We start from the raw sequence: 57,671 nt of genomic DNA, 5'->3' as shown, positions 1-57,671 counted from the left end.
CTACGCAGGAAACTTTTTTTGAAGATTTAATAGGTAAAGATTTACCGCCTTTTAACGGTTTAACCATCAATAAAAAACAATTCTCCAATACCGATTTAAAAAATCAGGTAGTGGTGATTAACTTTTGGTTCGAAAAATGCCCGCCCTGTATAGCCGAAATGCCCGAATTAAATAACCTGGTGGCTAAATATGGTAAAAAGGCCGTAAGGTTTATCGGGATTACCCATGATAGCCCCGCCAGTGCCAGGCATTTTCAGAAACGGAACGGTTACAGATACGAAATTATATCATTGAGTAAATATGAGATCCGAAAACTGAATATCAACCACGGCTTTCCGTCAAATATTTTGGTAGGAAAAAATGGAAAGATTATTTACGCTACTGCTAATATTTCCTTTTCCGACCCACAGTTTAAAGCTAAATCGGTACTTTTTGAAGAGAAGTTAAAAAGTACATTAATAGGTAATTAGTAATTTCCAAAAACAGGGAAGAAACGAAAAAACTTAAAGAACATATTCATCATTAATTGGCTTAACAGGCTCTGGAATCTCGTCTTCTTCGAGCATTTGCAAAAGATTAATCTCTATCGTTCTGGTAATCTGGTTAAGCGGAACGCCCGCCGAATTATTTTCGAAAGGGTTAACCAAGCTCATCCCATTAATCTGCGTAGATACAAATACGAAACCGATTAACCAGCCCAAAAATATGGCTGCAGGCCCTGCATCCTGACTGATTACCAGGGTAAATGTTACCACAAATAGCCAGATAAACACTTTAGTTAAATATGTATAGGTAGTAGGGAATATGGTGTTTTTAATCCGTTCGCTCATACCCATAGAATCGGAAAACCGTGTAAGCATCTCATTGATCTCAATAAAACGGAAGCCATCAATAACATTTGCTTTTGATAATTTTTGTAAATCTCTCGATTGGATATTTAAAATGGCATTATGTGCATTATTGTGTTTCCTAATTTCCTTTAAATCTGCCTCAGATAAATACTTGGTGTAAATTTCATCTACCGCTCCCCTCAAGTTAGCCTTTAAAGCATATAAAAATGCAATGTGCCTGTAAATCATGCGTTTTGCGCTTTCTTCATCCTCTTCAACATAATTAATCAAAGCCCTTGCAAAGGAGCGTGAATCATTTACCAAAGCACCCCATATTTTTCGGGCTTCCCACCATCTATCATAAGCCTGGTTATTGTTAAAGCCAATAAAAAAGGCAATAGCCGTCCCTAAAACCGTTGGAATAATAGATGGAATGGAAAAATGATGTGCAATTAAATATTCACGTACAAAGTAAGCTGCGGTACAAGAGGCAATCATGATCAGATCAACCTGCCACGTATTTCTTAAAATTCTACTTAATCTAATGTTTTGTATTAAAAGCATATAATCTGATGGAAAATAAAATCGTTACGGATGAAAATACAAAACTAAAGCCGAAATGTTTGGTTATGTAACAAATTAAATGACAAACAGTACAGGTTGCCGATTGTCATTCAAATGTTTATCTTGGGAAACCAAATACTCTTATTACTTATGAGCGACAATTTACCCAAGAACAATATCTTTAAAGTAATCGGTGCATCATCTTTAGGCACACTGATTGAATGGTATGATTTTTACATTTTTGGTAGCCTTGCGGTTATCATTGGCCATCAGCTGTTTCCAGAAGATGCAGGTGCATCGGCACTCATTAATACTTTGGCTATTTTTGCCGCGGGTTTTATTGTTCGTCCGTTTGGTGCATTGGTTTTCGGCAGGCTTGGCGATTTAATTGGCAGGAAATATACTTTCTTGCTCACTTTGGTGCTGATGGGTGGATCGACATTTTTTATCGGTTTAATCCCTTCTTACAAAAGTATCGGCTATGCTGCCCCAATTTTGGTTTTAATATTAAGGCTCATTCAAGGATTAGCCCTTGGCGGAGAGTATGGTGGAGCTGCAACTTATGTAGCAGAACACGCACCTAAAGATAAACGGGGCTTTTTTACCAGTTGGATCCAAACTACCGCAACACTGGGTTTATTCCTTTCGTTGGGGATTATCGTAATCACAAAAAACATTTTAGGCGCCGAAACCTTTGGCGATTGGGGCTGGAGAATCCCTTTTCTATTATCGATCGTATTGGTTGTAGTTTCGATTTATATCCGCATGAAAATGCACGAATCGCCAATGTTTTCTAAATTGAAGGCCGAGGGAAATGTCTCAAAGAATCCATTGAAAGAGAGCTTTAACAACAAAGCGAATTTTAAAATGGTACTTCTGGCGCTGTTTGGTGCTACTATGGGGCAAGGGGTAATCTGGTATACGGGGCAGTTTTATGCACAGTCGTTTTTAGAGAATACCTGTAAGCTGGATTTTAACGATTCGAGATATATTTTGCTCTGGGGAATAGCTTTTGCCACACCGTTTTTTGTGGTGTTTGGTGCCTGGAGCGATAAGGTTGGCCGGAAATGGATTATGCTGAGCGGTATGCTTTTGGGTATTCTATTCTATCGCCCAATTTATCAAATGTTTTTAGACGATACCGATTATACAAAAATTGAACAGACTGATATTTTATCTGTTACTCCAGCTCCAGTAACTTCGATTTTAATTGCGAACTCAACTGATAGTTTACGAACAGTTTCTACTAAAGTAATGCTTAGAAATGGTGCTTCTTTTAACAAGGTGCAAACCGATACGGTTTCTGCAACAAAAGGAATCCTCTTAGGCAAAGAAGTGGTAAAAGATAAAGTTTTGCCTAAACCAGTATTCTGGAAATTTGTTGGCTTAATCTTCTTCCAGATTTTGCTGGTAACCATGGTTTATGGACCAATTGCGGCTTTTCTTGTGGAGTTATTCCCGACTAAAATCAGGTATACCTCTATGTCGCTGCCTTATCATATCGGTAACGGTGTATTTGGAGGGCTTGTGCCATTTATTGCAACACTAATTGCAAGCTTTTCTGGCGCTACGCCATTATCCGGCCTTTGGTATCCGATAGGTATAGCCGCATTGAGTTTGGTTATTGGCGCAATTTATTTGTCGAATAAAAGAGACGAAAATATTAACGATTAGATAAGAAGAAGATGAATACGTTAAAGAAATTTTTAGGATTGATTTGGATGGTTTTAGGTCCGTTAACAATGACTTTTTTGTTTATGCAAGCAATAGATAAAGTGGGCTTAACCCATACAGATCTGGAGCGTACCAATACCGTTCTGCAATGGGCAATTATCTTGTTTATTTTCCTCCCAATTAGTTTGGGCTTGATGATATTTGGCTTTTATGCATGGAAAGGTGAGTACGATCGCTTGCCGGAAAGTTCGGATGAATTGTAGTCTATAGGCTGTTAGGTAATATCTTTTCCTTAATTAGCTTTGCGGTTGATATTTTTTAATTCATTGTAAACCAACTGCGCAACTGCTTTGGCGCCTTCTGGTTGGAAGTGGGTATTATCTTTTTGGCCTTTTGGATAGGCTTCATATTTTGCCGAGTCTAAATTCATAAAGTAATGCTTGCTTACAAATTCATTGCCTTTTGTAGTGAAAAAACTTGCAGAAAGTGAGGTTAGATCTATAATGGGTGCATTTAATTCTTGGGCAACATCTTTCACCGCTTGTGGATACTCGCCATGGGCACTGCCCAGTTTGCCATCTTTCCAGGGGTAATTGCGGGTAACCGGTGTGATCAGGATCGGTAAAGCACCCTTCGCCCTTGTTTCTTTCACGTACATCCTTAAAAAATCTTTATAACCCGGGATATCAACATAACGTTCAGGTTTGTCTTTTGCGGCATCGTTGTGCCCAAACTGGATCAATACTAGGTCATTCTTTTCTAAGGCTGATAAAACTTCTTTCCACCTTCCCTCTTCAAAAAAAGTCCTGGTGCTCCTTCCTCCTTTTGCTTTATCAATAACCAAAGCGCTGTCGCTTTTAATCAGTCTGTTTAATTTTTTTAAGCTGTCTTTTTTTAAGAATTGTTGAAAAACCTGTCCCCAACCTGTAAGGGGATACTTTTTCTGTAGATAACCTTCATCTAAAGTATAGTCTGCTACGGTAGAATCGCCGATTAAATAAACCTTAACAGGTTTGGGTTTTATAATGAATGACATCAGTAAAACGGTGCCAAGGGCTGCGATAAGGTATTTATGTTTTTTCATCTTGTTATTTTATTGCTTGTACACGGAACCAATCGTATTCGGCAATTCCTGAATCATTGGTTTGGGTATCTCTGGAGGCAAATATTCCCATTTTTGCGCCGATCCATTGGCCCGCGGTTGCCTGGAACTCATCTCTTACATCAGTAAAACGAGTTCCATCTTCACTATAACTAAATTGACATTTTGCACCAGTGGTAACTTTAACCCTAAAATATACCGATCCCGATTTTAGCTTGGTAATTTCCTTTTCATTTTCGGTTTTTCCCTTGTCGGCACTTTGGCAAACGCCGTACACAAGGTACAATCCGTCTTTTTTACTTTTAATGCTAATCTGCGCATAACTTCTCCCCAGCACCACCAAACCCGTTTTTTCGTTTTCCAATTTTGGGTTAGGTTTAAACAAGAGTTTTGTTGTTGCCATAAATTCATCAGCAGGAAATTTCTGCATCAACAGGTTTGGAACATCCCAAAGATTTTTGGCATCATCAGGAATTTTCGAAGTATATAACTTTAATAAACCCTTGCCTGCATCAGTAAATAACCAGGTAGACTGCGGATTGGCCTGCCATTGCCATTGCAAGCCTAGTTTTGAGGTTTCAAACTCATCACTCTCTATCGGTGTTTCAATCGGATAAACCTTACCTACATTTGGTTTTTTATAGGAGATAACCGGTTCGCCTTTACCATCGCCATCTGCATCAAGCCCGATAACAGGCCAGTTATTGACCCATTTCATAGGCTGCAGGTGAATCACGCGGCCATAAGCATCTTTGTCCTGGAAATGAAGAAACCAATCCTCACCTGTTTGAGTATTTACCCAGGCACCCTGATGAGGACCATTTACGGAAGATTTCCCTTGATCCATTACTATTTTCCTTTCATATGGGCCGAAGATGTTTTTACTTCTCAAAATTAATTGCCAGCCTGTAGAAACGCCCCCGGCTGGTGCAAACAAATAATAATAACCGTTGCGTTTATAAAATTTTGGCCCTTCAACGGTTGGATCTAATTCATGCCCATCATAAACAATTCTGCCTGTTTCAGTTGTTTCTGAGCCGTCGCTAGTTAGCGGCATAATGGCTAGTACACTTTTTATTCCTGCACGGCTCCCCGCATAGGCATAAGCCAGGTATGCTTTGCCATCTTCATCCCAAAACGGGCAGGGATCAATCAATCCCTTACCTGCAATCACCAGTTTTGGTACAGACCACGCCCCTGTTATGGTTTTTGTTTTGGTTAAATAAATGCCAAAATCAGGATCTGGATAATAAATATAAAATTCACCATTGCGGTAGCGGATAGAAGGTGCCCAAACACCATTGCCATGTTGTGTTTTTTCGAAATGTTCAAATGGAGGCTGACGTTTTAACGCATGACCAATTATTTTCCAGTTGACCAGATCTTTCGAATGCAGAATCGGTAATCCGGGTATAGCATCGAAACTCGAAGCGACCATGTAAAAATCATCTCCTACACGGATAGCATCAGGATCGGAATAATCGGCATTGATTATCGGATTCTTATACATTCCGTTGCCTAAGTCGGAAACCCAAACTTTAGATATATACCCACTTTTTGGAGCGGGTTGGGCAAAGGTATTTATGCTAAAGCTTAAAATAAGGATTAAACTAAATAGATATTTCATTATACAATGATGTTTTAATATTTGGTCAGTTATTTATTTAGCGTTACGTCATTCCCGCGCAGGCGGGAATCTTAATGCGGCTTATGATTGGCATTAAGGTTCCCAATCAAGTTGGGAATGACGACGAGTCTATTTTATCAAATTAGCCTATCAACAAGATTAAGTCTTTTTTTATTTTTAGGCAAGTTGTTATTGTGCAATCGTTCCCGACATCGTTTGCAATGTTTAATCTCGAAAAAACTTCTTTCTGATGAATATTAATGTTTAAAATTGTTTATCATATATTTTAAAAACACGGCTGCGTTACAAAGTTTATACTTTTACGTGGCCGATTTTAATTTAAGCCTAACCAAATTGATATGAAAGCAATCATCCTATTTTTTCTGATAACTGTTTCATCAGTAGTTTATGCCCTAGATGTTAAGCCCGATTTTGTGGTAGCTGCCGATGGAAGCGGAAATTTTAAAACGGTACAGGAAGCGATCCACGCGGTGCCCGATTTCAGGAACAAAACAACTATAATCTTTATCAAAAAAGGTATTTATAAAGAAAAGCTGGTATTGGCCGCTTCCAAAAGGAATGTAAAGTTCATCGGCGAAAGTGTAAACGAAACCATTTTAACTTATGATGACTATGCCCAGAAGAAGAATGCTTTTGGCGAAGAAAAAGGCACCTCGGGTTCTTCTAGCTTTTATATTTATGGCGAAGGCTTTTCTGCTGAGAACATCACCTTCGAAAATTCATCAGGTCCGGTGGGGCAAGCCGTTGCGGTTTGGGCCGGAGGTGATAAATTAATTTTTTCCAACTGCAGGTTTTTAGGCTTTCAGGATACGCTTTATACCTATGGAGGGAACAACCGCCAATATTATAAAAACTGTTATATCGAAGGGACGGTAGATTTTATTTTCGGAGCTTCGACAGCCTGGTTTGAAAGCTGTACCATTTTCTGCAAAAAGGCAGGTTATATCACGGCTGCTTCAACTGCCGATACCACAAAATATGGCTATATATTCAACAAATGTAAAATCAAAGGAGATGCTCCTGCTAATAGTTTTTACTTAGGTCGTCCCTGGAGACCTTATGCAAAAGTTGTTTATCTCAACTGCGAACTGCCTGATTTTATCCGCCCTGAAGGTTGGAACAACTGGGGTAAAGAGAGTAATGAGAAAACGGCTTATTATGCCGAATATAAAAGTACCGGAAAAGGTGCCGATCCAAAAAGCAGGGTAAATTGGTCACATCAGTTAACCGAAGAGGAGTATAAGGCCTACATTTTGGAAAACGTTTTCCGTGGGTGGAATCCAGAGGCGAAATAAGATTGTTAATTAATTGATATACAGTTATTAAGTATCTTCTTGTGAGCGTCTTTTTGCCTTGTTTTCCGGTAACGATTGCATAGATTTCTCTTCTGTTTTAAGTGCAAACAACGTACACTTGTTATTACAATAACCAAGTATAATTTAACAGCGCAAATAATGAAATATATTTCTGGTCGTTTATGCCATATCAAAGCGGCTCTCGCATGCTTAATTTTATCTGCTGCAGGTTCTGCCATGGCGCAACAAAAGCAAAGTTTACCCATTATTCAGCAGGTTAAATTTAAAAATGATACAACAAGCATTATCCGCTTTGGCGCAAAAGGCGATGGCATTACCTTAAATACAGAAAGCATTAATAAAACGATTGCCAGTGTTAGCCAGAAAGGCGGCGGTGTGGTATTAATCCCTTCGGGTTTGTGGTTAACCGGACCAATCGAATTAAAAAGCAATGTAAATCTGCATCTAAAACGCGATGCCATCCTTCAATTTACGGCAGATTTTAATCAATATAAACTGGTACAGGGAAATTGGGAAGGTCAGCCTGCATGGCGGAACCAAAGTCCGATTTCAGGTGTTAACCTTGAAAATATCGCTATTACCGGAACGGGAATTATCGATGGGAACGGTGGCGCCTGGCGCATGGTTAAAAAAGATAAATTGACCGAAACACAGTGGAAAACCTTGGTGGCATCTGGTGGCGTAGTGAGGGCAGACGGAAAAATGTGGTACCCATCTGAGAAAACCGTTAAAGGTTCGAATACTAAAAATGCAGGTGTAATTGAAGCTGGTAAAACAGCAGCCGATTATGAAGATATTAAAGATTTTCTTCGTCCGAATTTGTTGGTTTTAATGGGTTGTAAAAAAGTTCTTTTAGAAGGTGTCACCTTTCAAAATTCACCAGCATGGAATTTACACCCTTTACTTTGTGAGGATTTAACCTTAAGAAACTTACAGGTAAAAAACCCTTGGTTTGCGCAGAACGGTGATGGTGTTGATGTAGAATCGTGTAAAAACGTATTGATTGAAGGCAGCACTTTCGATGTGGGTGATGATGGGATCTGCATTAAATCGGGAAGAGATGAAGCGGGCCGCAAACGTGGCGTACCTACAGAAAATGTAATTGTTCGCAATAATGTGGTTTACCATGCGCACGGTGGTTTTGTAATTGGCAGCGAAATGAGCGGTGGCGCAAAAAATATCTGGGTGTACGATTGTTCTTTTATCGGTACCGACATAGGCCTGCGCTTTAAAACTACCCGCGGCCGTGGTGGTGTGGTCGAAAATATTTATATCAACAACATCAACATGATCGATATTCCGGGTGAAGCGATTCTGTTCGACATGTATTATGCTGCGGTTGATCCGGTTCCATTGGCAGGTGAAAAACGCGAAGCCATTAAAACCGTAACGGTTCCGGTTACTGAGGCTACTCCACAGTTCAGAAATTTTTATATAAAAGACATAGTAGCCAATGGTGCTGAAAAAGCTATTTTTTTTAGAGGTTTACCCGAAATGAACATCAAAGATATCCACCTGGAAAACGTAACCATAAAAGCGAAGAAAGGGATTGAAATTATTGAAGCTGCAGGAATTTTCCTTAAAAACATAAACGTAATTACCGAAAACACCAATCCGGTGGTAATGATCCAGAACAGTTCCAACATCAATATCAGTAACTTAAAATACCCTGATAACAGCAAGGTTTTGTTCGGTGTTGCGGGCGAAAAAACAAAAGGCGTAAAAATTAGTGCAACAGATGTTTCTAAAGCCAAAACGGCTTCACTTTTAAGTGTCGAAGTAGATAAAAAAGCATTGGAAATTTCAAAATAATGAAAAGATCAGTTTTATATACAGCAGCTGCGCTCATCGGTTTTTCTATTTTATCGCAAAGTGGATTTGCCCAAAAGAAATTGTCAGAACAGTTAACCTTGACTGCAATGGAAAAATTATTTCAGGATACTACACTGTTAAAAGGTGCTAAAGGGCCTAAATGGACCTACGACATGGGCGTGGTACTGGAAGGTGCCGCAACGGTTTGGCGAAATACCGGCGATGGAAAATATTTCAAATATATCCAAAACTCAATGAATGCCTATTTGGATAAGGAAGGAAATATCAATACGTATAAACCTGATGATTTTAATATCGACAACATTAAAAATGGCCGTTCGTTATTATTGTTATACAAAGTTACCGGGCAACAGAAATACCTCTTAGCGGCAACAAAATTATACGATCAGCTACAAAAACAGCCACGTACCCAGGAAGGTGGCTTCTGGCACAAGAAAATTTATCCCAATCAAATGTGGCTGGATGGTTTGTACATGGGTGAACCGTTTTATGCGGAGTACGCCAGGCTAATGAAAAAAGATGAAGCTTTCGATGATATTGCCAAGCAGTTTATCCTGATGGAGAAAAATGCCCGCGATGTTAAAACAGGATTACTTTATCACGGATACGATGAAAGCAGAACGGAGCAATGGGCCGATAAAAAAACAGGCCGCTCAGCAAATTTCTGGGGCAGGGCAATGGGTTGGTACATTATGGCTTTGGTAGATGTGCTGGATAATTTTCCCGCCAATCATCCACAACGGAAAGAATTGATCGCCATTTTAAACCGTACCGCAACAGCAGCGGTAAAATACCAGGATCAAAAATCAGGTGTTTGGTTCGATATTTTAGATCTGCCAACCAGAAAAGGAAATTACCTGGAAAGTTCGGCCTCAAGCATGTTTGTATATGGCTTGGCCAAAGGGGTACGCAAAGGTTGGTTGGCGCCATCATTTATGGCTGCGGCAAATAAAGGTTACACAGGTTTAAAGAAAGAATTTGTTGAACAAGCAGGACCAGAAAGAATTAACCTGACCAAAACCGTTTCCGTATCAGGTTTGGGTGGAAAACCCAAATACCGCGATGGAAGTTTCGATTATTACATCAGCGAAAAAGTAATCACCAACGATCCAAAAGGTGTAGGCTCATTTATCTGTGCAGCTTCAGAAATGGAAATAGATCAGCTGCCAAAAGCTGGAAAAGGTTTAACCGTTACCCTTGATAATTTCTTCAATAATGAATACATGACTGGTCCGACCGGAGATAAAATCCCTTTCCATTACCTTTGGGAGGAGGATGATAACAACGGCTTCTCTTTATTTGGAAAAGTATTTAATGATGCAGGGGTTAAAACGGCTACCCTTAAAACAGCACCTACCACTTCAAACTTAAAAGGAAGTAACATTTACATTATTGTAGATCCTGATACGGAGAAAGAAACGGCAAACCCAAATTTCATGAATGCTATACATGCCAAACAGGTTAGTGATTGGGTTAAAGCTGGTGGCGTATTAGTGCTACTCTTAAACGATGCCGGAAATTGTGAAATTTCAAAATTTAATGTATTGCCAGAAACCTTCGGCATTCATTTTAACGAGGATAGCCGCAACAAGGTTCAAGGTTCGAACTTTGAACAAGGCGCTGTAAAAATCCCTGCCGGAAACTCAATTTTTAAAACAGCCAAGAAAGTTTATATCAAAGAGATTTCCACCATTGTAGCAAAAAAAACTGCCGTTTCTGCCTTAACAGATAATGGCGACGTACTTATTGCAACAGCAAAATATGGTAAAGGAACTGTTTTCTCGGTGGGGGACCCTTGGTTTTACAACGAATATATCGATGGCAGGAAATTGCCCGCAGATTTTGAAAACTTTAAGGCCACGAACGATCTGGTAAACTGGTTGATCAAACAGGCTCTGGATAAAAAGTAGGTTTTAACCACAGATAAATTAAATATTAGCCGCGGAAGCAAGGAAAAAGAATTAAGTGGTGGTCTGTGGGGACACAGACCACGGGAGTGGTTCCAGGTAAAATTAATCGCAGATGAAAAAGATGAACACAATTACGAAATAGAATTGTCATCCTGAGCCTGTCGAAGGGCCTGTTAAAATTACAGCAAACATCGTTTCGACAAGCTCAACGTGACAGATTGGATGAAAAAATACTCCGCGGTAATCCGTGCTTCCGTGGCAATAAACTAACAAACAACAATGATGAAAATAAAAATACTGTTAACCCTGATCTGTATAAGCTTAATGCTATCGTGTTATGCGCAACAGCCTACCGATTCTACGGCAGATAAAATGCTTGTTTATCAATTGGGCAATGGTGGTTGGCCGAAGCAGCTGGAAGATAAAAGTGTGGTTAACTATGGTGCAACCTTAACACCTGAGCTTTTGGCCAGAATAAAAGCAACTAAAGACCTGCACGCCACATTCGATAACAAAGCCACCAGCAGAGAAGTGGTATACCTGGTTCAAGCTTATAAAAAAACACAGAATAAGGTTTATTTAACGGCAGCTGAAAAAGGATTAGATTATATTTTATCAGCTCAATATGCCAATGGTGGCTGGCCACAGTATTATCCTGATAAAACTTTGTACCGTTCAGAAATTACCTACAATGATGATGCAATGATTAATGTGCTGAACATCTTACAAGATATTGTTACACAGAAAAATGATTTTGACGTTGTGAATCCGGCTTACATCAAGAAAGCAGAGAAAGCCGTTGCAAAAGGTATCGATTGTATTATCAAAACACAGGTAAAACAGAACGGAATCTTAACCATTTGGGGGGCGCAATATGATAAAGATACCATGTTGCCTGCAAAAGCCAGAAATTTCGAACCTGCATCATTAAGTACTAGCGAATCAATGGGCATTATACGCTTTTTAATGCGTTTTAAAAATCCATCGCCCGAAATTAAAACAGCCATAACCGCTGCTTATAACTGGTTTAATACCTACAAAATTGCAGGTTACCGTTTCGAGCGAACCACTGACCCAACAACGAAAGAAAAAAATGCGGTCCTGGTGGCCGATCCAACATCAATGGTGTGGGCACGTTTCTACGACCTCGATAAAAATATCCCAATTTTTGGAGATAGAGACAATAGCATCAAGTTAAAGCTAGAAGAGCTAATCCCAGAGCGTAGAAACGGTTATGCCTGGTACGGTAGTTGGGCACAAAAATTTATAGAGAAAGAATATCCGAAGTGGTTGACCACAATCGGGAAATAGTAAAGTATAACGGGTTAAACGGATCATTATGAATCACACTTTGTGCCATTGGGCCTTGGTGGTTAAACAACATTACCAATGATTTTAAATAAAGAAAATTTAAAAAACATTAACGGCGACAAGGTTATCAAACCAAGCGCAGAAATTTTAGCATTACCAGAAAAAGTAATCCAGTTTGGAACTGGTGTTTTACTACGTGGCTTACCTGATTATTTTATTGATAAAGCCAATCAAAAAGGCATTTTTAACGGTAGAGTTTTGGTCGTTAAATCTACTTCAAAGGGTGGAGCGGATGCATTTTCGAAACAGGATAATTTGTACACACTTTGTGTAAAAGGTATCGAAGATGGCGTTAGGTTAGAAGAAAATTCAATCAACGCTTCAATCAGTCGTGTTTTATCGGCTTCACAAGATTGGGCCGAAATTTTGAAAGCTGCCCACCAGCCAGAAATGCAGATTGTAATTTCGAATACCACTGAGGTTGGGATTGTTAAAAGCGAAGATAAAATAACAGATAATCCACCGCAATCTTACCCAGGGAAATTACTGGCATTCTTGCACGAAAGATATACTGCTTTTAATGGCTCGGCCGAAAGCGGAATGGTGATTGTTCCAACGGAATTAATCAGCGATAATGCTGATAAACTGAAAGAAATTTTATTAGATCTGGCCATTCAGAACAAATTGGGCTGGGATTTCGAAAACTGGTTAAAAACAGCCAATCATTTTTGCAAAACCCTGGTAGATAGGATTGTTCCGGGAAAGCTTCCAGAGGCCGAACAAAAAGCGATTGAAAGTGAACTGGGTTACGAAGATGAACTCATGATTATGGCCGAGCCCTTCAGGCTTTGGGCTATCGAATCATCAAGCGAAAATGTGAAGGAGATTTTATCTTTTGCAAAGGCTGATAAAGGGGTTTTTATTGTTCCATCGATCGATAAATTTAAAGAGCTAAAACTCCGTTTACTTAATGGTACGCACACCATTAGTTGTGGGCTGGCCATTTTAGCAGGTTTTAATACTGTAAAAGAGGCTATGGCAGATAAAGATTTCTCTGCCAATGTGTTAAAACTGATGAAAGATGAAATTGCACCTGTTGTGGTAAATGAAGATATTACTTATGACGAAGCGATTGCCTTTGCAGAAAGCGTAATCGACCGTTTTAGCAATCCATCATTAGAACACCAGTGGCAGGCTATTACGTTAAATTTTACCTCAAAAATGCAGATGCGCAATATGCCACTCATCAGGAGGTATTATGCTTTAAAAAATGAAGTACCTCAACTTACCGCTTTAGGTGTGGCAGCATATATCCTTTTCATGAATGTGAATAAAGATGGTGATACTTACACGGCCAGCGCAAATGGAAAAAGCTACCCGATACAGGATGAATTTGCAGAAATTTTATACGAATACTGGAAAAATCCCGAAACGGTTGTAGATAATACCCTTGGCGACAGACGTCTTTGGGATAAAAACTTGAATAATTACCCGGGCTTTAACGCGGCCGTAAAATCTTACGTTGACTTATTACAGAATAAGGGTGCAAAAGAAACTTTGAGTAACTTGCATTCAGAAAGAACAATTTAAAATGGTTACTAGAATTTTAAAAATCCATCCTAACGATAATGTACTTGTTGCCCTGCAAAACCTGGCAAAAGGCGAAACCGTTATTTACGATGGACAGGAATATGTTTTGCAGGATGATATCCAGGCTAAGCACAAGTTTTTTATGCAGGATATGAATGCGGGCGATCACATCATTATGTATGGTGTACTGGTGGGGAAAGCACAGCATTTTATCCTAAAAGGTGGTTTAATGGATACTGAAAATACTAAACATGCTTCAGATCCATATGAGTTCCGTCCGTACCATTACGAGTGGCATGCACCCGATGTTTCTAAGTTTGAAGGCAGAACCTTTAACGGTTATATCCGTAGTGATGGCCGCGTGGGTACCGCAAATTATTGGTTGTTTATTCCGACTGTTTTCTGTGAAAACCGTAACCTGGATGTGATCCGTGAAGCCTTGCACAATGAATTGGGTTATGCGGTAACCGATAAATACAAATCTTATGCACACCAACTGGTGGAGGCTTATAAAAATGGTGAAATTTTAGCCGAGGCCGATCCAAGCGCTATCGGACAGGCTAATCCATCAGCCAACCGTATTTTTAAAAATGTAGATGGCATTAAGTTCTTAAATCACCAGGGTGGTTGCGGTGGTACCCGCCAGGATGCTGCTGTGTTAAGTAAATTATTGGCCGCATATGCCGATCACCCCAATGTGGCCGGTGTAACGGTGTTAAGTCTGGGCTGCCAAAATTTACAGGTTAAAGATTTTATGGACGATTTAAAACACCGCAGTCCGAATTTCGATAAACCTTTATTTGTGTTTGAGCAGCAACAATCGCAAAGCGAAGAACAGTTGGTGAAGGAAGCCATCAGAAAAACTTTTATCGGCTTAACCGAAATTAATAAGATCGAACGTCAGCCTGCTCCTTTAAGTAAACTGGTTTTAGGGGTTAAATGTGGCGGTAGCGATGGTTTTAGTGGAATCAGTGCTAATCCGGCAGTAGGTTATACATCCGATTTATTGGTGGCGCTGGGTGGAACGGTACTTCTAGCTGAGTTCCCTGAACTTTGCGGCGCAGAACAACAGTTAATCGACCGGACTAAAGACGAAACCGCTGCGCGTAAATTCATTCAATTGATGACTGCTTACAATCAATCGGCAGAAAATGTGGGTTCCGGATTTTTCATGAACCCATCGCCTGGAAATATAAAAGATGGTTTGATTACCGATGCCATTAAAAGTACCGGAGCAGCTAAAAAAGGGGGAACCTCTCCAGTTGAAGATGTTTTGGATTATACCGAACCTGCTACAAAACCAGGATTAAACTTAGTTTGTACTCCTGGAAATGATGTTGAGGCCACTACCGGAAAAGCAGCCTCTGGAGCAACACTAATTTTGTTTACTACAGGTTTGGGTACGCCTACGGGAAACCCGGTTTGCCCAACCATTAAGGTTTCAACCAATAATGCATTAACTAAGCGCATGGGCGATATTATCGATATCAACTGCGGACCAGTAATTGAAGGCGAAAAAACCATCGAACAAATGGGCGAAGATATTTTAGAATATTGCATTAAAGCAGCCAGTGGTGAGGTAATTCCTAAAGCCGTATTGCTAAACCAGGATGATTTTATTCCATGGAAACGGGGAGTTAGTCTTTAGTCATAAGTCCCAAGTCGTGAGTCTTGGAGCCAAATTCCGTGGTCTGTGTCCCCACAGACCACCCATCGAATAATACATAAACTTAATTCCGGTCTGTGAAGACACAGACCAGGGGTAAAAAAATAAAATTAATAGAAAGGCATTTAGAACATCTCAAATCCTTTATCTAATGTCTCAAATCACATAGCATGAAATCTTTTTTAGACGAAAATTTTCTTTTGCAAAGCAAGACTGCTGAAAAGCTTTATCACAATTTTGCAAAATCGTTGCCGATTATCGACTACCATAATCACCTTATACCAGAGCAGATTGCCAATAATACTCAATTTGCCAATATCAGCCAGGTTTGGCTTGCTGGCGATCATTACAAATGGAGAGCCATGCGTGCCAACGGTGTTGATGAAAAATACATCACCGGTGTAGGATCTGATTATGAGAAATTTGAGAAATGGGCAGAAACCGTTCCTTACACCCTGCGCAATCCTTTATACCACTGGACACATCTGGAACTTCAACGCTATTTTGGTATAACTGATTTACTTTCAGGTAAAACGGCTCAGAAAATTTTCGACGAATGTTCTGCTAAATTACAAACACCTGAATATTCTGTACGCGGTTTGCTGGCTAAAATGAATGTTGAAGCCGTTTGTACTACCGATGATCCTTTGGATAGTTTAAACTTCCACCAGCAATTGGCAAGAGAAGGCGCTAGCTTAAAAATGTTGCCAGCTTTCCGCCCGGATAAAGCGATGAATAGCGATGATATTGAAGGTTTAAACGAGTATATCGACAAATTGGAAAGTGTTGCAGATAAAACAATCAGCAGCTTTCAGGATTATATTGATGCTTTAAAAAGCCGTCATGATTACTTTGCCGCAAATGGCTGTTCAGTTTCTGACCATGGCTTAGAGCAAATTTATGCTGAAGATTATACCGAAGCTGAAATCGCATCAATCTTTGACAAAATCCGCAGTAAACAACATATTTCTTACGAGGAAAACCTGAAATTTAAATCGGCCATGCTGGTTTATTTTGCAGAGTGGGATCATGAAAAAGGCTGGGTACAACAATATCATTTAGGTGCACTGCGCAACAACAATGCCCGGATGTTAAGGCAATTAGGGCCTGATACTGGTTGGGATTCAATCGGTGATTTTAGCCAGGCCCGTATGCTTTCTAAATTCTTGAACCGTTTAGATAATCAGGATAAATTGGCCAAAACCATTATTTACAACCTAAACCCAGCCGATAACGAATTAATTGCCACTATGATCGGTAACTTTAACGATGGTTCAGTTGCTGGTAAAGTGCAATTCGGTTCAGCCTGGTGGTTTTTGGATCAGAAAGACGGTATGATTAAACAGTTAAACGCATTATCCAATATGGGGCTTTTAAGCCGTTTGGTGGGTATGCTTACCGATTCGCGCAGTTTTCTTTCTTTTCCGCGCCACGAATATTTCAGACGAATTGTTTGCAACCTGTTTGGAGAAGACATCGAGAATGGCGAATTGCCGAACGACTTGGAGTGGGTTGGCAAAATTGTTCAGGATATTTCGTACTTTAACGCAAAAAATTACTTTAAATTTTAACCAAAATAGGGCTTTAAAGAGGTATTTCGTTGAAATCAAATCATTTCAATCGTTTTCCTTCCACTTTCATACCGTTGCAGAAAACAGCATGAAATACGCCGATTAGATACAAAAATGAGCACCCAAATATTCGCTTCATCAAAAAAAGGAAAAAAAGTTTTAAGCTTTGGTGAAATACTTTTACGCATCTGCCCTGATATGGATGGTGCTTGGTTAAAAGAAAATAAACTTCCGTTTTATGTTGGCGGTGCAGAGCTGAATGTAGCAACGGCACTGGCACTTTGGAATGTTCCTTCAACTTACTTATCGGCTGTGCCCGATAATTCGGTAGCGCGCGAAATTGTAGATTATCTTGATGCCCGAAACATCGATACCACCCCTATGGTTTATCATGGCGAACGTTTGGGTTTATACTATCTTCCGAAAGGGAAGGACCTTAAAAATGCAGGTGTAATTTACGATAGAGCAAATTCTGCCTATGCTGATTTAAAAGTTGGACAGATTGACTGGGATAAAGTTTTCGATGGTGTTGGCTGGTTTCATTTTAGCGCCATATGTCCGGCAATAAATCAATCTATTGCTGATGTTTGCTTAGAAGCTTTAAAAGCGGCAAGTGCAAAAAATATCACCATTTCGCTTGATTTAAACTATCGCGCCAAACTTTGGAAATATGGTAAAGATCCGATTGATGTTTTACCTGAGCTGGCTCAATATTGCACGCTGATTATGGGCAATGTTTGGGCAGCCAATAAAATGTTGGGCACTGCACTTCACGAAGATTTAACACCAACTGAGGGTTATGCAAAGGAAACGTTACTGCAACAGGCAACAGATACTTCTAAAGAAATATTAAGTTTGTTTCCGGCATGTAAAGCGGTTGCAAATACCTTTAGGTTCGATCATGGCAAAGGCATCAGGTACTATACTGCCATTTATACCGCTGATGAATTAACCGTTTCTGAAGAATATGTTTCTGAAGAAATTTTAGATAAAGTAGGTAGTGGCGACTGTTTTATGGCTGGCTTGATTTTCGGCTTTTACAACCAACTGTCTGCAAAAGAAACTTTGAATTTTGCCACAGCAGCAGCATACGATAAATTATACATTCCAAGTGATGCTACAACCAGTACGGTAGCCGATATAGAAAAAAGAATAATACGCAATGATTAGCAACAAGCACAAAATTTTAGATGCCATTTTAGAACAAGGCATGTTACCCCTTTTTTATCAGGATAGCGAATCGGGTAGCGTAGAAATATTACGCACTTTGTATAAAGCCGGTGTTCGTGTTTTCGAATATACCAACCGTGGTAAATCGGCGCTGTCGAACTTTAAAAAGTTAAAAGAAATCCGTGATGCAGAAATGCCCGATCTTTATCTAGGTATTGGAACAATTAAAACCCCTGCTGATGCAAATGCATTTATAGAAGCCGGAACAGATTTTATTGTGGCACCTATTATAAATCCGGCAGTTGCCGAAATTGCAAACAAAATCGGTATGCTTTGGATCCCCGGTTGTATGACGCCGACCGAAATCAGCATCGCACAAGAGCACAAAGCCATGCTGATCAAAATTTTTCCTGCCAACATTTTAGGCCCTGAATTTATTTCATCCATTAAAGATCTTTTCGCCGGACAGCTGTTTATGCCAACTGGTGGTGTAGAAATTAATGCCGACAACCTAAAAACCTGGTTTAAATCAGGCGTTTGTGCCGTAGGTATGGGCAGCAAATTAATCAGTAAAGACGTGATGAGCAAAGGTCTTTACGAGGAGTTATTCGACAATACAAAATTAGCGCTTGACTTAATTCAGCAGAGCAAATAAATTTAACACACCCTAACCAAATGAACCAACCCAAAACAAGCAAATACAGATGGACCATATGTTTGCTGTTATTTCTAGCCACGACCATAAATTATTTAGATAGACAGGTACTTTCGTTAACCTGGACAGATTTTATTAAACCAGAATTTCATTGGGATAACAATGATTATGGAAATATTACGGCCCTATTCTCTATTTTCTATGCAATATCGATGCTTTTTGCAGGTCGTTTGGTTGATAAACTAGATACCAAAAAAGGCTTTTTATGGGCAATAGGCGTTTGGTCTGTTGGAGCCTGTTTACACGCCTTCTGTGGTATCGCCACAGCTGGGATCATCAATGGAAACTGGTTTGTAGGATTTGAGGGTGCCAAAGAAGTTATTGCCCGTGTTAACGATACCGGGTTAATTGTTTCGGTAAGTGTTACCCTGTTTATTTTTGCCCGTTTTGTATTGGCTGTTGGAGAGGCAGGAAATTTTCCCGCAGCGATTAAAGCCACAGCAGAGTATTTCCCTAAAAAAGACAGGGCATTTGCAACCAGTATTTTTAATGCAGGAGCTACTGTAGGTGCACTAGCTGCACCGATTACCATTCCTTTTATTGCAAAAGCTTATGGATGGGAAATGTCATTCATCATTATCGGTGCACTGGGTTTTATATGGATGGGATTATGGGTGTTTGTGTATAACAAACCAGAGTTGCATAAAAGAGTTAGCCCTGAAGAGTTGGCTTATATTCAGCAGGATGTGATCAATGATCGTAAACTGGCTGATTATGTAGAAGAGACTAAAGAAAAAGTTTCTTTTATCGATTGCTTTAAATATAAACAGACCTGGGCTTTTGCCTTTGGTAAATTTATGACCGATGGCGTGTGGTGGTTCTTTTTATTCTGGACTCCTGCCTACCTAAAATCGGTTTATGGTATGGATTCTACACAAAGTGCATTACCACTATTTGTACTTTACGTGATTACCCTGCTTTCGATTATCGGAGGATGGTTACCAACCTATTTCGTTGATAAAAAAGGTATGAATCCTTACGAAGGCCGTATGAGGGCGATGTTGATTTTTGCATTTTTCCCACTTTTGGCTTTGGCCGCACAGCCTTTAGGCCATATTACCTATTGGATTCCGGTAATTATTATCGGTATTGCAGGTGCAGCCCATCAGGCGTGGTCGGCAAATATATTTTCAACCGTAGGCGATATGTTTCCTAAAAAAGCCATTGCTACCATTACCGGTATTGGTGGTATGGCGGGCGGTTTAGGCTCTTTCATCATTAATAAAGGCTCTGGTTTGCTGTTCGATTACACGGGCAAAAACGAGATTGTTTTTATGGGTTTTAAGGGTGAGGAGGCCGGTTATTTCATTATCTTTTCCATCTGTGCGGTATGTTATTTAATCGGTTGGACGGTAATGAAAACCCTAGTGCCAAAATATAAAGTAATCGAACTAAAATAAACCAAAGGCTGATGTTAAGGAAAGCTTTCTGAACCATCAGCCTTTTTATACAAACGAATCTATACTTAAACTATAGATTTAACATTAATTTAACCCTAACAACAACTTAAAATTGAGTACAACGCTAAACCTCGAAAGTATTTTCGTTGAAGAGAGCCAGATTCCAGATGAATTTAGGCTCACGGAAGAAATCAATCAAAAGGAGTTTCTATCAAATGGAGAGATGAAACCGTGGAACGGACCGTTTAATGAAGTCTTTTCTCCAGTATGCGTAAAAACCCCTGAGGGTTTGAAACGAAAGCGTATCGGTAGTTTCCCGGTATGTACAGAAAAAGAATCGACAGAAGCTTTGGATGCCGCCGTAGCCGCTTATGACAACGGTCGCGGACAATGGCCAACCATGAGCGTTGCCGACCGCATTGCCTGTGTAGAAAATTTTACTCATAAAATGATTGAGCAAAAAGAAATTGTTGCCAAACTCATTATGTGGGAAATCGGAAAATCTTATGCCGATTCTGTTAAAGAGTTCGACCGTACAGTTGAATATATCTACGCAACCATCGATGCACTGAAAGATATCGACAGGCAGTCATCACGTTTCGAAATAGAACAGGGTATTGTGGCCCAGGTGCGTCGTTCTCCGCTTGGGGTGGTGCTTTGTATGGGCCCGTTCAATTATCCTTTAAACGAGACTTTTACCACCTTGATCCCAGCTTTGATTATGGGCAATACGCTTTTATTCAAACCACCTAAACATGGTACTTTATTACATTACCCTTTATTGGGGGCGTTCCGTTCCAGCTTTCCTAAGGGTGTAGTAAATACGATTTACGGACGTGGTAATACAATTGTTCCAGGTTTAATGAAATCGGGAAAAATTAATGTACTTACCTTAATCGGATCGAGCAAGGTGGCCAACGAACTTAAAAAACTGCATCCTAAAGTAAACCGTTTAAGGGCAATTTTGGGCTTGGATGCCAAAAATGCAGCGATCATTACTAAAGATGCAGATCTTGATCTGGCGGTTTCTGAAACTGTTTTAGGATCACTTTCTTTTAACGGACAACGTTGTACAGCTATTAAGATCGTTTATGTGCACCGCAGTTTAGCGCAGGAATTTTTAAAACGGTTATCTGCAGAAGTAGAAAAACTGAAATTTGGTATGCCTTGGGAGAAAGGTGTAAACCTTACACCGCTGCCAGAGCTGAACAAACCTGAATACTTAAAAGAATGTATTGATGATGCAGTTTCGCACGGCGCTAAAGTAGTAAACAAAAATGGTGGACAGACTTTAGAAACTTTTGTTTATCCAGCCATTGTTTACCCGGTAAACAGCAATATGAAACTCTACCGCGAAGAGCAGTTTGGCCCGATTGTTCCTGTTGTTCCGTTTGATGATCTGGAAGAACCTATCGAATATTTAATCGGTTCGCCGCACGGCCAACAAGTGAGTATTTTTAGCAACAACGCTGCGGTAATTTCATCATTGATAGATCCTTTAGTTAACCAGGTGAGTCGCGTAAATATCAATTGCCAATGTCAACGTGGACCAGATGCCTTTCCATTTACAGGACGCAAAGACAGTGCTGAAGGAACACTTTCTGTAGTGGATGCATTGCGTTCGTTCTCGATCCGTTCTTTGGTGGCAACCAAATTTACAGATGATAATAAAAAGTTATTGAACGAAATTGTTAAAGGAGATGATTCGAATTTTTTAAGTACGAAGTATATTTTTTAATTAGATTATAAGACTAAGCCGCAGATTCACAGATTACTATCTCTGAATTTGCGGCTTTTTTGTTTTCTAATGCCGCATGATAGAGTGAATCGTCATTGCGAGGCACGAAGCAATGACGGAAAACTTACTTCAAACTCTTCACCAAACTCAATTTCAACTCTTTAATCCCTTTCACTGCCAAACCTGCAATTTGTTTAGCACCTTCTGGACTTAAATGCGTGTTGTCTTTCTTGCCATTTGGATAGTTTACATTTCCTGAATCAACATAATTGAATAATTTGATGGATGGCTCTTCACCCAGGCGGTTTAACAAACTTTCCGTTTTTACCAGCATATCAATCAGAGGAACATTTAACGAATCGGCCACGTGCCGGGTAATGCGTGGATAATCGTCATGCGAATCAATTAATACACCATTCTTAAAACTTCTACGCGAAATAGGCGTCAATAAAACCGGGAAAGCTTTTTTGCTTCTGGTTTCTTTTACATAATTCACCAAATTGATTTTAAAATCAGCCAGTGAAACACCAACCGTAGGTTTATCAACTTTTTCATCATTATGTCCAAATTCTATAAAAACATAATCACCTGGATTTAACTGCGCTAAAATGGGGTCCCAACGCTTCTCCGCTCTGAACGATTTGGTACTCCTGCCATTTAAAGCTCGGTTATCAACCGTAACATCAGGTTTAAAATAAGCTTGTAAAGCCATGCCCCAACCCGTTTCCGGATATGCTTTTTCTTCTTTATTGGCCGCGGTAGAGTCGCCGATGATGTACAGCTTTGTTTTCTTTTGAACAAAAGTAAAAGAGAATAAAACAGCTAAGGCTCCTGCCGCAAAAATCTTAAGGAAATTCGTTTTCATCTATTCAGTTAATTTGTGAGTGGATTCCATCGATCTGGCCCACCTAGTATATTTTTTAAAGTATAATTTTTAGCCTCTTTATCAGTGAGCTGTTTAGTCCAGGGTAATCTTGTTTTGGTCGATGCACCAGCACCTTTATTCTTATATTCAGCATAAAAAGCCGTTAATTCCTTATCTGGGAACATTTTATCGCCTTTCCAGGCATTCCAACCGTCAGGCAAAATGTGTTTCCCAATTTCACAGTTTAAGAATGCCGTTTTTGCATAGGGTCTCCATGGCCTGCCTAAATACGATTTCGTTACAGCAGTATCAGCAATGAGCTTACAATTTAGAAAAACAAATCCGAATTTCTGTTGCGCAGAAGTTGAAGCTGCAGTGATGTAAGAATCGCTTAAACTTTTGATGGTACAATTTTGAAAGACTACCGTTGCCTTGCCAAAAATAAAATCGGTTGTGCCTTCTATATAACAGTTTCGAAAGTATTGACGGCTATTTTCGATAGCAGCATAAAGCGTATCCTGATTACCCAGAAACCTGCAGTTTTTTGCTATGAAACGATCACCTTCTACATGCAGCGCAACAGCCTGGCCAACGCGTCCAGATGAATTGATAACGGTTAAATTTTCGAAGTGGATGTCATTGCCCTGAATCAGTACCGTAAATGAGGTATAGGTGCTGAATTTCGCATTGCCAAAAGCATCTTTTTCCGTTGGGTTGGCTTTACCCGAGTAATCATCGTTGGTGATGATAGTATTTTCTGCACTTTCGCCAATAATGGTAATTTTAATTTTCCAAGACGGGATAATTAGTTTTTCCTTATAAATGCCGTTTTTAACATATATTTTGACTTCTTGCTCGCCTAAATCTCTAACCGAATTTACCGCTTCCTGAATGGTTTTATAGTTTGCATTGCCATCTTTTGAAACGGTTATTGTTGATGGGTATTTAGGGTCCTGGGCATGGAGATAAAGAATGGAAAAAGCATTAATAAAAATTAGCGTAATGATCTTGAAATAAGGAATTCTTGTCATAATGATCAATTAGAACTGCGATATAAATTTCATTAAAAAAGGGCAGATTAAAACCTGCCCTTCGTAAAATAAACGTTGTTGTTAAAAAGCCCAGCGTGGATCGCCGATTGCCGTTCCGGTAGTGCTCGAGGTTCTCAACGTTGAGCCTACTGGCAGGGTAAAATCGGTGGTTGTTGCTGTCCAGCCTAAGTTTTGCTGTTGTGTTACACTTAGGGTTGCCGCGCTGAATGTTAAGGCTGTGCCTGCTGTTAACGCACTGTTCAGGTTAAAATAATTGGTATTCGAAATGGTAATCGAACTCCCCGCTCCTGTACCCCTTATGGCTGCTGCATTAACCGTTCCAGATTTTGGTGTATTGGCCAAAATGCTGTTCTGGATGCTGAAATTGATCGGATTGGTAGCTGCATCCAACAAGGCATATTTACTGCTTCCGCCAAATGCATTGAAGGTAGAATAACTGATCAAAACGGTTGGTGTTTGATCAGCAATAAAAGGTGTTGAACTAATTACCAGGCCAGGACCACAATTGTAAAAAGTAGATTTCGATACCGTAAGCGTATTAAACTGCAACTTGGTAATGTTAAAGGTATAATATGTTGATGTTCCATTTGCCCCCATATCGTAAACAATAGAGTTATTAACAGTAATACCTGTAATTTTAAAATCTTTCACCGCAGCACCCCTGTCTCCCCGCAAAAACGCGGTAGTAGAGCCATGTGCAATACAGTTATCAACTATAATGTTGGTGAAAGTTGCGGCTGCACCAACATTGGTTTGCGAGCCAATTAGGTTGATAAAATAAGGCGAAGCTCCTATTGTACCATCAAGTTCTAATCCGGATAACGTTAAACCAGCTCCTGTGCCTTCTAAATCGAATTCTTTATAGTTGATTTTTGTATCTGTAGCGGTGCCGGATGTCGATTTTAGGGTGATGGTTTTTTGCGTAATAAATGTTGTTGCCGCAGTTAAATTATAGGTGCCCGGGTTTAAGCCGATCACTGCACCGTTTGCTGCTGCGGCAATGGTAGCTGCCAGATCGTCGGTAGCAGAAATTACAGTAGTGTAGCTGGTAGGCATTTGGGTAGTAAAAGTAGTGATGCCTTTGCTCTTAGTGCCAGCGAACAACTCTGCACTGTATTTAATCCCTGCAGTTAAACCGGTAATGGCTTTTAATCCTGCAGTTGCATCTCCTGTACTTAAAGTGGCTGTTATTGTATTTCCAGTTGAAGGTGTTAATACGATAGATGTAAGACCAACTGTCGGGGCATATCGCAGGGTAATGCCGGTTTCTTTGATCTCCGAATCCCTAACTGGTAAAAATAACTGGATCCCTGTTAATTGAAACGATGAGCTTACAAGGTATTTAGATTCCGGCTGTGTTTCAGTTGCATTCGCTTTTACCCTTGCAAAATATTTTGTTCTGACAGCTAAATTGTCTTCGGTTACCGAAATGCCGGTGGTATCGGATGTGGTGGAATATTTTATGCTAGAGAAGAGCGAGTCGGTAGAAAAATCGATACTGTATTTTAATGCTTTCCCTGTAGACATTAATGGTGCCGTCCAAGTTAGTTTTGCAGAAATTGCAGATGCGCTAACTTTAACATCACTAGGTTTAAAAGAGCGCGCAGCTTCTGTTGGCTGATCATCTTTCTTACAGGCTGAAATGGAAATCACTATTCCTAAAAGGAAAGTGATTTTAAGAACCAAATGGTTAATGTATTTTTTCATGATTAATACCTAAAAAGCAGTTAATAACTAGGATTTTGTTTAATTTTTGGGTTCTGGATAAGTGCTGTTGCCGGAAATGGGAACAGTGATTTTGCCGGAACATAACCTGGGGCAACACCTTTCGCTGCACTGGTAATTACATCTTCAGTAATGTTGGTAGACCATGCCAGAGAAGTATAACCTGTTGGTGTAGAAGTTGCCGTTGTGGGCTGGAATAATGCGATATTTGCATTGCCGCCATAAAAATTGATTGTGGCTACTTCGGTAACACTTGGCGATAAATTGTAAGCAGATGCAATGTAGTAAACCGTTTTTGGTATACTGGCAAAAGTTCCGCTATTGGTCATAAACAACCTTAGTTTCGCTCTTGTTTCTTCAAGTTTTATTTGTAAAAGATTCCATCTGATTAAATCATATTTGCGGATGCCCTCGCCACCAAATTCTAACAAACGCTCTTTAACAATAGCATCAAAAAAACCTGTTTTATCCATAGGTGTGACTGGAATTTGTGTTTCGAAACCCGCATAGGCACGTTTTTGGACTTCTTGCAGTGCTGATATAGCCGCCGCCGATGGTGCGCCATTAATTTCGTTATCAGCCTCTGCATACATTAACAGCACATCAGCAAAACGAAGAATCGGCCAGTTGATCGAGAAATTTTGAGAAGTACTGGCATTGTTAAATGCTGTCCACGATTTGCGGAATTTAGAATTGGTTTGTGAGGTAGGAAGAACAGGGACTTTTAATGAAGAAGCATTAATTTGATACGAACCAATAGTTACATCTCTGCGGCAATCTTTAATTTGATCGAATTCGTAAAAATAAGTTGGTATGGCATTTACCCCTCCACCTGCCTGCTGCGAAGCATAAGACGAACCGGCGGCAAAAACCAGACCGTCGTAATAACCGATTTTACTATCAGTAGAAGCATTGGTGCCAAAAGCACCAACTTCCAACATCAGCTCGTGGGCATCATCATAACGGGTGGTGGTGTGCAGTGTTTTAAAAACATTTTCGAAATTCGGATTTAAGCTATGATCGCCCCTGTGATTCATAATGTCAAGACATTCATCTTTAGCTATTTTATAAAAATCAAGGTAATCGGCTCTTCTCACCATTGCATTTTCAGTAGCGCGGAAAGAATAACCTCCCCTTGCTAGGGCAATTCTTGCTCTTAACCCCTTAATAGCACCTTTGGTAAAACGGAAATCGCCATAACTTGGCAATTCACTTCTCCATGGCACCAGGTCCTCAGCTATTTTTAAATCAGCAATAATACGGTTATAGGTTTCATCGCGATTAACATTTGGAATATATACATCCTCCACATCGGTAGGCGCATCAAAATATGCTGGTACATCACCCCAATTACGCAATAATTCTGCATAAAACTGCGCCCTTAATGCTAAAGCCTCACCATAATAACGTTTCATTTCTGCTTTTTCGGCATCCGATCCGTTTGTGTACAATTGCGAAAGCGGAATATATTTAATGGCATAATTAGCCCTCGAAATTCCGCTGTATAACTGCAACCAAGGGTTATATAAATCGGAATTATCCGGTGTTGCGGCATACATGCTTATTCCCCTGCGGTCTGATCCGTTGGTATAATTTCCGGACGTTCTAAAGTCGTCGGCCATTTGAGGAAAAAGTGCCGATAAGCGGTTGCCATAGCCATTGTCGCCACATAGTTTATTGTAAACCCCAATTAATACGGCATTGGTGTTTGATGTACTTCCAAAAGCCGATTCGGGCGAAGTGGTTGATGGCGAAGTTACATCAAGGTATTTTTTGCACGAGGTAAATGCCATTACAGCTAACAGCACCACCAATAATTTATATTTTAAATATGCTTTGTTCATGATCAGTTCAAATTAAAAGGTAACATTTAAGCCTGCCAAAATGTAACGGCTACGCGGATAGGCTGCATAATCTACGCCCGGCGTTAATGGATTGCCTCTGCGCGTACTCGCTTCCGGGTCGTAACCAGTATAACCGGTAATGGTATAAAGGTTGTTTACAGTAGCATAAAAGCGGACTTTGTTAATTACTTTGGTTCTTGCCAATAGTTTTTGAGGTAGCGAATAACCCAGGGTAACATTCGTGATCCTTAAATAGGAAGCATCTTCGATACTGTACGAGGTTAAGAAATAGTTATTGGTAACGGGTGTCCAGATTTTCGTATCGGCGTTGGCAGCAGCAAGCTGATCCCAATTGGCAATTAAAGCACCATTTGTATTGTACCATTTCCACCTGTCGTTCATTGTCGATAACAGGTTATTGTCTTTAACATTATATTGAGAAGTAAACTCAACTTTATTGGCATTGTATTCTTTTCCGCCAACCGAGAAGTTAACAAAAATGCTCATATCAAAACCTTTGTAAGCAAATTGCTGATTTAAACCGCCGGTAAATTTCGGTTGTGCATTACCTAAAACGGTTCTGTCATCAACGGTAATTGTATTACTGGCCGTGTTGGTGGTTTTTAGTAATTTCATATCGCCCGGCGCTACAGTTGCTTTACCGATAATAGCTGCATTATCCGTTACGCCAGGTTTTAAAACCCATCTGTTTGTCGATTCGTAAGTAGCGCGATCGAAATCATCAAGGGTATAAAAACCGTTTGAAACATAGCCATAAAACTGTCCAACGGGTTTACCCACTTCAACATAGAAATCATCTAAATTATTTACCCAGCCCGAAGCAGCTTTAACCGCTGTAACGCCTGATGCAAGACCCAAAACTTTATTCCTGTTGAAAGCGATGTTAAAGCTGCTGTTGTAAGTAAAATCTTTGGTTTTAACGATCGAACCTGTTAATTGCAATTCAAGCCCTCTGTTTTGTGTAGAACCGACATTCTGAAGCTGAAATGCATTTCCCAAAATTGATGGGATATCAGCGTTTAGGATCAGGTTTTTCACGTGGTTTTGATACACATCAATTGATCCCGATAAACGGTTTTTGAATAAGCTGAAATCAACACCAAAGTTTAATGAAATGGTAGTTTCCCATTTTAACGAAGGATTGGCTAGGGCTATTGTGGCAAGTCCTGGAGTAATGGATGCATCACTCGCCGCATAACCGGCACTTACCGAATTGGTGTAAAACAACGTCTTGTATAAATCTGGGTCTATCCTGTTGTTACCTGCAGAACCATAACTCGCCCTGATTTTTAAATTATCCAACCAGTTCAACTGTGCATTTTTAATAAAGCCCTCTTCTGAAGCCCTCCATGCAAATTGTGCTGATGGGAAAGTCCCCCAGCGGTTATTTGCAGCAAATAGCGAAGAACCATCGCGCCTTACCAAAGCGGTTAAAATGTATTTGTTATCGAAAGTATAAGTGGCCCTTCCGAAATAAGAAAATAACCTGAATCCGCTTACGCCAGTTGTTGGTGCATCCTGAACCTGTCCGGTGCCGGGGCTGGCTTTCTGAATGTTTCCAAAAGCTTCTTCGGCAGTAATGTTAACCGGGAAATATTTAACCGTAGTGCTGTTCTGGTTATTATCTGATTGGTTGATCTCCTGACCGATCAAAATATCAAGTTCGTGTTTGCCACCCAGATTTGGCCGGTAATTAAGCGTATTGGAATTGGTTAGAGTTTTAGTGCTCGAATTGGCCAAAACCACAACTGGTAAACCCGCTGCATTGCGGGCTACACCGCTTAAAGGACCGTTAAAGGTATTCGTTTTACGATCGCTAAAGTTTAAACCAAGCGTACTTTTAAAGCTTAGGTTTTTTAAGATCTGGTAGCTTAAATAGGCGCTGCTGATAAAATCGTTTCGGTAATCGTATTTAAGCTCCTGATTAGCCAAGGTAATCGGATTGGTTAATAAAGTTGCACCATAATCGGCATCAAATTGATCGCCAGAATCGCCTGCGCCATTGTAAGGTTGGTAACGTACCGAGTTGCGTAAACGGTTGGTTCCTTGCGATCCAGAGCTCGAAGTACCTACGCCATCTATTCGCTGACGGCTGTAACGCAGGTTGATGCCCGTACGGAATTTATCGGAAATTTTATGGTCGAAACGAAATGAAGCAAAAGTGCGTCTATAGCCCGAGTTTAGCATAATCCCATCTTCTTGCGTATTATTTGCAGTAAAATTGAAAGTGGTGGCTTTGGTTCCGCCCGCTAAGTTTACCACCTGCGTATTCGAAAAAGCCTGACGACCAAAAACTTTGTCCTGCCAATCTATATTTTGGATATTTTTATAGATGTCGAGATCTTCAAAAGTGCCATAACGTTTGGTAAATGCATCTTTTACATCCTGCGAAGTGTTGTAATTATAAAGTTGGTATTGGTAAGAAACGTAATCATAAGGATTCATTACCGATAGTTCGTTAACAATCTGCCTTGCACCTGCATAAGCATCAAAAGAAACAGCAGTTTTCATTTCTTTACCACCTTTTGTAGTAATAATAACTACACCATTAGCCGCACGCGCACCATAAATGGCTGTCGAAGCAATATCTTTCAATACATCTATTGATTGGATCTCGTTTGGAGATAACAACGATAGCGCATTATCCAGCTGAACCCCATCTACGATATAAAGCGGGGCATTACTTTGGGTTAATGAACCTCCGCCTCTTACTTTAACCTCGATTTCTGCACCCGGAGATCCTTCGGTTGTGGTTACCGAAACGCCAGCAAGTTTCCCTGCCAGTGCCTGTGCAGCAGTGCTTACCGGGAAATCGGCCAGATCTTTAGCTGTTACACTTGATACTGCAGAAGAAAGTTTATCCCTTGAAACCGTTCCATAACCCACATTTACAGTTACCTCCTGAAGGTTGTTTGCATCTTCTTCCAGGCTAACATCAACTTTTGTTTGGCTGGTTACAGTGACGTTCCTGGTTTTGTAACCTACATAAGTAAACGTTACCGTGGCACCATTGGATGGAATATTGATTTTATAGGTTCCGTTTGCATCGGTACTGGCTGCAATTTTAGTATCTTTAACGTTTACGCTAACGCCTACCAGTACCTGCCCGTCGGCTTTATCCTTTACAGTTCCTGTTAATTGTCTGTTTTGTGCTTGAGCGACAGATAATCCAAAAAAAGAGAAAAATGCTAAAAAGAGTAGAACTCTGCTCATAAATTATTTATTTGAAGTGATTTGGTTATTTTAAGATGCTGCAACCGCTTGCAGATAGAATATAATTCTATTTCGGAATGTTATTGTTTGTTTATATTTGGTTACGTTGAGGTAACAATTTTACAAACTAAAAACCGTTTGAAACTAATTTTAACTAAAAAACTGTGCAAACGTTCCCAAAAACGTTAGTTTAACGTTTATTAATATTGGTGAGTGAATCCCCTTAAAGAGATATTTTTTGTAACTTGTACGCAATACGAAAAATGAGATTTGAAACATCTACCATAAAAGATATTGCTAAAGCATTAGGGCTGTCTACCTCTACGGTTTCCCGTGCCTTAAGAGATCGTTACGAAATTAGTGAGGAAACTAAAAAATTGGTTTTGGCTTATGCCGAAAAGGTTAATTACCGTGCTAATCCAATCGCCAGAAGTTTAAAGGAGCGCCGTAGCTATTCTATCGGCATTATTGCAAGTGAAATTGCCAATAACTTTTTTTCACAGGTTATAAATGGCATTGAATCAATTGCTTACGATAAAGATTATCATGTTATTATTTCTCAAAGCCACGAGTCGTACAAGCAGGAAAAGCTAAACGTAGAACACTTGGCATCGCGTTCTATTGATGGTTTATTAATTGCGCTTTCTTCAGAAACTCAGGACATCGATTATTTAAGAGATTTATACGCCAAGGGCTTACCAATTGTGTTTTTTGATCGGGTGCCCGAAGATTTTGAAACCCATAAAGTGATTGCCAATAATTTTAAGGGTTCTTTTGATGCTACAGAACATCTTATTTTATCAGGAAAAAGAACCATTGCCCATTTAACGAATTCCGAAAACCTTTCGATAACGAAAGAAAGGTTAAAAGGTTATAAAGCGGCTTTGGTTAAATATCATATCGAATTTAGACCCGAACTGGTGAAATATTGCCAGCATGGCGGTATGCACAGCGCAGAACTTGAAGAAGCGGTGAAAGAACTTTTGCCGCTTAAGCCCGATGGGATTTTTATCTCGAGCGACCGCTTAACCACAGGCTGTATTATGGCCCTAAAGAAAACCAATCCTGAAGTGGCACATAAAATTGCGATAGCGGGCTTTACCAATTCTAATCTAGTCGAACTGTTTTCGCCATCCTTAACCTCAGTTAAACAGCCTGCATTCGAAATGGGACAGGTGGCCACAGAATTATTGATTTCGATGATCGAGGCTAAAAGGCCTGTAACTGAGTTTGAAACCAAGGTTTTGGATACGGAACTGGTTAAGATGGCAAAGCAGTAAGCGCCCAGCACTAAGCGTTTAACGCTACATCCAAATAAGCACTCCGATTTAACAGACGTTCTGATACGCGCTTCGTATGAAACGCTTATCGCTAGGCGCCGAACGCTACTCTCCAAACTAATTATTACCTTTGCACCATGGTAGAAATTACATTAAAAAAGGGCAAAGAAAAAGCGGCACTACAAAGACATCCATGGGTATTTTCTGGCGCATTAGAAAAAGTTAAAGGAAAACCTGAAGATGGTGATGTAGTAAAAGTTTTTGCTTTTGATCATGAATTTCTGGCCTATGGATATTTCAACAGCAATTCGCGTGTTGCCGTTCGTTTATTAGAGTGGGACGAAACACAAACTATTGATACCAGCTGGTATCAAAACCGGTTAAAACAGGCTATTGCTTCACGTCAGTTTATTTTAAACGAGCAGACCAATACCTGTCGTTTAGTGTTTAGTGAAGCCGATTTCCTGCCAGGTTTAATTGTCGATCAGTATGCCGATTTTCTATCGTTACAGATTCTAAGTTCTGGAATCGAAAAAGTGAAAGCAGAAATTGTAGAAATTTTAAAAACCGAATTAAATCCAAAAGGAATTTTTGATAAAAGTGATGCAACCGCCCGTACCCACGAAGGTTTACCCATTGAAAATGGATTACTTTGGGGCGAAAATCCTCCAGAACTTTTAGAGGTAAAAGAAAATGGAATTATTTATAATATCAATATTGCTGAAGGACAAAAATCTGGTTTTTATTGCGACCAGCGTGATAACCGAAGGATTTTAGCCAGTTATACAAAAGGTAAAAAAGTTTTAGACTGTTTTAGTTATAGTGGTGGTTTTAGCTTGAATAGCCTGGCTAATGATGCCGCTAGTGTTACCAGCGTTGATAGTTCGGGTTTGGCGGTTGAAACATTAAAGCAGAACGTAGCCTTAAACAAATTCGATGCGGCTAAAGTAACAGCGATACAATCAGATGTAAACAAACAACTCCGGGCTTTCAAAGAATCAGGAGAGTTGTTTGATGTGATTGTGCTCGACCCACCTAAATATGCACCATCGCGTTCGGCATTAGACCGCGCGGCAAGAGCCTATAAAGATTTAAATCGTTTAGGTATGCTATTGCTAGAAAAAGGAGGCTTATTGGCTACTTTCTCTTGCTCGGGTGCAGTTGATATTGAAACCTTTAAACAGATAATTGCCTGGGCTGCGCTTGATGCAGGCAAGGAAGTTCAGATTATTAAACAATTCTGCCAACCGGAAGATCATCCCGTTCGAATTTCTTTTCCAGAAGGAGAGTACTTAAAAGGTTTGTTGTTAAGGGTACTATAAATTTATCACTTACTAATCTATTTTAAAACATAAAGACACCAAAACACGAAGTTATTTTGAATGTTAACCAGGTGTTCTCGTGTCTTTGTGATAAGTTGAAATCAGCATTTGGTTAGCCAACCATTACTTTAGCGGTAATAGCAAGTCTATTCCAGGCATTAATGGTAACTATAGCCATAATAATCTGCGCTAATTCCTGTTCGTTGAAAAAGCTTGCGGCTTTTTGATAAGTTGCATCAGAAACATGGTGGCTAATTAAGGTTACTTCTTCTGTTAAAGCTAAAACAGCTTCTTCTTGCGGTGTAAATAAAGTTGTTTCTCTCCAGGCATTTAATAAATACAAACGCTGTTCGGTTTCACCTATTTTGCGGGCATCGGTTGAGTGCATATTTAAGCAAAATGCACAGCCGTTAATTTGTGATGCACGCATTTTAATCAGTTCTAAAAGAATTGGATCTAGTTTGCTGGTTGATAAATATTTCTCTAAACCATACATGGCTTGGTAAGCTGCAGGTTCTACTTTTTGGATGTTGATTCTATTTTCCATTTTATTTGTTTTTTGATTACGATGTAAAGGTCTGCAACTTAACCATCAAAAAACTTAATGTAGTTTAAGAAATGAAATGTTGATTCGTAACTTAAAAAAAGCGAATAATGAAGAGTTACTTTTTAGCCCTGATTTTACTCAGAAATTCGGGGGTGAAGCCGAGGTAAGAAGCCAGCATATACTGTGGCACACGCTGTACAAATTCAGGGAATAAACTATTAAAATGACGATATCTTTCTTCAGCGGTTTGGCTATACAGGAATTTTATCCTTCTTTGCGATGCCTGGTGGTTTTTTTGCAGAATCAACCTAAAATACCGTTCCAGCTTGGGTAATTTATGGAACATTTCATCATAATGATGATGCTCAATGGCAATCACCTCGGTGGCTTCTGCCGCCTGGATATAAAATTCGGATTGTTCCTGAAAAAGAAAGCTGGTTAGATCGGTAATCCACCAGTTTTCGATTGCAAATTGAGTGGTTTGTTCAGCGCCCTTTATGTCAATAAAATAAAGCCTTAAACAGCCTTTTACTACAAAATAATTCGCTCTGCAGGTTTGTCCTTGTGCTAATAAAAAAGCCTTCTTTTTAACGGAAAAAGATTTGAGAAACGGGGCAAGAATTTCCTGCTCATCGTTACTCAAATCTATAAATTTATTAATGTGCCTATAAAGTGCGCTACCCATTGCTGTACTATTGATTAGCTAAAATAGGCATAATTATAAAAATGGATATACACCTTTAAAATGTAAAAGCCTTTAACTCCGATAGCGCTTCGGGGCCATAATTTTTTAAAGCTGACGTTATTTTCTGTGTTAAACCTTTGTTATCGATGGGTTTTCCTTTAGTTGGTGGGGTTAGATCTTTTTCTGGAACAGTAACCTCTGTTACTTTGGTAGCAAACCAGGTGATATTTTGATGTGGCAATGCCAAACCTAAAATCATCCCTGGTAATCCGGTAAAAGATTCTGGTCCGCCAGAAACTGCAATCTGGTTTGAGTAATAAGCCACTACGTAAATCGAATCCATAATAATGGCATTTGCCCTACGACATTCGTAACCTGCAATTTCTCGTGTTTCGTCGGTAATTTTCCAATTAATCTTACGCAAACTGTCTTTAACGAGGTAGGTATCTTCATAAACCGCTTTTTGCGAAATACTTGTATTGGCCGTATAATCAGTGGCGATGGTATTTTTTAGATCAACAAGAGCGTCTCTCGCCGCCCAGCTTGGATTTAGAGTTTCATCTACAGCTGGCCATTTATATAAACTCTTATCGCTATTAAAGCTTAAAATACTTTTAGCAACCTTAAATTGAGGATTGTTCTTTTTGTACTGATCGAAAGCAGGCACCATATAACTTTCGTTATCTTTATTGATTTTCTTTTTGATTATAGCATATATATTAGACTTTTTCTCAAATTCGATCACACCATTTTTTATGAAGTGTATATTTTGGGCGAAAAGATCGTTGCTGATGAAAATAACAGCAAATAAGACGATATATTTTAGTGTAGTTTTCATGATAATTATTTTTGTGTTTTAATACCGCCGCCCATTTTGCTAAAATCCCATGATACAGAGAATATTAAATATCTCCTGATGGTAGTATAACTGCTTTGACTAATCATGGTATTATATGCCGAACGATTAAAACCAATATTCTGATTTAAAATATCATTTACAGTTGCCGAGAATCTTAAATTTTCCGATTTAAAGAATTTTTTGCTAATCGATGCATTCCAGATAAGACGCTCAAAGCTTTCTTTAAGTACCTGTGTTTTTCCATTGTATTGATATTCTGCATCTGTTGATATTTCAAATTTGCCAGGTAATTGGGTATTACCTGAAGCATAGCCGCTCCATCCCCATCCATCACTATTGCTGCCAACACTTGTTCTCGCTATATTGAACGAGGGGCCAAAGCGGGTATAAAAACTATAACTTTTATCTTTATACTTCGAAAAATTGATGCCCCCGCTATAACTATAGTTTTTAGTGTTATTTAAGGTCCTGCCTAAATTGGTAGTAATAAAGTTGTAAGCAGAACTTCCACTTGCGTTTGCATTTAAACCAACATTTATTTCACCAAGCGCATTTATTTTCCTGCTTACTTGTCCATATAAATAGAAATTTGTTTGCATTCTATCATTATAATTGATGTACCGATAGGTACTTTTACCAACACCATCAGTGGTTACATCGCTAATAATTGGATTTGCAGTAAAGCTGTAAGAAGCATTTAACCAAACCGATTGATCGGTTAAAACTTTGTAAGCGCTATAACTCGCACTAACATTGCTTCTAAACGAGGGTCTTAAATCTTGATTTCCTTCCACGACATTAAATGGATCATTATTTACCCTAACTGGCTGTAGTTGATCGAGTGAAGGCTGATTGGTATTGCCGTTGTAATTAATCCGTAATGATTTTTGCTGAGAAAAACGATATTGATAAGATGCTTGCGGCATATAATTAATAAAGTTTCTTACATAGGTTTTATTGTGGTAAATATCATTCTGCTTAAAATTTACGTCACTAAACTTCGATCCAAAATTAATAACAGTTTTACCTTTTTTATAATTGAAAATTGCACCTGCCTGGTTAATGGTTTGGTTCAGCTCGAAGTTGTTACTGTAAAGCGTATCTAAAATATCATATCTGCCACTTCCTGATTGGTTAAAAGATAAACGATCTGATTTTCCGTTCATTAAACTTAGCCCATAGTTAATAATTACAGTTAAAGTTTTTGAAAGAGGTTCCGTATACGCCGCATTTAACCTAAAGGCACTATTTGTAATATTGTTAGCTTTTAATTGGTTAGTATGGATGTTTATTGTATCTGTTCCAACTGTATCCGCTCTTTTATTAAGTGAGTTTAAGTATCCTTCACTGTTACTTTTGTTGATTGATTGATTTAAGTTTAATGATAATGTGCGCCCTTTTTTCTTCAGTTTTTTGGTGAATAAAACGTTCATGTTAAAACTTTGATCATCCACCTCATTGCTTAGCGTTCTGTTTGATGAATTTAGGAATTTATCATTTTTACCAAGGGTTTTGGTTTCAAAATGGCTTGAGGTGTTACTTTTTTTCAATGCGCCATCAACATTAACTTTCATGGTTAAAGTCGTATCGATTTTTAGCTCATACATTGCATCAAGCTTTTGCCTGAACATGTCTTTGTCGAATGATTCATCAGATGTGCTGTTCTGTACGCCCGATTCCAAATTGTTCTGACTTATTGAGTTTCTATTACCCTGAACCCTGATCGATCCAATTTTATAATTCGTATTAAACGATTCTTTATCCTTATTCCATTTGTTATCAAAATGCAGGCCGCCAGTTCTCGCTACGGGTATACCCTCACCATTATATTGTCCGTCATAACTTTCAAAATCATCGCCGCCACTACTAAAATACATTCCACCATCATCACTCATCGTCAGGCCACCAGAGCCCCCATATTTATCCCTATCATCCCAACCTAAGCCTACTGTACCATTGTTGCCTAAAATGCCGTAGGCCGAAAATTTCTTTTTGCCCCAAAATTTATTAAACATGGCCTGACCCTGATAAAAATCTTTCGTGCCATAACCACCTTGTACTTTACCGAAATAGCCGTTCTTTTTATCTTCTTTTAGTTTAATGTTAAGTGTTTTAGTTTTTTCGCCATCATCAATGCCGGTAAAACTAGCTTGATCGCTGGCTTTATCATAAAGTTGAACAGATTCTACCATATCAGCCCGAAGATTTTTGGTTACCAGCGTGGGGTCATCACCAAAAAATTCTTCACCATCTACCAATACCTTTGGGACACTTTTGCCTTGAGCTGTAATTTTCCCATCCTTATCTATCTGAAAACCTGGAAACTGTTTAATTAAATCTTCTACCTTCGAATTAGGTTCGATATTATATGCTTTCGGATCAAACTCTGTGGTATCACCTTTAATTTTTATGGCTGTTCTGTTCCCTTTAATAATTACATCGGCAAGAATTTTGGCCATCCCGGTAAGATTAATTTTTCCATAATCTTTAACCTGAGTGGTAGAATCGAGCGTAAAATGATCTACAAAATCTGCATACTTAGGATAAGAAACCAATAAGATAAACTTTCCATTTTTAATGCCAGTAAGTTCGAATGAGCCATTTTCTGCTGCACGGGTAAATTTTACCAAAGTAGAATCTTTTGCATTTAAAACGGCAATAGATGTTCCTGATAAAAGCGTTGTCGATGCTGTATCAATCGTTCGGCCTTTAATCGTGTGTAGACCCTGCGCCTTGGAATAAGTTGTGATAAAAATAAAAAAGCACAGCGAGAGTAGTAGGCGTTTCATAGATAGGATTTTGTTTTGTTTGCCGAATATAAAACTAATATGTTAGTTGTGTATAATGCTTTAACCTTTTTTAACATTATTGCCTAATAGTCAATTCATTTTAATCTTTCAGGTTTACAACAAATCATTTTTCATATAGGTTAATTAGGCGTTCGTCTATAAATACAAGCCCATGGTATAATAGCCCATAATTGGCTGAAACGTTTTTGATAGTATATAGTCTTAATTACAAAACCACCTAATAATTAGGGATTTAAAATAAAGATTTATAAACATAAAAATATTAAGATCATGAAAACTTCTATCAAAAATTTATTCGCAGCAGCATTAGTAATGGTTACTTTAAGCAGCACAACAGTAGTAGCAAACGCAACAGAAAATAATACCAGCTACACTGCATTAACAAAAGTTAAAAACATAAGCAAAATTGTAGTTTCCGGAAATGTGAAACTTATCCTTGTTCAGGATGCCAAAGAAAGTGTTGAGGTTTATGATCAGTATTATACCAAAAATGCGTTGGTGCAACAGCAGGGCGAAGAACTTAGGATCAGCTCTTTTGATAAAAATACCCTAACCGTAATTGCCCACGTAAATAATTTAACTGCCATCGAAGCTTCAAATACTGCAAGTGTAAACACTGCCGGAAATTTCAACCTGTTAAACCTAAGCATTGTTTTAAATGATGAGGCATCGGCAGATATTAAAGCCAATACGGTTAATTTATCAACAAATATTAAAGATGGCGCATCATTAAAATTGGAAGGCACTACCGATACACACCAAGCTGTTTTGGGTGTAGCATCGAAAATAAACATGGACGGTTTTACCGCTCAAGAAAGTAGTATCAGATTAACAGGAAAATCACTTTTAGCAAACAACAACAAATCCCGCTACGATGATATACAAGTAGATATACTAGAAAAACTATTCTAACTCCATTATATATTTTACCAGAAAGGCACTAAATTTTAAATTTAGTGCCTTTTTTATTTTAAAAAGATGATCGTTTGTTACAAACGAGGACAGGTTTACAAATCAAATTTTATCCCCTGTGCTAAAGGCAGTGTATTCGAATAATTGATGGTATTGGTTTGTCTGCGCATATAAGCTCTCCAGGCATCCGATCCACTTTCACGGCCACCACCGGTTTCTTTCTCACCACCAAAAGCACCACCAATTTCTGCACCTGAAGTACCGATATTTACGTTGGCTATGCCACAGTCAGATCCGTTAGCGGATAAGAACTGCTCAGCCTCTCTTAAATTCAAGGTCATAATGGCCGATGATAATCCTTGAGGAACGGCATTTTGCAAGGCAATGGCCTCCTCTAATGTTTTGTATTTAATCAGATATAAAATAGGCGCAAATGTTTCATGCTGAACAATGTTAAAATCATTCTGAACTTCGGCAATACATGGTTTTACATAACACCCGCTTGTATAAGCATCGCCAGATAAAACGCCTCCTTCTACCACGAAATTGCCGCCTTCGGCCTTACATTTTGTAATCGAATCTAGGTAAGCTGCAACTGCATCGGTATCAATCAGTGGACCAACGTGGTTATTTTGATCTAATGGATCGCCTATGCGCAACTGTCCGTAAGCTTTAACCAGTTTAGCGGTAAAAGCATCATATACACTTTCGTGTATAATTAATCTTCTGGTAGAAGTGCAGCGCTGGCCTGCGGTACCAACAGCACCAAATACAGCACCAATTAAACTCATATCTAAATCAGCATGTTCTGAAATGATAATGGCATTATTGCCGCCTAGCTCCAACAGGCTTTTCCCTAACCGTGCACCAACAGCTGCGCCAACTGCCTTGCCCATCCTTGTAGAGCCGGTGGCAGAAATTAAAGGGATCCTTCCATCATTTGTCATCAGTTCTCCAACTTCCCTATCGCCTAAAACAAGGTTACAAACGCCTTCGGCTATGTCGTTGTCTTTAAAAACCTTTGCAATAATATGTTGGCACGCAACGGCGGTTAAAGGGGTTTTTTCTGATGGCTTCCAGATGCAAACATTGCCGCAAACCAAGGCCAGGGCGGTATTCCAGCTCCACACGGCCACAGGAAAATTAAAGGCAGAAATAATGCCTACAATTCCCAAAGGATGCCATTGTTCGTACATGCGGTGGCTCGGGCGCTCGCTGTGCATGGTTAAACCATAAAGCTGCCTCGATAAGCCCACGGAGAAATCACAGATATCGATCATTTCTTGTACTTCGCCAAGCCCTTCCTGCAAACTTTTGCCCATCTCGTAAGAAACTAAGGTGCCCAAAGCATCTTTGTTTTCGCGTAATGCGTCACCAAACTGGCGTACAATTTCTCCTCTTTTAGGCGCTGGAACCGTACGCCACGCTGTAAATGCTTCCTGCGCTTTAAGTACAACAGCATCATAATCAGAAGCACTTGCAACCTTTGCCGAAGCAATCAGCTTACCATCAACAGGAGAAAAACTTTCTAATGTATTTGGATTAAGTTCACCGCCCCAATAACTGCCTGTACTATAGGCGTCATTGCTTGCATTAATGCCCAGTTTGTTTAAAATGGATTGAATATCTGTAGTCATATATCTAACGATTTACACAAAAAAACAAAAAAATAAAGGAAAGTAGGTATGTTTACCGCTTATCTTATCACAATCGGCTGAAACCCTTACTTAATAGAAAGATCAAATTATTCGTGATTCTCTTTTACACATTGAGTTGGGGCTTAAGTGCAAAACAGAATATTAATTAGATTTTGTAGAGATCTGTCCAATAACTTTCTTAAATAGTGCTCCTTTTTCATAGCCTGACCATTTGGAGACGATCTTGCCTTGTGGATTGATTAGTACAAAAGTAGGATAACCAGAAACACCATATTTGATGATCGTTTCACCATAAAATCCTTTCCCATCCCAGAGGCTTAGCCATTGAGGTTGATCTCTATTTAAGCCCTTTAACCAAGTTTCCTTCCCTGCATCACATGAAAAGGAGACTACTGATAAATTATCATTGAGCTTTTGAGAGATTTCCTTTAACTCTGGAATGGATTCAATACAAGGGCCACAGAAAGTAGTTGAAAAATCCAATAATATATACTTGCCCGACAACTCAGCTAAAGAATGTTGCTTAGCATCTTTATCGAAAGCATAAAAATTGTAGAAACTATCTCCTTTATCGATAATCTCCCCAACCTTTAAATACGTATCAATTCTTTTTGCATATAAAGTATTCTTAAAATCTGCATGGAGAGAATTGTAAAATTTACGTATTGTGTCTCTTGGAAAGTCATTTTTAAGATAGAAAAGAGCATCGAGCGCTTCGAAACTATTTAAATTCTGCCTTACAAAATTCATTCTTGTAATCCTGTCTGTACTATCTATTTTCCCAATCACCTTCCATATCGCTTTAGCCTTTAATTTCGCGCTATCTCCTGTCAGTGCAAAATATTCCGCTACTAATTTATTCCGTTGCTTATAACCTGCTTTAGTCAAGTCTATCATTTTATTATGCATGTCCTGTGTTTTTGATCCCGTTATCTTCAGGTCAAAAGGAAAATCCTTAATGTCTCCCTTTACATTAATTTTTTCATTTCCCATTAGTAAGGTAAAATAGTAAAACTCCTTGGCTACAGTTGTTTTTACCCATAATGATTGAGGTGTTTTCCTAAGCGTGCCTTTGAAACTTAGAACATTATTTTTGATTATGGCGCTATCAATGTCGGTATCAAGCTCCGAATCGTTTAAGTAAAACTTAGTTCCATTTTCAAAGCCAGTAATTTGTGCGTTAATAACATACTGCTGGGCAGAAACGAGCGTGGTGATGCAGATTGCAATAAGGAGTAATAGCGCATTTTTCATATTAGACCAAAATAAGGATTTACCTTTATGAAAACAATATTTTATGAGAGCACATTTTCTAGTGCCTACACAAGCTTAGCTTTAGCATAATTCTTAATATCTTACCCTAATTTTACTCAATACTACTATTCAATGAAAAAAATTAAACTATTATTCATTGCCCTTTTAGGCTTCGGACTCAGCCTTAACGCACAACCCAAGAAGGCAACGAACTCTCTTTTATGGGAAATTTCTGGTAATGGGCTAAAAAAGCCTTCCTATCTATTTGGCACGCATCATTTAATAGGGGCTAAATTTGCAGATACCATGAGGGTTTTGCAGGAGAAATTGAAATCGGCCGATGCGGTAGTGGGTGAAATTGTAATGGATAGTACCATACAGAAGAAAATGGCGCCTTTTTTAATGATGAAAAACAACACACTCGATAGTTTATTAACAAAAGCAGAATTTAAAGAGGTAGAAGATCATTTCAAAACCAAACAGCCCGATTTTGAATTAAAGGAGCTAAACAACTTTAAGCCTGCAATGGTGTCGTTTATGATGGTGTTTTTTGATAATGCAGATCTATTAAAAGATGCAGGAGAAGGAATTGATAATAGTTTCCAGGCATATGCTAAAAACAATGGTAAATCATTGTATGGGTTAGAAACAGCCGAGTATCAGGGAGCACTTTTATTCGATAATGATCTGCAAAAACAAAAGAAAGCATTGCTGAAATCGATTAGGGAGGGAGATAAAAGCAAACAAAAAATGGAAGAGCTGAAAACGTATTATATCACCCAGGACATCGATAAATTAACCGATTTTTTTAAAATACAAGATGAGGAAACCAAAGAGTTTATGACCGAAGTGTTAAAAAATCGAAATAAAAGATGGTTGGATCAATTACCTGCCTTAATGCAAAACCAGTCGCTGTTTATAGCGGTCGGAGCGGGTCATTTAGTAGGTACTGAAGGTTTGATAAAAGGACTGCAACTTAAAGGTTACATTTTGAAGCCTGTAGCAACCAATTAAATGTTTTAATGTGTTTGTAAAAACAAACGAAAGGGAACTACATTTGCGTTTTAACTTTAGCACAAATAGCTCGTTTAAAGTAAAACCAACTGTAACAACATAAAAAAAATGAATAAAAAAATTATTGCCTGTGGGATAATGCTGGCTTCGGCCTTTATGGCTAAACCACTTTTTGCGCAGGAACTGCCTGTAGAAAAATCGAACAACTTAAATATTTACCGTGTAACTGCAACTAAAGTTAACGATCTGATACATACCAAACTCGATGTATCTTTTGATTATGCTAAGCGATACCTATATGGTAAGGAATGGGTTACTTTAAAGCCTCATTTTTATGCTACAGACTCTTTAACACTTGATGCACAGGGAATGGATATTAAAACCGTTGCATTGGTTGGCGTAAAAGGAAATACCCCGCTTAAATATGTTTATAACAATAATAAACTGTACATCACACTAAATAAAAAGTACACTAATACTGAAAAGTATACGGTATATATTGCTTATACTGCTAAACCTGATGAGCTGAAAGTAAAGGGGAGCGCCGCCATAACCGATGCTAAAGGTTTATATTTTATCAACCCGGATGGGACGGATAAAAATAAACCAACGCAGATCTGGACACAGGGTGAAACAGAATCATCGTCGGCATGGTTTCCCACTATCGATAAACCTGATCAGAAAACTACTGAAGAGATTTCAATTACGGTAAAATCGAAATATACAACACTCTCTAACGGAAAATTGGTGAGCCAGAAAGCCAATGCAGATGGAACCAGAACCGATACATGGAAAATGGAGCTTCCTCACTCGCCATACTTGTTTATGATGGCTGTGGGAGAATTCAAAATTACAAAAGATACTTATAAAGGTAAGGAAGTGAGTTATTACCTGGAGCCTAAATACGCGCCTTACGCCAAACAGATTTTTGGTAAAACGCCTGATATGATCCAATTTTATAGCAATCTGTTAGGTGTAGATTATCCATGGAACAAATATGCACAGGTGGTAGCCAGAGATTATGTTTCGGGGGCAATGGAAAATACTACCGCAACTTTGCACGGCGAGCAGGTACAAAAAACCGATCGGGAATTATTGGACGAAAATGAAGAAGGAACCATTGCACACGAACTTTTTCACCAGTGGTTTGGCGATTATGTAACGGCCGAATCGTGGTCTAATTTAACCATGAACGAATCTTTTGCCACCTTTGGCGAGGTAATCTGGCATGGACATGATGCGGGTAAGGATGCTGAAGATAAATCGCGTTACGAAAAACTTCAGTCTTACCTAGGCTCAACTAAAAAAGGCGAAAGTCCGGTTTTGGCCCGCTTCTATTACAACGATAAAGAAGATATGTTCGATAATGTCAGCTACGCCAAAGGTTCGATTATTCTGTATGCCTTAAAAAACCAGATGGGCGATGCAGCTTTCTATAAGTCGCTTAACCGCTACCTCACTACAAATGCCTTTAAAAATGGCGAAACGCACCAATTGCGTTTGGCAATGGAAGATGTTACCGGAAAAGATTGGAGTCCGTATTTTAATCAGTGGTATTACAATGGCGGCCACCCGATTTTAAGTATCGATTATGGCTACGAAAACGGCAAGGCAACAATTAAAGTTAAGCAGACACAGGATTCGAGCGTGCAGACCTTTACGCTACCGGTCAAAATTGATATTTACGCGGGAGGTCAAAAAATCAGAAAAGAGATTCTGATTAATAGTCGTGAGCAGAATTTTAGTTTTGAGGTGAGTGCTAAACCGGATTTAATCGATTTTGATGTAGATAAAATTTTAGTTGGCGAAACCAACGATAACAAAACTGCTGAAAACTATTATTTCCAATATAAAAATGCCCCTAGTTATGCCAATAGAATTGAAGCCTTACAATTTATTATGCAGAGTAAAGCCAAAAGCGGCCAATTGGTATTGCTAGAAGGTTTAAAAGATCAATCGGCAGATTTAAGAACTTTAAGTATAGATGGCATTAATTTAGACGATACTCAGATTAAAGCAGCAGCTTTGCCGATTTTACTTCAGATCGCCAAAACAGATAAAAATACCGATGCAAGATCAGCTGCAATTTTGAAATTAGCTGAAACTGGCGATCAGGCATATAAAAATTTAATGTTAGAAAGCTTAAAAGACAGGTCGTACAGGGTAATTGCTGCTGGTGTTGATGGTTTGGCCAAATTGGCTCCACAAGAAAGTATCGCAACTTTAGCATCGTTAGATGAAGATACAAAAGCACATATAGCAGCTTCTATTGCAACGTTATATATCAACGAACCAAAAGATGAGTATCAGGCATTTTATGATAACATTATGCTTACAGGCGATAAGAATGAAGTTTTTGCAGTAGTTGGGCAGTATTTTCAGTACCTGAGAGCCAACAATAACCCCGTAGTTACCGAAAAAGGTATTATGAGCATTGCTGGCGCCATTGAAAGATTAAAATTACAATCTTATTTAAATAAGCAACTTTCAGGAGCCTACACTGCAGCTGCCCAGACTAAAACACAACAAGCTGCCGCAGTAAGCGGAGAGGCTAAAACAAAGCTAAGCAAACAGGCCGAATTGTTTAAAAAAGGCGCAGCTGATTTAGGAAAAGAATAATAATTAACATAGTTATGTGTCGATGCGTCATTCCCAACTTGATTGGGAATCTTAATGCAGTGAGCTTTAAGATTCCCACCTGCATGGGAATGACGATCGTTCTTTTTACAATCTGCCAAAGCTGGGTATTTGTCTTTTAAGGATTACATCCCTCTTTTCTCCTGGTATCAATAATATAAACAATTTGCCAGCCCTTATCTCCTTTTACCAACTGAAAGGAATTAACCCCGCAATGACTAAATTTTTCGCCCAGATAAAATTTATAGTCTGTCCAAACAGAAGCCAAAGGACCATCGATTAAGATTTTAGTAAAAACAATACGCTCATCGTATTTATCCTGGTGTGGAGTGCCGATAAATTTGATAAAGTCGTTAACCGATTCTGTTCGTATGCTCACCTTACCTTCTTTGTTGACGATGGTTTGCATTATTGCTGCTGGTGCAAAGGCACTTCTTGTTAAAGTGCTGTCTCCGTCTTTCATGCCGGTAAAAAGCTTGGCTATGTTTTTTTTAATGGCACTTTCATCATCGCTTTGTGCAAAGCCATTTGTAATAAAACATAGTAAAAACAGGGCAAAAATGACTAATCCTTTCATGACTTCTTAATTACGTATATACCATAAATTTATAGTATTTTTGTAAAAGAAGGGAAAAGGAACCGCGATGTTGCAAAAAATCTATCGATTATCCACACATCTTAATCACAGTCAATACGCTTTATAGTCAGCTATTTACGCTGTTTTAGCTGATTGATGTTAATAATTATTTTAAAAACGGATAATTAAAACTTGTAAACTTATAATGTGTTTTTCTGCTAACTGGCACGGTTCTTTAATAGTATAATATATGGAAGAAGAATTCTTTTTTGAATCCAACGAAGATGCACAACGCTCGGTAGAACGTTACGAAGAAATGCTCCGGAACCAGGATCAGTATTTCTTCGATGCAGGGGCATTCGAATACATTGTAGATTTCTACATTGAGAAAAATGATCCGGTCAAAGCTTTGCAGGTAGTTGATTTTGCAATCAGTCAACACCCTTATGCAACAGTATTTTTAATCAAACAGGCTCACCTTTACATTTTAACCAACAACAACGAAAAGGCTTTTATTGCTTTGCAAAAGGCTGAGCTTTTAGAACCGTCTGAACCGGATATTTATTTGCTCCGCGGTAATATTTTTCAAAATACCGAACGTTTTGATGAGGCTTTGGAAAATTATGAAAAAGCTTTGGGGTTGGCCGAAAGTACCGATGAGATTTTATTACAGATGGCTTATGTTTACCAGAGCATGGGCGATTATGAAAGCGCCATTACCTATATTAAGCTTAGTTTAGAGCAAAATATGGAGAACCAGGATGGTTTATATGAGCTGGCTTTCTGTTACGATGTATTAGACAAGCAAGAAGAAAGTATCAAGTTTTATCAGCAATACATCGATACCGATCCGTATTCTTATGCGGCCTGGTATAATTTGGGCAATAGTTTCCACAAGTTGAACCTTTTCGAAAAAGCGATTGACGCTTATGATTACGCGATACTAATTAAAGAAGATTTTAGTTCGGCTTATTTTAACAAAGGAAATGCGCTCGTACAGCTGGATAAGTACGATGAGGCGATAGATGTTTATAAACAGACTTTCGAATACGAACAGCCTAATGCCGATACCTATTGTGCCATTGGAGAGTGTTACGAGAAACTGGAAAAAATGGACGAAGCCCGTTCTTATTACAAAAAATCGGTAAAAATGGACCCTAAAATGGCAGATGCCTGGTTTGGGATCGGTGTTACACTAAATTTTGAAGAACGTTATTTCGAATCACTGCATTTTTATAAAAAAGCAATCGATTTAGAAGCTGAGAATGCCGATTTCTGGTTTGCCATGGCTGATGCTTATTATAAATTAGGCCAGATTGACGAATCGATTGAAGCTTACGAAAAGGTATTGGAGTTTAATCCTTTGGATATCGAAGCCTGGTTAGATTTTAGTACCGTGCTTTACGAACAGGGGAAATTGCTGGAAGCATCTGAAACGATGGCAGAAGCAATTAAGAATAACCCGGAAGCAGCAGAACTATATTACCGGATGGTGGCTTATCTTTTTGCCTTAGGGAACTATGGCGATGCACTGGGATATTTAGAAACGGCTTTAACAACCGACCCTGATAAACACTATATTTTATTTGAATATTTGCCGCAATTGCAGGATAATAGTGCCATTTTGAACGTTATAAACCGATATATAAGGTAACGACCTTGTGAGAAAAATTTAACAAATAAATCTCAAAATTTTTTTCACTTTTGTACGCATATGAATTATCCATTATTAAACGTTCCCGAACGTCCAGCTAAACCACGCCAAAAAGGCTTAACAATGGTTATGGATAAGGGATTGAGCCTACGCCAGGTTGAAGATTTTATTGAAGTTGCCGGCGTACATACAGATATTGTGAAATTAGGTTGGGCAACATCACACGTAACACCAAACCTTAAAGAAAAATTAGCTTTATATAAAAGTGCAGACATTCCTACCTATTTTGGTGGAACATTATTTGAAGCCTTTATTATCCGAAACCAGTTTTCAGATTACCAACGTGTTTTAGATCAGTATGGAATGGAATATGCAGAAGTTTCTGATGGTTCTATCGAAATTGAGCACGATAAAAAATGTGGTTTTATCAGTGAGCTGGCTAAACAGGTAACCGTTATTTCTGAAGTAGGCAGTAAAGATGCCGCTAAAATATTTGCCCCATATAAGTGGATTAAATTAATGCAGGCCGAAATTGAGGCGGGATCGTGGAAGGTAATTGCCGAAGCACGAGAAGGTGGTAATGTTGGAATTTACCGTGGAAGCGGAGAAGTGCGTGAAGGATTGGTGGATGAAATATTAACGCAGATTCCTGAAGAAACCATTATTTGGGAAGCACCTCAAAAAGAACAGCAAGTTTGGTTTATTAAATTAATCGGTAGTAATGTAAACCTGGGTAATATTGCCCCGGCAGAAGTAATTCCTTTGGAAACTATTCGTTTAGGATTACGCGGAGATACTTTTGATTATTTCCTGAACCAAGTAAAATAAAGACAAAATCCGTCATTGCGGGGCATATTAAATAAACCTTACAGGTTTTTAAAACCTGTAAGGTTTGCTTATTTATATCAAATATGAAAACATACGGTTTAATCGGATACCCACTTTCTCATTCTTTCTCGAAAAAATATTTCACAGAAAAATTTCAAAATGAGGGCATAGCCGATCATCAATATGAACTTTTCCCTATAGCCGATATTAAATCACTGCCCGATCTGCTAAGTGAAAATCCTTCACTTTGTGGGCTTAATGTTACGATTCCGCATAAAGTTAACGTGCTTTGCTATTTAAATGAAGTAGATGAAGCTGCAGAAAAAATTGGCGCCGTAAATTGTATTTCCATTAAAACTTTTGAAGATAAAAACTATTTAAAAGGCTACAATACCGATGCATACGGCTTTGAAGAATCGTTAAAGCCATTGTTAGGGCCGCAACATACAAAAGCACTTGTTTTTGGCGATGGTGGTGCGGCGAAAGCAGTAAAGTATGTTTTAGATAAATTAAAGATCCAGTATCAGGTGGTGGTAAGAACAGCTGTGCCCGGTGCTATTCTTTACTCGGAAATTACACCAGAGATTTTAGCCTCACACCAGTTATTGATTAATACTACGCCCTTGGGAATGTCGCCAAGTGTCGATACCTTTCCCGAAATTGATTACAGTTTGCTTGGAAAAGGATATTTAGCTTACGATTTAGTGTACAATCCGCTGGAGACTGCATTTTTAGCTAAAGCTGCCGAGCGTGGTGCGGCGATTAAAAACGGTTTGGAAATGCTATACAAACAAGCAGAAAAAGCCTGGGCAATTTGGAATAAATAATTTAACTTATCGTCATTGCGAGAAGGAACGACGAAGCAATCTTTGATAGAATGTTATGAAACTAAAACAACTGATCTGTATCCCCTTTGTATTGCTTTTGTTCATAACAGCTTGCCAGAACCATGATTATAGTCCGAAGCCAAAGGCTTATTTCAGGATTGTATTTCCTAAAAAAGACTATGTCACATTTACCAAGCCTGTTCCCTTTACCTTCAAATACCCTGCTTATGCTGCGGTAGAGCAAGATCAAAGCCGCGATGCCAAAAAAAGCTGGTACAATTTACACTTTAAGCAGTTTAATGGCTTTTTGCATTTAACTTATTATGATGTTTCGGGAAAAAGCGAATATGATGAAATGGTAGAAGATGCCCGAAAACTTGCCTTTAAACATACAATAAAAGCCAGTGCAATTGATCAAAAGCTCATCCATTACCCCGATCATAAAGTTTATGGCATTTATTACGCCATTGAAGGGAATACTGCATCATCAGTCCAGTTTTTTTTAACCGATAGTGCTAAACATTATTTTAGAGGGGCTTTATATTTTAATGAACGCCCACAATACGACTCTATTGAACCCGTTGTTAAATTTATTAAAAAGGATATCGATACCTTGATTTCTACCTTTAGGTGGAAAAATTAATTTATTATTTGTTATCCTGTTCTTGGAAGCAGGTTTTTTCTAAAATTTATGATTACAATAAAAACCTTCACTTTTAACGCTTACAGCGAAAATACCTATGTACTTTACGATGAAACCAAAGAATGTGCCATTATCGATCCGGGGATGTACGAGGGTTTTGAGCAAAATGAATTGGCGGCTTTCATTAAAAATGAAGGGTTAAAACCTTTTTTATTGCTCAATACACATTGTCATCTCGATCATGTTTTCGGCAATAAATTTGTATACGAAACCTATGGCTTAAAACCACAGTTTCATCAGGGTGAATTACCGATTTTAAATGCAGTTCCGGGTTATGCGCCATCAATGGGTTTTACCCGTTATGATGTTTCGCCATTGCCCGATACTTTTTTGCCCGAAACAGGAACAGTCTCTTTTGGCAACAGCACTTTAAGCTTAATTTTTGCCCCTGGCCATTCGCCTGCACATTTATGTTTTTACAGCTCGGCCGATCATATTTTAATAGGTGGTGATGTACTTTTTTATGGCAGCATTGGTCGTACCGATCTGCCAGGAGGCAACCATCAGCAATTAATTCAAAACATTTCCGATAAACTTTTTGTCTTACCAGATGAAACCAAAGTTTATCCTGGCCATGGACCGGCCACAAGCATAGGTTTTGAAAAACAGCATAACCCATTTTTTTAAAATTGAATATTGTTTATAAGGTCTTTTAAATGTAGCAGTTTACAACCTATACCTTCTACTACATTTAAACCCTCAACCTTTTACCTATCTTTGCAGCTGTGAATACATCGCTTTATATTGCCAAAAGGTATCTTTTTGCCAAAAAATCAACCAATGCCATTAACCTGATATCGGGCATATCAATGGTAGGTGTAATGGTTGGCAGCGCTGCTTTGATTATTATCCTTTCGGTATTTAACGGTTTAGAAACAGTGGTATTGAGTATGTTCGATACCATTACCCCGCAAATTGCCATTACCCCGGCTAAGGGGAAAACTTTTGATCCAAACACAAGTTATTTTAATCAGCTCAGAAAAGATAAAAGTGTTGCCGCTTTTACCGAAGTGCTCCAAGAAAATGCTTTACTAAAATACAACAATAAGCAGGCCGTTGGAATGGTTAAAGGTGTAAGTTTAGACTATTTGAAGAATACCAAATTAGATAGTGCCATTAAAGAAGGCCATTTTATATTGCACAACAGAAGTGGCGATAATGCCGTAATTGGCTCTGCGTTACAAAGTTACCTGGCTGTAAATACTGTTGATCCCTTTACAGAGTTGGAAATTTATTCGCCAAAGAAAGATATTGCAGCCAATACCTTAAATCCGGCTGATGATTTTGTAGTGAAGAACATCCGGGTAAGCGGTGTTTTTGAGGTGCAGCAAGATTTCGACAATGGTATTATTGTGCCATTGAATTTTGCCCGCGAACTTTTAGGCGAAGATAAAAAAGTGTCTGCAATAGAGATCAATCTCCAGCCTGGTATTGATGTAGACGATTTTCAAAAAGAAGTAATCGAAAAGGCTGGTAAGAATTATGAAGTCAGAAATCAGGCGGAGCAAAATAAATCGCTCTACCACATTTTAAATACCGAAAAATGGGCTGTATATATTATTCTTACTTTTATCCTGATTATTGCTATATTTAATATCATAGGGTCGTTAACCATGTTAGTAATCGATAAGGTAAAGGATGTTGCCATTCTGAGCAGTTTAGGTGCAGGCAAGAAATTAATCAAACGTATATTTTTATTTGAGGGCATGATGATCACTATGTCTGGCTGCATACTGGGCTTAATTATAGGCCTTATATTTTATTATTTTCAGCACACCTATGGTTTTATTAAGATGGGCGATGACGTAAACAAAACACTGGTAAGTTCTTATCCAATTGGACTAAAATGGAAAGATTTTGTTTTAGTTTTTGTTACAGTAGGCATCTTCTCATTTTTGGCATCTGCTTTGTCATCCAATTTAAGCGTTAAAAAGATAGATCAAATTAATCAAACTATATAAAATGAAGTTATTTAAGCAAGCAATTGTACTCGTTGTGCTCCTTGGCGTGGCCGCTACAGCTTGTAGAAACGATAAAGCCGAGGGAGAAAAAAGTAATCTGAAAACCGTTAAAGGTTTGTATAGTTTTGGCCCAGAAATGAGGTCTTTTACCTTGTGCGAAGATGGACGTGAATATTGGGTTACAGACAGCGTAAAAAACTTAGAACTCTCTTATAGCAAGCTAGGCTTCGAAAAGCCTTATGAGCCAGTATATGTAGAATTAGAAGGTTATTTTGCTAAATCAGATACAGCAACTGTTTCTGCCGACTTCGATTCTACTCTAGTAGTAACCAAAGTAATCAAAATCAGCAAAGAAATCCCTGATGGGCCTTGCGCGCAATAATTCATTTAAAACTACAGAAATCGTGCTGCTGAATTTATTTTACAAGTAGAAATAGTGTTTCTGATTGCGGTGTAGCTACTACGTGGTCAGCCTCGACGACTTAATTGTTTTATTTAGATTATTATTTTCATTTTTTTAGAGCGCAATTGCAGTATTAATCGGATAGGGCAGTCCTGCTTTCCGTTATAAGTCCGCGCTCATGCTTCGCTTGCGGGCTTTCACTTCAATCAGGGCTATTTTGGGCATTTTTGCTACTATTTAACTGCTGCGCCTTCAAATTCTTTTCTGCCTATCCTGTTGTAGCGTTAATCGCAATGTCTTTACAGATTGATGGATGTTCTCGCTAGCAAAAACAGCTTTTAACTAATTGGGTTGTTGGTAACACAGCCAGTAGATAAACAAAAAAGCTCGCAACTTTCATTGCGAGCCTTTTATATATTCTTGATTTTTAATTTTACCAGAAAGTAGAGTAAAGTGCAACTAAAATTCCGAACACAATCAGCGATCCAACGGCAAACGAAGGATGAACTTTAAACATGCTCGAATCGACTTCTAAACCATTAGATTTATCGCCTTTGCTGTTTTCGAACATACTAATGGCAAACATTACTACAATACATATTACGAATACAATGCCCATCCTATCTAAGAAAGGTATTTCGTAGATTCCATCTGCATTGGCCACCGAGAATCCAAAATTGTGAAGGAAAGATAAATCCATCATTCCCGGCAAGAATTTTAACAATACTGATAAACCAAATCCACCAACAGTAGCAAACAGGGCTGCATTTGAAGTAGTTTTTTTCCAGAAGAAGCCCAATATAAACATGGCAAAAATACCAGGACTCACAAAACCTGTATACTCCTGAATAAATTCGAAACCGCCTTTTTTATCGATACCTAAGAAGGGCGAAATACCGATAGCAATAGCCATGGCAACAATTACCACTACGCGTCCGGTACTTACCAGTTTTTTCTCACTGGCTTCTAAATTAATGTGTTTCTTAAAAATATCTAAAGTAAAAATGGTAGAGATACTATTAATTTTACCAGCTAATGAAGCAACAATCGCTGCGGTTAATGCTGCAAAAGATAAACCTTTTAACCCTGTTGGTAAGATACTCAATAAAGTAGGGTAAGCCCTATCCGGGCGAAGCTCTCCTCCAGGCATCATTGAGTTTACATCAATACCTGTTTTTTCCTGATACAACATATATACTGCAATACCTGGCAAAACTACAATTAGTGGCATTAGCAGCTTTAAAAAGGCAGCAAATAAAATACCTGCTCTGGCTGTTTTTAGATCAGCACCTAAAGCACGCTGGGTAATGTATTGGTTACAGCCCCAATAGTTTAAGTTTACTATCCACATCCCGCCGAGCAGTACCGTCATACCAGGTAATGATGCGTAATTGGCACTGTCTTTCTTAAATATCATGTGGAAATGATCTGGTGCTTTTTCTCTTAAGAACGATAAACCATCTAATACGCCATGGCCGCCAAAATGATCGCTAACTAAATTAAGTGCTAAATAAGTCGTTGCTAAACCGCCGAAAATTAAAAACGCTACCTGGATTACATCCGTGTAACCAATTACTTTCATACCACCTAATGCTATAATTACAGCAAAAATAGCTAGACCCATCATACAATACCAAAAGCCAATACCCGAAATACTGCTTACAGCTAGGGCACCCAGGTACAAGATAGAGGTTAGGTTTACTACAACATACAATAACAACCAAAACACAGCCATAATCATGGCTACGGTGCCGTTGTAACGTTGACTTAAAAATTGTGGCATGGTGTAGATCTTATTTTTAAGATATACGGGAATAAAAAATGTAGCTACAATTACCAATGTTGCAGCTGCCATCCATTCGTAAGTAGAAATGGCTAGTCCCATTTTAAATCCATCGCCACTCATGGCTACAAATTGCTCGGCACTAATGTTCGAGGCAATTAAGGATGTGCCAATTGCCCACCAGGTAAGTGAACCTTCCGCAAGAAAATAATCCTTGCTGCTCATCTGCTTTTGTTTTTTACGGTGGTAAATCCAAAAACCGTAAATTGCCACAATGGCAAAGTAGGCTAGAAAAATAATGTAATCTGTGACTTTCATTTAAGTTATTTGGTTTAGAAATCTAAATGTAGCAAAATCATAAATTAATCTCCGCTTTTTTTGAATTAAAAAATGTTAAAGTGACGTTTATTAATTCGTCCATCTTAATTTCAAGGTTATTAAGCTAAGATAGATTAAGTTCATCGTCATTTCAACTGCATTGCAGCAGAACGGAGAAATTTTTGAGATTTGTTGAAATAAAGTATGTATCATCCCTGGCCTGTGCCTTCACAAACCAGGGAAAATTAATTTTAAATATACCTGTTAATTAAGTTTTCCAGATATTCTTGCTTCCCGCTGCGTACCTCTGGTTCGCCATTTTCTGCAGCGTAGTTCCTTAAATCTTCTAAACTTAGTTTGCCTTGTTCAAATTCGGCACCTTTTCCACTATCAAATGAAGCATAACGGTCTGCCCTTACTTTTTTGTAATCTGATTTTTGAAGAATGGCATCTGCCGTGATTAATGCCCTTGCAAAGATATCCATGCCGCCAATATGCGCATAGAACAAGTCTTTAGGATCAGTTGAGTTACGGCGGATTTTCGCATCGAAGTTTACGCCTCCGCCTTGTAAGCCGCCACCCTCTAAAATGATTAACATAGTTTCCGTTAGTTCGTTAATATCATTAGGGAACTGATCAGTATCCCAGCCATTCTGATAATCGCCACGGTTAGCGTCGATAGATCCTAATAAACCATTATCTACAGCAACCTGTAATTCATGCTGGAAAGTATGACCAGCCAAAGTAGCGTGGTTAACTTCTAAATTTAATTTGAAATCGGCCAACAGATCGTATTGTTGTAAAAAGCCTTTTACTGTTGCAGCATCGTAATCATATTGATGTTTAGAAGGTTCGCAAGGTTTTGGTTCAATGAAGAATGTTCCTTTGAAACCTTGTTTGCGCGCATAATCTTTAGCGGCATGTAAGAATTTGGCCAAATGCTCCTGCTCACGTTTCATGTTGGTATTCAATAAGCTCATATAGCCTTCTCTTCCTCCCCAGAAAACATAATTTTCGCCACCAAGGGCAATGGTAGCGTCTAAAGCTGCTTTAACCTGGGCGGCCCCATGTGCCAGCACATGAAAATCAGGATTGGTAGATGCACCATTCATGTAGCGCTTGTGGCTAAATAAATTGGCTGTTCCCCATAACAGTTTTACGCCGCTATCTGCTTGTTTTTGTTTGGCATATTCAACAAGAGCCTGTAACCTGCGTTCGTTTTCGGCAATATCGTCGCTATAATCTACCACATCCACATCATGGAAACAATAATAAGGGATCTGCATTTTGGTAATAAATTCGAAGGCTGCATCCATTTTATCTTTTGCCCTTTCTACTGCATCTTTTTTTTCATCCCAAGGGAAAATGTGCGTTGCGCCTCCAAATGGATCGGCACCATTACCATTAAATGAGTGCCAATAAGCACAAGCAAACTTAAAATGTTCGTTCATGGTTTTGCCCGCTACTACTTTGTTGGCATCATACCATCTAAATGCTAATGGATTATCGCTTTCCAGACCTTCAAACTTGATTTGCTCAATGCCTTTGAAAAATTCTTTTGCTCCTGTTACTACTTTTGTCATGTTTTTTGTTTTTTTTGGTTGATGGTCTATTGGTCAATAGTTCATAGTAGATCTCACTATGGACTATCAACCATTAACCAATTGCTAATTGTTTTTCTAATATTTCTTTCCAATCCTGATAGATTGCTTCATATACAGCTGAATGCTGTGGTGTTAAAGTATTAATTACTTGGTGGTTGCTAAAAGCTTCTTCTTCACTTTTAAAAATTCTGGCACCTATACCTGCACCTAATGCTGCACCTACACTACCATCGTTTTCGTAAAGTTCCACCGGAATGCCTGTAACGTCTACAAAAGTTTGTGCAAATACATCACTTAAAAAAAGGTTGGCCCTTCCGGCCCGGATTACTTTAGGCTGCATGCCATTTTCTCGCATAATATCCAATCCATAACGGAAAGAAAAAGCAATCCCTTCTTGTACCGCTCTGAAGATGTCTGATTGATTGTGGAGGTTTAAATCAATGCCTAATAATTGAGCTCCGGTATATTTGTTGTTTAACATCCTTTCGGCACCGTTTCCAAACGGAAGCACTTTTAAACCCTTGCTACCTATTGGTGCTTTAGATGCCAGTGTATTCAGCTCGGTATAGGTAGATTGTGGTGCGAAATTATGTTTTGCCCAACGGTACATACTACCGGTACCATTGATACAAAGTAGAACGCCAGTATGTTTTTTTTCCTCCGAATAGGTGACGTGCGCAAAGGTATTTACTCTCGATTGTTTATCGTAAGTAAGCCCGTCGCTTACGCCGTAAATCACTCCCGATGTTCCGGCAGTGGCGGCAACCTCTCCGGGTTTTAATACATTTAAAGAAAGCGCATTGTTCGGCTGATCGCCAGATTTATACGCAATTGGAATTCCGATTGGTAGAGCCAAAGCATGTGCAATATCTGCATTTAAATAACCATGTTCTGAAAATAAGGGTTTCACCGTTGGGATAAGGTTGTCCGAAATACCATAATAATCCATTACATCTTTAGAAATTTCGTGGTTTTCAAAATCCCAGAAAATGCCTTCAGATAATGCAGAAATACTTGTTGTAATTTCTCCGGTTAATTTCATCGCAATGAAATCGCCAGGTAGCATTATCTTGTCAATTTGACTATAGATGTCTGGCTCGTTCGCTTTTACCCAGGCCAGTTTTGACGCCGTAAAATTTCCGGGAGAGTTTAATAAATGTTTTAACGATTTTTCGTGCCCAATCGCCTCAAAAGCGCTATTGCCTAGTTCAACCGCTCTGCTATCGCACCAGATAATACTATCGCGGAGCACCTGCTGGTTTTTATCTACAATAACC

Annotated in this window: 44 protein-coding genes (2 of these 44 running past the window's edge); 26 read left to right on the top strand and 18 right to left on the bottom strand. The window is 38.9% G+C overall.

Features of this window, described 5'->3' with window-relative positions:
- Positions 1–470 carry the 3' portion of a TlpA disulfide reductase family protein gene (locus FHT21_RS15715; protein ID WP_167295733.1) on the top strand. The gene continues 76 nt to the left of window position 1, outside the view, so only the last 470 of its 546 coding nucleotides appear in the window; the start codon falls outside the window, past its left edge; the stop codon is at positions 468–470.
- A gap of 33 nt (positions 471–503) precedes the next feature.
- Here the strand turns inward: FHT21_RS15715 and FHT21_RS15710 are convergent, their stop codons facing one another.
- Positions 504–1,394, bottom strand: coding sequence for a bestrophin family ion channel (locus FHT21_RS15710; RefSeq protein ID WP_167295732.1), 891 nt, complete (start codon positions 1,392–1,394; stop codon positions 504–506).
- Positions 1,395–1,544: 150 nt separating this feature from the next.
- Here FHT21_RS15710 and FHT21_RS15705 point away from each other — a divergent pair, with 150 nt between their 5' ends.
- A complete protein-coding gene (locus FHT21_RS15705; RefSeq protein WP_167295731.1) occupies positions 1,545–3,068 on the top strand; it encodes an MFS transporter in 1,524 nt (507 codons plus the stop codon).
- Positions 3,069–3,079: 11 nt separating this feature from the next.
- Positions 3,080–3,331, top strand: coding sequence for a DUF6814 family protein (locus tag FHT21_RS15700; protein ID WP_167295730.1), 252 nt, complete (start codon positions 3,080–3,082; stop codon positions 3,329–3,331).
- Positions 3,332–3,360: 29 nt separating this feature from the next.
- Here FHT21_RS15700 and FHT21_RS15695 read toward each other — a convergent pair whose 3' ends face one another.
- The gene (locus FHT21_RS15695) at positions 3,361–4,152 is read right to left on the bottom strand and encodes a rhamnogalacturonan acetylesterase (RefSeq protein WP_167295729.1); all 792 of its coding nucleotides are present in this window, start codon (positions 4,150–4,152) and stop codon (positions 3,361–3,363) included.
- 4 nt (positions 4,153–4,156) lie between these two features.
- Entirely contained in the window at positions 4,157–5,797 is a 1,641-nt protein-coding gene (locus FHT21_RS15690) for a glycoside hydrolase 43 family protein (RefSeq protein WP_167295728.1), read from the bottom strand.
- A gap of 359 nt (positions 5,798–6,156) precedes the next feature.
- Here FHT21_RS15690 and FHT21_RS15685 point away from each other — a divergent pair, with 359 nt between their 5' ends.
- The 11 genes from FHT21_RS15685 to FHT21_RS15635 all read left to right on the top strand — a co-directional run bounded on the left by FHT21_RS15685 (position 6,157) and on the right by FHT21_RS15635 (position 22,038).
- On the top strand, positions 6,157–7,113 hold the full coding sequence (locus FHT21_RS15685) for a pectinesterase family protein (protein WP_167295727.1): 957 nt from the start codon (positions 6,157–6,159) through the stop codon (positions 7,111–7,113).
- 159 nt (positions 7,114–7,272) lie between these two features.
- A complete protein-coding gene (locus tag FHT21_RS15680) occupies positions 7,273–8,946 on the top strand; it encodes a glycoside hydrolase family 28 protein (protein ID WP_167295726.1) in 1,674 nt (557 codons plus the stop codon).
- Complete coding sequence (locus FHT21_RS15675; RefSeq protein WP_167295725.1) at positions 8,946–10,877, top strand: glycoside hydrolase family 88 protein; 1,932 nt, start codon at positions 8,946–8,948, stop codon at positions 10,875–10,877. Before FHT21_RS15680 ends, FHT21_RS15675 begins: the two co-directional genes overlap by 1 nt.
- 279 nt (positions 10,878–11,156) lie before the next feature.
- Complete coding sequence (gene pelA, locus FHT21_RS15670) at positions 11,157–12,188, top strand: pectate lyase (protein ID WP_208398968.1); 1,032 nt, start codon at positions 11,157–11,159, stop codon at positions 12,186–12,188.
- A gap of 78 nt (positions 12,189–12,266) precedes the next feature.
- Positions 12,267–13,778 carry a tagaturonate reductase gene (locus FHT21_RS15665; RefSeq protein WP_167295724.1) on the top strand — a complete coding sequence of 504 codons (1,512 nt, stop codon included), beginning with the start codon at positions 12,267–12,269 and terminating at the stop codon, positions 13,776–13,778.
- Between the two features lies 1 nt (position 13,779).
- Complete coding sequence (locus FHT21_RS15660; RefSeq protein ID WP_167295723.1) at positions 13,780–15,426, top strand: altronate dehydratase family protein; 1,647 nt, start codon at positions 13,780–13,782, stop codon at positions 15,424–15,426.
- Positions 15,427–15,614: 188 nt separating this feature from the next.
- On the top strand, positions 15,615–17,015 hold the full coding sequence (gene uxaC / locus FHT21_RS15655; RefSeq protein ID WP_167295722.1) for a glucuronate isomerase: 1,401 nt from the start codon (positions 15,615–15,617) through the stop codon (positions 17,013–17,015).
- A gap of 114 nt (positions 17,016–17,129) precedes the next feature.
- Positions 17,130–18,185, top strand: a complete 1,056-nt coding sequence (locus FHT21_RS15650) for a sugar kinase (RefSeq protein ID WP_167295721.1) — start codon at positions 17,130–17,132, stop codon at positions 18,183–18,185.
- Positions 18,178–18,840 (top strand): bifunctional 4-hydroxy-2-oxoglutarate aldolase/2-dehydro-3-deoxy-phosphogluconate aldolase, encoded by a 663-nt coding sequence (locus FHT21_RS15645; protein ID WP_208398967.1) that lies wholly within the window; start codon positions 18,178–18,180, stop codon positions 18,838–18,840. Before FHT21_RS15650 ends, FHT21_RS15645 begins: the two co-directional genes overlap by 8 nt.
- 20 nt (positions 18,841–18,860) lie before the next feature.
- The gene (locus FHT21_RS15640; protein ID WP_167295720.1) at positions 18,861–20,300 is read left to right on the top strand and encodes an MFS transporter; all 1,440 of its coding nucleotides are present in this window, start codon (positions 18,861–18,863) and stop codon (positions 20,298–20,300) included.
- 112 nt (positions 20,301–20,412) lie between these two features.
- Positions 20,413–22,038, top strand: coding sequence for an NADP-dependent glyceraldehyde-3-phosphate dehydrogenase (locus FHT21_RS15635; RefSeq protein WP_167295719.1), 1,626 nt, complete (start codon positions 20,413–20,415; stop codon positions 22,036–22,038).
- Between the two features lie 124 nt (positions 22,039–22,162).
- Here the strand turns inward: FHT21_RS15635 and FHT21_RS15630 are convergent, their stop codons facing one another.
- The 5 genes from FHT21_RS15630 to FHT21_RS15610 all read right to left on the bottom strand — a co-directional run bounded on the left by FHT21_RS15630 (position 22,163) and on the right by FHT21_RS15610 (position 30,758).
- Positions 22,163–22,903: a rhamnogalacturonan acetylesterase gene (locus FHT21_RS15630; protein ID WP_167295718.1), complete on the bottom strand. Its 741-nt coding sequence runs from the start codon at positions 22,901–22,903 to the stop codon at positions 22,163–22,165.
- An 8-nt stretch (positions 22,904–22,911) separates the two neighbouring features.
- A complete protein-coding gene (locus tag FHT21_RS15625) occupies positions 22,912–23,934 on the bottom strand; it encodes a pectinesterase family protein (RefSeq protein WP_167295717.1) in 1,023 nt (340 codons plus the stop codon).
- Positions 23,935–24,015: 81 nt separating this feature from the next.
- Positions 24,016–25,662, bottom strand: a complete 1,647-nt coding sequence (locus FHT21_RS15620; RefSeq protein WP_167295716.1) for a fibronectin type III domain-containing protein — start codon at positions 25,660–25,662, stop codon at positions 24,016–24,018.
- Between the two features lie 20 nt (positions 25,663–25,682).
- Positions 25,683–27,524, bottom strand: coding sequence for a RagB/SusD family nutrient uptake outer membrane protein (locus FHT21_RS15615; RefSeq protein WP_167295715.1), 1,842 nt, complete (start codon positions 27,522–27,524; stop codon positions 25,683–25,685).
- Positions 27,525–27,536: 12 nt separating this feature from the next.
- Entirely contained in the window at positions 27,537–30,758 is a 3,222-nt protein-coding gene (locus FHT21_RS15610) for a TonB-dependent receptor (RefSeq protein ID WP_167295714.1), read from the bottom strand.
- Between the two features lie 263 nt (positions 30,759–31,021).
- Here FHT21_RS15610 and FHT21_RS15605 point away from each other — a divergent pair, with 263 nt between their 5' ends.
- A complete protein-coding gene (locus FHT21_RS15605) occupies positions 31,022–32,038 on the top strand; it encodes a LacI family DNA-binding transcriptional regulator (protein ID WP_167295713.1) in 1,017 nt (338 codons plus the stop codon).
- Positions 32,039–32,175: 137 nt separating this feature from the next.
- Complete coding sequence (locus tag FHT21_RS15600) at positions 32,176–33,360, top strand: class I SAM-dependent rRNA methyltransferase (protein WP_167295712.1); 1,185 nt, start codon at positions 32,176–32,178, stop codon at positions 33,358–33,360.
- 112 nt (positions 33,361–33,472) lie between these two features.
- Here the strand turns inward: FHT21_RS15600 and FHT21_RS15595 are convergent, their stop codons facing one another.
- From FHT21_RS15595 to FHT21_RS15580, 4 genes are all read right to left on the bottom strand, one after another.
- Entirely contained in the window at positions 33,473–33,907 is a 435-nt protein-coding gene (locus FHT21_RS15595; RefSeq protein WP_167295711.1) for a carboxymuconolactone decarboxylase family protein, read from the bottom strand.
- Positions 33,908–34,022: 115 nt separating this feature from the next.
- On the bottom strand, positions 34,023–34,592 hold the full coding sequence (locus FHT21_RS15590) for a Crp/Fnr family transcriptional regulator (protein ID WP_167295710.1): 570 nt from the start codon (positions 34,590–34,592) through the stop codon (positions 34,023–34,025).
- A gap of 55 nt (positions 34,593–34,647) precedes the next feature.
- Positions 34,648–35,430: a GLPGLI family protein gene (locus FHT21_RS15585; RefSeq protein ID WP_167295709.1), complete on the bottom strand. Its 783-nt coding sequence runs from the start codon at positions 35,428–35,430 to the stop codon at positions 34,648–34,650.
- 5 nt (positions 35,431–35,435) lie between these two features.
- Complete coding sequence (locus FHT21_RS15580) at positions 35,436–38,240, bottom strand: outer membrane beta-barrel family protein (RefSeq protein WP_167295708.1); 2,805 nt, start codon at positions 38,238–38,240, stop codon at positions 35,436–35,438.
- 291 nt (positions 38,241–38,531) lie between these two features.
- On the opposite strand from FHT21_RS15580, the gene FHT21_RS15575 reads away from it, so the two are divergent.
- The gene (locus FHT21_RS15575; RefSeq protein WP_167295707.1) at positions 38,532–39,173 is read left to right on the top strand and encodes a DUF2807 domain-containing protein; all 642 of its coding nucleotides are present in this window, start codon (positions 38,532–38,534) and stop codon (positions 39,171–39,173) included.
- Positions 39,174–39,268: 95 nt separating this feature from the next.
- Here the strand turns inward: FHT21_RS15575 and FHT21_RS15570 are convergent, their stop codons facing one another.
- On the bottom strand, positions 39,269–40,810 hold the full coding sequence (locus FHT21_RS15570) for an aldehyde dehydrogenase family protein (protein ID WP_167295706.1): 1,542 nt from the start codon (positions 40,808–40,810) through the stop codon (positions 39,269–39,271).
- A gap of 162 nt (positions 40,811–40,972) precedes the next feature.
- Positions 40,973–42,085 carry a TlpA disulfide reductase family protein gene (locus tag FHT21_RS15565; protein ID WP_167295705.1) on the bottom strand — a complete coding sequence of 371 codons (1,113 nt, stop codon included), beginning with the start codon at positions 42,083–42,085 and terminating at the stop codon, positions 40,973–40,975.
- Positions 42,086–42,217: 132 nt separating this feature from the next.
- Between FHT21_RS15565 and FHT21_RS15560 the strand changes: the two genes are divergently transcribed.
- Both FHT21_RS15560 and FHT21_RS15555 read left to right on the top strand, forming a co-directional pair.
- Positions 42,218–43,099 (top strand): TraB/GumN family protein, encoded by an 882-nt coding sequence (locus tag FHT21_RS15560; protein WP_167295704.1) that lies wholly within the window; start codon positions 42,218–42,220, stop codon positions 43,097–43,099.
- A 108-nt stretch (positions 43,100–43,207) separates the two neighbouring features.
- Complete coding sequence (locus tag FHT21_RS15555) at positions 43,208–45,718, top strand: M1 family metallopeptidase (protein ID WP_167295703.1); 2,511 nt, start codon at positions 43,208–43,210, stop codon at positions 45,716–45,718.
- Between the two features lie 136 nt (positions 45,719–45,854).
- On the opposite strand, the gene FHT21_RS15550 is transcribed toward FHT21_RS15555, so the two are convergent.
- Positions 45,855–46,313 (bottom strand): nuclear transport factor 2 family protein, encoded by a 459-nt coding sequence (locus FHT21_RS15550; protein WP_167295702.1) that lies wholly within the window; start codon positions 46,311–46,313, stop codon positions 45,855–45,857.
- Positions 46,314–46,563: 250 nt separating this feature from the next.
- On the opposite strand from FHT21_RS15550, the gene FHT21_RS15545 reads away from it, so the two are divergent.
- From FHT21_RS15545 to FHT21_RS15515, 7 genes are all read left to right on the top strand, one after another.
- Positions 46,564–47,967 (top strand): tetratricopeptide repeat protein, encoded by a 1,404-nt coding sequence (locus FHT21_RS15545; protein ID WP_167295701.1) that lies wholly within the window; start codon positions 46,564–46,566, stop codon positions 47,965–47,967.
- Between the two features lie 60 nt (positions 47,968–48,027).
- Positions 48,028–48,795 carry a phosphosulfolactate synthase gene (locus tag FHT21_RS15540; protein ID WP_167295700.1) on the top strand — a complete coding sequence of 256 codons (768 nt, stop codon included), beginning with the start codon at positions 48,028–48,030 and terminating at the stop codon, positions 48,793–48,795.
- 83 nt (positions 48,796–48,878) lie between these two features.
- Positions 48,879–49,622, top strand: a complete 744-nt coding sequence (locus tag FHT21_RS15535) for a shikimate dehydrogenase (protein WP_167295699.1) — start codon at positions 48,879–48,881, stop codon at positions 49,620–49,622.
- 55 nt (positions 49,623–49,677) lie between these two features.
- Positions 49,678–50,265, top strand: a complete 588-nt coding sequence (locus FHT21_RS15530) for a gliding motility lipoprotein GldD (RefSeq protein ID WP_167295698.1) — start codon at positions 49,678–49,680, stop codon at positions 50,263–50,265.
- Between the two features lie 48 nt (positions 50,266–50,313).
- Positions 50,314–50,952 (top strand): MBL fold metallo-hydrolase, encoded by a 639-nt coding sequence (locus tag FHT21_RS15525; RefSeq protein ID WP_167295697.1) that lies wholly within the window; start codon positions 50,314–50,316, stop codon positions 50,950–50,952.
- A gap of 98 nt (positions 50,953–51,050) precedes the next feature.
- Positions 51,051–52,286 (top strand): ABC transporter permease, encoded by a 1,236-nt coding sequence (locus FHT21_RS15520; RefSeq protein WP_167295696.1) that lies wholly within the window; start codon positions 51,051–51,053, stop codon positions 52,284–52,286.
- A 1-nt stretch (position 52,287) separates the two neighbouring features.
- Positions 52,288–52,668, top strand: a complete 381-nt coding sequence (locus tag FHT21_RS15515; RefSeq protein WP_167295695.1) for a hypothetical protein — start codon at positions 52,288–52,290, stop codon at positions 52,666–52,668.
- 454 nt (positions 52,669–53,122) lie between these two features.
- Here the strand turns inward: FHT21_RS15515 and FHT21_RS15510 are convergent, their stop codons facing one another.
- The 3 genes from FHT21_RS15510 to FHT21_RS15500 form a co-directional block, all read right to left on the bottom strand.
- Entirely contained in the window at positions 53,123–54,790 is a 1,668-nt protein-coding gene (locus FHT21_RS15510) for a sodium/sugar symporter (protein WP_167295694.1), read from the bottom strand.
- Positions 54,791–55,041: 251 nt separating this feature from the next.
- Positions 55,042–56,373 carry a xylose isomerase gene (xylA, locus tag FHT21_RS15505; RefSeq protein WP_167295693.1) on the bottom strand — a complete coding sequence of 444 codons (1,332 nt, stop codon included), beginning with the start codon at positions 56,371–56,373 and terminating at the stop codon, positions 55,042–55,044.
- Between the two features lie 73 nt (positions 56,374–56,446).
- Positions 56,447–57,671, bottom strand: partial view of an FGGY family carbohydrate kinase gene (locus tag FHT21_RS15500; RefSeq protein WP_167295692.1) — the 3' portion only. Its footprint extends 260 nt past the window's final position; only the last 1,225 of its 1,485 coding nucleotides appear in the window; the start codon falls outside the window, past its right edge — the gene reads right to left on this strand; the stop codon is at positions 56,447–56,449.

Source organism: Pedobacter sp. SG908 (genome assembly GCF_011759615.1).
Taxonomy (GTDB): Bacteria; Bacteroidota; Bacteroidia; order Sphingobacteriales; family Sphingobacteriaceae; genus Pedobacter; species Pedobacter riviphilus.
The sequence above is the reverse complement of the archived record's forward strand: the minus strand, read 5'-3'. Positions and strand labels throughout refer to the sequence as shown.

What these genes read in the sequence shown, in the direction of transcription:
- FHT21_RS15550 (WP_167295702.1), bottom strand. Translation starts at nt 46,313, where the DNA reads ATGAAAGGATTAGTCATTTTTGCCCTGTTTTTACTATGTTTTATTACA.
- FHT21_RS15545 (WP_167295701.1), top strand. Translation starts at nt 46,564, where the DNA reads ATGGAAGAAGAATTCTTTTTTGAATCCAACGAAGATGCACAACGCTCG.
- FHT21_RS15700 (WP_167295730.1), top strand. Translation starts at nt 3,080, where the DNA reads ATGAATACGTTAAAGAAATTTTTAGGATTGATTTGGATGGTTTTAGGT.
- FHT21_RS15705 (WP_167295731.1), top strand. Translation starts at nt 1,545, where the DNA reads ATGAGCGACAATTTACCCAAGAACAATATCTTTAAAGTAATCGGTGCA.
- FHT21_RS15590 (WP_167295710.1), bottom strand. Translation starts at nt 34,592, where the DNA reads ATGGGTAGCGCACTTTATAGGCACATTAATAAATTTATAGATTTGAGT.
- FHT21_RS15605 (WP_167295713.1), top strand. Translation starts at nt 31,022, where the DNA reads ATGAGATTTGAAACATCTACCATAAAAGATATTGCTAAAGCATTAGGG.
- xylA (WP_167295693.1), bottom strand. Translation starts at nt 56,373, where the DNA reads ATGACAAAAGTAGTAACAGGAGCAAAAGAATTTTTCAAAGGCATTGAG.
- FHT21_RS15540 (WP_167295700.1), top strand. Translation starts at nt 48,028, where the DNA reads ATGAATTATCCATTATTAAACGTTCCCGAACGTCCAGCTAAACCACGC.
- FHT21_RS15570 (WP_167295706.1), bottom strand. Translation starts at nt 40,810, where the DNA reads ATGACTACAGATATTCAATCCATTTTAAACAAACTGGGCATTAATGCA.
- FHT21_RS15580 (WP_167295708.1), bottom strand. Translation starts at nt 38,240, where the DNA reads ATGAAACGCCTACTACTCTCGCTGTGCTTTTTTATTTTTATCACAACT.
- FHT21_RS15675 (WP_167295725.1), top strand. Translation starts at nt 8,946, where the DNA reads ATGAAAAGATCAGTTTTATATACAGCAGCTGCGCTCATCGGTTTTTCT.
- FHT21_RS15510 (WP_167295694.1), bottom strand. Translation starts at nt 54,790, where the DNA reads ATGAAAGTCACAGATTACATTATTTTTCTAGCCTACTTTGCCATTGTG.
- FHT21_RS15640 (WP_167295720.1), top strand. Translation starts at nt 18,861, where the DNA reads ATGAACCAACCCAAAACAAGCAAATACAGATGGACCATATGTTTGCTG.
- FHT21_RS15525 (WP_167295697.1), top strand. Translation starts at nt 50,314, where the DNA reads ATGATTACAATAAAAACCTTCACTTTTAACGCTTACAGCGAAAATACC.
- FHT21_RS15585 (WP_167295709.1), bottom strand. Translation starts at nt 35,430, where the DNA reads ATGAAAACTACACTAAAATATATCGTCTTATTTGCTGTTATTTTCATC.
- FHT21_RS15600 (WP_167295712.1), top strand. Translation starts at nt 32,176, where the DNA reads ATGGTAGAAATTACATTAAAAAAGGGCAAAGAAAAAGCGGCACTACAA.
- FHT21_RS15695 (WP_167295729.1), bottom strand. Translation starts at nt 4,152, where the DNA reads ATGAAAAAACATAAATACCTTATCGCAGCCCTTGGCACCGTTTTACTG.
- FHT21_RS15575 (WP_167295707.1), top strand. Translation starts at nt 38,532, where the DNA reads ATGAAAACTTCTATCAAAAATTTATTCGCAGCAGCATTAGTAATGGTT.
- FHT21_RS15690 (WP_167295728.1), bottom strand. Translation starts at nt 5,797, where the DNA reads ATGAAATATCTATTTAGTTTAATCCTTATTTTAAGCTTTAGCATAAAT.
- FHT21_RS15660 (WP_167295723.1), top strand. Translation starts at nt 13,780, where the DNA reads ATGGTTACTAGAATTTTAAAAATCCATCCTAACGATAATGTACTTGTT.
- FHT21_RS15610 (WP_167295714.1), bottom strand. Translation starts at nt 30,758, where the DNA reads ATGAGCAGAGTTCTACTCTTTTTAGCATTTTTCTCTTTTTTTGGATTA.
- FHT21_RS15710 (WP_167295732.1), bottom strand. Translation starts at nt 1,394, where the DNA reads ATGCTTTTAATACAAAACATTAGATTAAGTAGAATTTTAAGAAATACG.
- FHT21_RS15530 (WP_167295698.1), top strand. Translation starts at nt 49,678, where the DNA reads ATGAAACTAAAACAACTGATCTGTATCCCCTTTGTATTGCTTTTGTTC.
- FHT21_RS15565 (WP_167295705.1), bottom strand. Translation starts at nt 42,085, where the DNA reads ATGAAAAATGCGCTATTACTCCTTATTGCAATCTGCATCACCACGCTC.
- FHT21_RS15625 (WP_167295717.1), bottom strand. Translation starts at nt 23,934, where the DNA reads ATGACAAGAATTCCTTATTTCAAGATCATTACGCTAATTTTTATTAAT.
- FHT21_RS15535 (WP_167295699.1), top strand. Translation starts at nt 48,879, where the DNA reads ATGAAAACATACGGTTTAATCGGATACCCACTTTCTCATTCTTTCTCG.
- FHT21_RS15630 (WP_167295718.1), bottom strand. Translation starts at nt 22,903, where the DNA reads ATGAAAACGAATTTCCTTAAGATTTTTGCGGCAGGAGCCTTAGCTGTT.
- FHT21_RS15620 (WP_167295716.1), bottom strand. Translation starts at nt 25,662, where the DNA reads ATGAAAAAATACATTAACCATTTGGTTCTTAAAATCACTTTCCTTTTA.
- FHT21_RS15680 (WP_167295726.1), top strand. Translation starts at nt 7,273, where the DNA reads ATGAAATATATTTCTGGTCGTTTATGCCATATCAAAGCGGCTCTCGCA.
- uxaC (WP_167295722.1), top strand. Translation starts at nt 15,615, where the DNA reads ATGAAATCTTTTTTAGACGAAAATTTTCTTTTGCAAAGCAAGACTGCT.
- FHT21_RS15665 (WP_167295724.1), top strand. Translation starts at nt 12,267, where the DNA reads ATGATTTTAAATAAAGAAAATTTAAAAAACATTAACGGCGACAAGGTT.
- FHT21_RS15560 (WP_167295704.1), top strand. Translation starts at nt 42,218, where the DNA reads ATGAAAAAAATTAAACTATTATTCATTGCCCTTTTAGGCTTCGGACTC.
- FHT21_RS15595 (WP_167295711.1), bottom strand. Translation starts at nt 33,907, where the DNA reads ATGGAAAATAGAATCAACATCCAAAAAGTAGAACCTGCAGCTTACCAA.
- FHT21_RS15650 (WP_167295721.1), top strand. Translation starts at nt 17,130, where the DNA reads ATGAGCACCCAAATATTCGCTTCATCAAAAAAAGGAAAAAAAGTTTTA.
- FHT21_RS15555 (WP_167295703.1), top strand. Translation starts at nt 43,208, where the DNA reads ATGAATAAAAAAATTATTGCCTGTGGGATAATGCTGGCTTCGGCCTTT.
- pelA (WP_208398968.1), top strand. Translation starts at nt 11,157, where the DNA reads ATGATGAAAATAAAAATACTGTTAACCCTGATCTGTATAAGCTTAATG.
- FHT21_RS15615 (WP_167295715.1), bottom strand. Translation starts at nt 27,524, where the DNA reads ATGAACAAAGCATATTTAAAATATAAATTATTGGTGGTGCTGTTAGCT.
- FHT21_RS15515 (WP_167295695.1), top strand. Translation starts at nt 52,288, where the DNA reads ATGAAGTTATTTAAGCAAGCAATTGTACTCGTTGTGCTCCTTGGCGTG.
- FHT21_RS15645 (WP_208398967.1), top strand. Translation starts at nt 18,178, where the DNA reads ATGATTAGCAACAAGCACAAAATTTTAGATGCCATTTTAGAACAAGGC.
- FHT21_RS15685 (WP_167295727.1), top strand. Translation starts at nt 6,157, where the DNA reads ATGAAAGCAATCATCCTATTTTTTCTGATAACTGTTTCATCAGTAGTT.